Here is a 54266-nt window from a genome sequence, read left to right as displayed (position 1 = left end):
CCGCCCACTGGCGGAGGCGTGCTCCGGGTCCACGATCAAACGGTACAACTTCCCGCCAACTTGGGGCAGTTCCGCGACGGCTGGTTATGAGACGGCTTTCCACGGAGATAAGTAAGGTGAGTTGGCAGCCAACTCGTACGACATGGTCGAGCTTCCCAGTGGTTGGCCGACCGGGCTCCCTTCCGGAGGGGAGCCGGGAGCCCGGACAGGGGACGGTCACCGGAACGCACAGTCACAACTGAACATCCCGCACAGCCACAACCGAACAGCGACATCTGCATACGGACAGCGCACAGCCACAACTGAACAGCTCGCTACGGATGCACAGTCAGCACGTCCTCGGGAGACGGGAGCGACCGCGTGACGTCCGGGCGGCGCGACCACCCGGGCGAACATCAGGGCGTCGGCCTCACGGGGGCGGCGCCCTCTTCGACGCCCGCTCGTACGCCCCCGCCGCTCACGTCAGCAGGTCGTCGACCTGCGCCTCGCCCACCCGGTACCGGCGCGCGATCTCCCCGCTGCAGTCGTCGGCCGTGCGCTGCAGCAGCTGGCGGCGGCGCGAGACCTCCTGCTCGTAGCGGACCAGCCGCCCCATGGCGGCGGTCAGCTCCGGATCGGTGCGCGCCGTCAGATCCGACAGCTCGACCTCCGCGAGCATGTCGGCGGCCAGCTGCCGGTACTCCTCGTTGTGCGGGGTGCCGAGCGTGACGTGCCGGGCCGAGGAGCGCTGCCGGGCCGGGGCGTCCTTGAGGATCTCCGGGAGCCGGTCGACCACGGAGCCGTCCACCGGCGCCGGCACCGACGCCCGGCCCCGCCGGCCCAGCTCCGCCCGCAGGATGTCGATCCGGCCCTGGAGCAGCCGCCGCACATAGCTGAGGTCCGCCTCGTCCCGCTGGGCGTCACGGCGTACGTTGCGCAGCTCGGGCAGGCTCAGCCGGGCCAGTTCGGGCGGCTGGAGGTACCCCCCGCCCGGAGCGCCCGGGCACGGCTCCCCCGGCAGCCCCGGGCCCGCCGGAGCGTCGGCGCGCTGCGCGGGCGGCCGGTGCGTCCCCTGCGCTCCCAGCCGCCCGCTGGTACTCGGTGTGCTCATTGCTGCTGACCGTCCCCTCGACCGGCGTGTGGAAGCATCGTGCCACCCCTGCTGGCCGCTATGTGACCGAGTGCCCCCGAACGGCCCTAGATGGGGGGTAACGGATCCATATTGGGCCCCCTGCGGACGAGCACGGAGCACCGGGCATGATGGTCCGCATGCGTGCGGTGGTGCAGAGGGTGGACGGCGCGAGCGTCGTCGTGGACGGCGAGACGGTCGGCGCGATCGAGGGCGAGGGGCTGTGCGTCCTGGTCGGGGTGACCCACGAGGACACCAAGGAGAAGGCGGCCCAGCTGGCCCGCAAACTGTGGACCCTGCGGATGCTGCACGACGAGAAGTCGTGCAGCGACGTCGGCGCCCCGCTCCTGGTGATCAGCCAGTTCACCCTGTACGGCGACGCCCGCAAGGGCCGCCGCCCGACCTGGAACGCGGCGGCCCCCGGAGACGTGGCCGAACCCCTGGTCGACGAGGTCGTCACGCAGCTGCGCGCCCTGGGCGCGACGGTCGCGACGGGCCGCTTCGGCGCCCGCATGAGGGTGTCACTCACGAACGACGGGCCGTTCACGGTGCTGGTGGAGGTCTGAGGCCTGTCGTTTGGATCAACCCGGCGTCGTGGGGCCTGCTCGGCTCGGCCGAGAAGCGCAGTCCCTTTCAGCCGACCTGACCCAAACGAAAGACCCTGCCCCGGGCCTGGCCTAGGGCTCGATCACGGCCTACGGCTCGACCACGACCTCCTGGGCCGCCGCCGTCCCGCCGGCCAGCAGGCGCGCGTCGACCGGGACGTTCCGCTTCACCAGGGCCAGGGCCACCGGGCCCAGCTCGTGATGGCGTACCGACGTCGTCACGAAACCGATCTTGCGGCCCTCGGGGCCCTCGTCCGCGAGCCGGAGCTCGGTGCCCGGGGCCGGCAGGTGGACCTCGCTGCCGTCCAGGTGCAGGAAGACCAGCCGGCGCGGCGGCTTGCCCAGGTTCTGGACCCGGGCGACCGTCTCCTGGCCGCGGTAGCAGCCCTTCTGGAGGTGGACCGCCGTGCCGATCCAGCCCAGCTCGTGCGGGATGGTGCGGTGGTCGGTCTCGAAGCCGAGGCGGGGGCGGTGGTGCTCGACGCGCAGCGCCTCGTGGGCGAGGAGCCCGACGGCGGGCCCGTGCGCGGCGGCGAACTCCTCCAGCCCGGCACGCGGCAGGAACAGGTCCCGCCCGTACGCCGTCTCGCGTACGACGACCCCGGCCGGCGCCTCGGCGATCGAGCCGGCGGGCAGGTGGACCACGGCGGTGTCACCGGTGCGGTCGGCGACCTCGACCCGGTAGAAGAACTTCATCGACTCCAGGTACGCGATCAGCGCGTCCTGGGTGCCGGGCTCCACGTGGGCCCAGACGGTCGTACCGTCGTCCACCAGGTAGAGCGCGTGCTCGATGTGCCCGTGCGCGGACAGGATCAGGGCCTCGGTGGCCTCGCCCGCGGGCAGTTCGCTGACGTGCTGGGTGAGCAGCAGGTGCAGCCAGCTCAGCCGGTCCTCACCGCTGACGGTGATCACACCGCGGTGCGACAGATCGACGAAACCGGTGCCCTCGGCGAGGGCGCGCTGCTCGCGGAACAGGTCGCCGTAGTGGGCGGCGACGCCTTCGTCCACGCCCTCGGCTGGGACGGCGCCGGGCAGGGACAGCAGGGGGCTCTTCATACGGCAAGCCTACGACGTGGTATTTGAACCCTTCAGGGAACAGTCCGCGCAGCGGCCGAAGATCGCGAAGTGCTTCATGTCGGTGTCGAAGCCGAACTGCTGCCGCAGTTTGGCCGTGAACTCGGACGCCACCGCGACGTCCGCCTCGATCACGCTCTCGCAGTCGCGGCACACCAGGTGCAGATGGTGGTGGCGGTCGGCGAGGTGGTACGTGGGCGCACCGTGGCCGAGGTGGGCGTGGCTGACCAGGCCCAGCTCCTCCAGCAGCTCCAGCGTCCGGTAGACGGTGGAAATGTTGACCCCCGACGCCGTCTTCCTCACTTCGCTGAGGATGTCGTCGGGGGTCGCGTGCTCCAGGGTGTCCACGGCTTCGAGCACGAGTTGCCGCTGCGGCGTCAGCCGGTAGCCGCGCTGCCTGAGGTCGCTCTTCCAGTCGGTGCTCACCACACCGCAAAGTCTAGGACTACTTGAAGAAGGCGATGCCGTCGTCCGGCATGTCGTCCGGGAGGGCCTTGGCCCAGCGCTCGACGTCCTCGGGGGTGACGACCTTCTTCAGCTGGGCCGACATGTAGGGGCGCAGCGGCACCTCGGGGGTCTGCTTCTCGCCCACCCACATGAGGTCGCTCTTCACGTAGCCGTACAGCCGCTTGCCGCCGCTGTAGGGCCGGGAGGCGGGCGTCCGGGCGACGGCGTCCGTCACCAGGTCGATCTGCGGCTTCTTGTCGGCCATCTCGCCGTACCAGATCTCGATGACACCGTCGTCGCGGGTCATCGTGACCTCGACCTTGCGGTCGGCGTCGATCCGCCAGAAGCCCGACTCCGTCTCCAGCGGGCGCACCTTGTTGCCGTCCGCGTCCAGCACCCAGGTGCGGGAGTGGTACTCCAGGAAGTCCCGGCCGTCGTGGGTGAAGCTGACCTCCTGCCCGAAGTTGCACTTCTCCGAGCCGGGGAAGTCGTGCACGCCCGCGCCGGCCCAGTTGCCGAGCAGGAAGGCGAGCGGGACAAGGTCCTTGTGGAGGTCGGACGGGATCTCGATCATGAGCGGCAGCTTTCCTGAAGGGTGGGTCAGCGCTGGCCCTGGTACAGCTTCTTCACGGTCAGACCGGCGAAGGCGAGCACGCCGACGCAGACCAGGACCAGCAGGGTTTCGAAGAAGATCTCCACGGGAGCTCCTTGGGCGGGGGTGGGCGGACGACAGAGCCGGAGCCCAGCTTACGCGGCCGGGGTGACGCGTTCCGTGCGAGGGGCGGCGCCCGCGAAGGCTACGCTGCCCGCATGGCGAAGAAGCTCGTGATCAAGGTGACGGCCGGGGCGGACGCCCCCGAGCGCTGCTCGCAGGCGTTCACGGTGGCGGCGGTGGCCGTGGCCAGCGGGGTCGAGGTCTCGCTGTGGCTGACCGGGGAGTCGTCCTGGTTCGCGCTGCCGGGCCGGGCCGCCGAGTTCGAGCTGCCGCACGCCGCTCCGCTGCCGGACCTGATCGAGTCGGTCCTCGCGGCGGGCCGCATCACGCTGTGCACGCAGTGCGCCGCCCGCCGGGAGATCACCGAGAAGGACGTCATCGAGGGCGTACGGATCGCGGGTGCGCAGGTCTTCGTCCAGGAGTCCCTGGCCGACGACACCCAGGCCCTCGTGTACTGAGCTCGGCCGGCCGGCGGCTGGGGGGGCGGAGCGGGCGCGGTCCGCCCGCCCTCGGCGGGGGCCTACGGCCGCGGGCGCTTCTTGCCGTCCAGCTCGTCCCACCACTCGTCGGACTGCGGGTCGCCGGAGGGGTCGTCCCACCAGCGGTCGTCCGGGCCCCGCCGGTTGGCGATCATCGCGGCGACGGGCGGGATGACCATGGCGACGACGCACATGCCGACGGCCGCCGGCACGGACCACAGGCGCACGACCCCCCAGGCCAGGACGAAGAGACCGATGCAGGTCCCCATCATGGCGAAGTAGACGTGCCGTCGCCGGGCGTACACACGTACAGGGTAGGACCGGCGGGCCCTGTCACAACTGATCCACAATCGCCGACCGGCCGGACCCCAGGGGGTTACCGTGGCGTATGGGGACCCACTCCGCACACCACAGCCGACCCGGGGGAAACACCACATGCGCGCCCTGCGAATACTCCTGATCATCGTCGTGATCCTGGGCGGACTCTTCGTGATCGCGGACCGGGTCGCCGTGCACTTCGCGGAGGGGGAGGCCGCGGACAAGCTGAAGGCGACGGAGAACCTCTCCTCGACCCCGGACGTGGACATCAAGGGCTTCCCGTTCCTCACCCAGGTCGCGGGCGGCTCGCTGGACGACGTCGAGGTCGGCATCGAGGACTACGAGGCGGCCACCGGCAAGCCCGGCCAGACCATCCGGATCGACGACCTGAAGGCCGACATGAAGGGCGTCGAGTTCTCCGGCGACTACAGCTCGGCCACCGCGGCGACCGCGACCGGTACGGCGACGATCTCGTACGCCGAGCTGCTGAAGACCGCCAAGGCCGAGCCCACCGAGGTGGCCCCCGGGGTGACCGCCCGGGTCGTCGGCCTCTCCGACGGCGGGAACGGGAAGATCAAGGTGGCGGTGGAGGGCACCGTGGCGTCCCTCGGGCTCAAGCAGACGGTGTCCGTGCTCTCCACGGTGGCCGTGGAGAACGACAAGGTGCAGGTGCACGCGGACTCCCTGCCCAAGCTGGGCGCCGCCGCGATCGCCGAGGACCGCATCCGCACGATCACCGACTTCCAGCAGGTCATCGACCAGCTGCCCGGGGGCATCAAGCTGGACAAGGTGCAGGCCGCGCCGGACGGCGTGGAGATCAGCGTGAAGGGTTCGGACGTCAGGCTCGCGGGGTAGGCACCGGGACGTCCGCCGTGGACGCGGGGTGTCCGCCTGACGAGACGCCCTCGTCCGCAGCGTAGGTGCACCGGCCCGCCCGAGCGCCCGGAGGCCCCGAGAGGGGCACCCGGGCGCTTTTCTCATCCCAGCATCCGGACGATCGCGTCTCGCGATGTGACACACCGGTGACACGCCCGCCCGGACGTCCCTACGATCGAGCCCATGAAGCGACAGGCGGATCTCACGAAGCGGCGGGCAGTCGACCTGTGCCGCGTCGCCGCCATGCTCTGTCGCCCCTTCTGAGCGGAAAGCCACCGGCTCCCGCGTTCCACCCCGCCCTGCCGTCAGGGCCCCCGTGTGCCGCTCGGGCCTCGAGCGCGCCCCCGTAGCCACTCGCACATCCCGCCGCAACTGCCCCGGAGGAGAAAGAGCATGAGCCGCAGCGACGTCCTGGTCGACGCCGACTGGCTCCAGGAGCACCTGGACGACCCGACCATCGCGATCGTGGAGGTGGACGAGGACACGTCCGCCTACGAGAAGAACCACATCAAGAACGCGATCCGCATCGACTGGACCAAGGACCTCCAGGACCCGGTGCGCCGTGACTTCGTGGACCAGGCCGGCTTCGAGAAGCTCCTGTCGGAGAAGGGCATCGCCAACGACCACACGGTGATCCTGTACGGCGGCAACAACAACTGGTTCGCGTCGTACGCCTACTGGTACTTCAAGCTCTACGGCCACGAGAACGTCAAGCTCCTCGACGGCGGCCGCAAGAAGTGGGAGCTCGACGCCCGCGAGCTGGTCGCCGGCGACGAGGTCCCCGAGCGCGCGAAGACCGAGTACAAGGCCAAGCCGCAGGACACCTCGATCCGCGCCTTCCGCGACGACGTCGTGGCCGCGATCGGCGCGCAGAACCTGGTCGACGTCCGTTCGCCCGACGAGTTCTCCGGCAAGCTGCTCGCCCCGGCGCACCTGCCGCAGGAGCAGTCGCAGCGTCCGGGCCACGTCCCGACCGCGAAGAACATCCCGTGGTCGAAGAACGCCAACGACGACGGCACCTTCAAGTCGGACGAGGACCTGAAGGCCCTCTACGCCGAGGAGAACGTCGACCTCGCCAAGGACACGATCGCCTACTGCCGCATCGGTGAGCGCTCGGCCCTGACCTGGTTCGTGCTGCACGAGCTGCTCGGTGTGGAGAACGTCAAGAACTACGACGGCTCCTGGACCGAGTACGGCTCCCTCGTCGGCGTGCCGATCGAGCTCGGCGCCGGCAAGTAACCCATCCCGACCGACCTTCTGGTCAGACCCCTCTGGAGAGAGACATGTGTGGAGCGAAGGCCGGCGGCCCGGACGCCTCGACGATCAAGCCCGGTGAGACCACGATCCAGGGCCAGGTGACCCGCGACGGCGAGCCGGTGACGGGCTACGTCCGTCTCCTGGACTCGACCGGCGAGTTCACCGCGGAGGTCCCCACCTCCGCGACCGGCCAGTTCCGCTTCTACGCGGCCGAGGGCACCTGGACCGTCCGTGCCCTGGTGCCGGGCGGCACGGCCGACCGTACGGTGGTCGCCCAGAAGGGCGGGCTCGCCGAGGTCGCCATCGCGGTCTGAGCCGACCGCAGGTCCGTACGGGCTCAGTGACGAGCCGGAGGGCCGCACCCCTGGGTTGGACGCCAGTGGGGGTGCGGCCCTCAGGCTGTGTACGGGGCCTGATCAGCATCGCGTCCGTACGGCCGCCAGCCCGACCGCCGCGAGCAGCGCGGCGACGCAAAGGGCGACGAGCAGCCCGCTGACGGCCGCACCGTCGGGCATCCGGCGCCTGCGGCGGGGGCGGGGCCGAGGAGCAGGGACGACGGGGGCAGGTGCGGGGTCGGCGGCGGGCGCGTACGCGGGATGGAACGGCGGAACCGCGTAGCCCAGCCACAAGGCCCCCTCCTCCCGGGGCCTCGCGTTCTCCGCGGCCGTCATGCGCGGTGCTCCGTCCGCTGGTGCTGACGCAGCAGGACCTTCACGTCGCTCTCCGCGCTGCGGTCGTACGCCACCCGCGCCGCCTCCCACCGCTCCGCCAGCTCCAGGCAGGCGGCACAGCCGGGCACGGGACGCGGCGGCCGGCTCGCCTCGTCCAGCGGCGGCGGCAGCGACGGCAGGGCCCTGGTGCGGTGGTTGGCGGCCCGCACGCCCGCCCCGAGCCGCTCCCGGTCCGTGGCCGGACGCACCGCCGCCGGATCGGCCTGCCACTCCATGCCACCGCCGACGGGCCGCAGCATCACGTAGGGACCGGCTCTGTCCCGGTACTCGCCGACCTTGTCGGTGGCGGGGTCGTAGAGCAGGTGTCCCGGCTCGTGGCTCATGCGGCCAGCTCCTTTCAGAGAACGCCTGTGCGCACCGCAAACACAGGATTACGCTGCGTGTTCGCGGTGCTTATGAGCATGGCGCACGGAAAGGGCGTTTTTGCTGTTGAGAGGCCCAACTTCAACGGTGGGCCGCCAAGTTCAACAAATTCAACAGGAGCGGGATGCCACAGCGACTGACGATCACGGAGCGCAGCCCCGAGCCCAGGAAGCGGTACGCGGAGGAGTTACGGCGGCTGAGGACGGAGCGGGGCCTGAGCCTGAGGGCGCTCGCGAAGGCAGCGGGCTGGGACCCATCCCTGTTCAGCAAGATGGAGAACGGCCAGACGCTGGGCGGGCCAGAGGTCGTCCAGGCACTGGACCAGTACTACGGGACACCGGGGCTGCTGGTGACCCTGTGGGAGCTGGCCGTCGCGGACCCGAAGCAGTTCAAGGAGCAGTATCGCGGCTATATGGAGCTGGAGGCGGAGGCCATCAGTCTGTGGCACTACGGAGGCGGCACGCTTCACGGCTTGCTGCAAACGCCGGAGTACGCGCGCGAGCTGCTTGCAGCAGGTGGCATCAAGGGTGACGAGCTGGAGCGGCAGGTGGAGGCGCGCATCGGCCGTCGCCAGGTGCTGGAAGGGGATGACGCGTCACCGTTCCGCGCCCTCCTTTCCGAGGGCGTGCTCCGGGCCTCACTGCGCTGCCCCGGCGAGTGGCGGGATCAGTTGGCGCATCTGGCCGAGGCCTCGGAGCGCCCGAACATCACCCTCTACGTACTGCCGTTCGGCACTGGTCTACACGGACTGATGGACACCGCCGTGACCTTCTTGCGGCTGGCGGACGGTCGTACCGTTGCCTACGTCGAGAGCGACGTGGGCGGGGAACTGATCAGCGAGACAAGCAAGGTTGAGGGCTTGCAGCGCAGATATGATGCGATTCGCGATTTGGTTCTGAACCCGGCCGAGTCGCAAAAATTCATCTTGCGAATGCTGGAGGAAGTGCCATGCGAGCCATCGACCTGAGCCACGCAACATGGCGCAAGAGCAGCTACAGCAACTCGGACGGCGGCGCCTGCGTCGAAGTCGCCGACGACATCCCCGCCGTCGTCCCCGTCCGTGACAGCAAGGCCCCCTCCCGCGGCGCCCTCGTCTTCGGAGCGGGCGCCTGGGCGGCCTTCGTGGACGGGATCAAGTCAAAGTAGCCTCAAACGCCAAACCGCCGGCGGCATGGCACTCTTGACGCCGTTCGTGCTCATGGCGAGGCTCGTGCGCATCTGCGGAACCGACTCCGTGAGGAGCGTGCGATGGCGTTGAGGTTCCTCGGGATCTGGCCGAACACCCCGGACGACGGGTCACCCACGATCTGGCTGGAGGACACCACGGGCGATCTGATCATTCAGTCCTGGAAAGCTGATGAAGCGACCATCCGTGAGGCGCAGCAAGTCGGATCGGTGCCCGGCCACTCGACGGAGATTCCGACGCCCGAAACCGTGATTCGCTTGTCCGCCAACATGCTCCAATTCGTCCGCGGTCGGAAGGCACGGGCGATGACGGTGGCCACAGCGGTACGTGAAGCCCTCGCCAAGGCGCAGCGCTCAGCGATGCGCCTTGAGATGCGGGACAGCTGCTTGCACGACGCCCCCGAGCCATCCGTTGGCAGCAAAGGCACCGGTACGATCTCGCCGATCGGGATTCGTGGTGGCGACCGTGGGTGGGCCTGGTGGCCGAGGTAACGGGCCAGGGTGTGGTCACGCGCCGTCTGCGCGTGCTCTCCGAGCCGCTGAGCGACTACGTCCGGGAGTACGACGGCACGCTCACGAACGTCGAAGCCGGTGAAGACATGCGTTGGCTGCCGCGTTCCCGGGCACCCGATCTCCTCTGGCCCGCGTCGGACGGGTGGGTCCTGGACGAAGAGACAGTCATTCTTCATCACTTCAGCGGCGAGGGTCAGTGGACCAGACCACGCATGGAGGTTTGCCACGACCCGGCACTGGTCGCACAGTACGTAAAGGCCTGTGAAGCAGCGTGGGAACGCGATTCCCCCACGCGGAGTACCAACCCGCCTGAGGTCACGCACCATGGCCGTTTCTCCGTCATCCCATGCCCAACAAGCCCGGCAGGCTCTCGCATCCCGCCTCACTGATCTCTGCCGGGATGCCGGTCTGACCGGGGCCGAACTGGCCGAGCGTTGCGGGTGGAGCCGGTCCAAGTCCTCGCGGATCATGAACGCCCGTACTCCACCCTCCGCCGACGACATCCGGGCGTGGTGCCAGGCGTGTGGAGCCGAGGAGCAGACAGCGGACCTGATCGCTTCGCTGCAGACGGCCGAGGGCATGTGGGTGACCTGGCGGCGCATGGAGCGGGCCGGGCTGAAAAGGGCACAGGAAGCCCGCATGCCCCTCTACCGGCGGACCCACCGTTTCCGGTCGTACTCCTCATGGCTCGTCCCCGGGATGATCCAGACACAGCCTTACACGACGGCAGCGCTGCAAGCCATCCAGCGACGGCGAGGTCTCGTGGACGACGTGGCCGACGCGGTGGCTGCCCGCATGGAGCGTCAGCGCGTACTCTCCGAACGTGACCGGCAGTTCGCCTTCCTCGTCGAGGAATCGGTGATCCGTTCCGGAATCGGCGGCCCTGAGGTGATGCTCGGGCAGCTTGAGCACCTCATCGCAGTAGCCTCACGCCCCAATGTCAGCTTGGGGGTCGTGCCCATGCGACCGGACAGGGAACGCTGGCCGGTCGAAGGGTTCTGGATCTACGACGCCGCACAGGTCAATGTGGAGTTGGTCTCCGGCTATCTCACGATCACGCAGCCCAGCGAAGTGGCCATGTACGCCGATACATTCGCGGAGCTGTCACAGCTTGCCGTCTACGGCGCCAAGGCTCGCACTCTGATCAAGGACGCCAAGGAGCGGCTCAGGTGATTGCCGTGCAACCTCGTGCAATCCGCTGGGAGTTCGGCACCTGCCGTCCCTAACGTAACCGGTCGAGGCAACTACCGAGAGCCACTCATCCGGCACCGACCGGAGTGAAGGAGAGAACGCCATGAAGGTGAGCATCCACCTGTGTGCCGCCCCTGGGGACGGAGACGACGACGTGCCCGGTCAGCCCTGGACGCCGCCGCAGGAGCCGCCGAGTCCGGACGGGTCCAGCCCTGAGGGGGACGGGAAGCACCGCAAGTGATCTCTGACGTCCTGCGTACGGACCGCCCCGGCCGCGAAGCGCTGGGGCGGGTCCTTCTGAAATCCGGTGTGCTGTCCTCGGACTGGGCGCCGACGTTCGCGGCCGTCGACCGGGCCGCCTTCCTGCCGGAGCTGATGTGGCCGTACGACATGGAGCGTCGTGCCGCTGTCGCCGTCGACCGGCGGGAGGATCCGGAGGGCTGGTACGCCGCCGTCGACAGCGACGTTCCGATCGTCACCCAGTGGGACGACGGTGCGCATCGGGGGCCGGGGCCGGGGCGGCTGTCCACCAGTTCCTCGTCCATGCCGTCCGTGGTCTACGCCCTGCTCCGCGACCTGGACGTGGCGGAGGGTATGCGCGTGCTGGACGTGGGGACGGGCACCGGGGAGACGGCCGGCGTGCTGGCGCACCGGCTGGGGTCCGGGAATGTGACGACCGTCGAGGTGGACGGGACGGTTTCCGCGGCGGCGCGTGAGCGGCTGTGCGGGCTGGGTCTGTATCCGGAGGTGGTCGTCGGCGACGGGTTCGAGGGGCACGCCGACTCGGCTCCGTACGACCGGGTCCTGGCGACCGTCGGGATCCGCCGGGTGCCGCCGGCGTGGATCAGGCAGCTGCGGCCCGGGGGTGTGATCCTCGCGCCCTGGGGGACCGCCTACGGGAACGGGGACGCCATGGTCCGTCTGGAGGTGGAGGGGGAAGCGGCCGTGGGGTCCTTCACCCGGTGCGTGGAGTTCATGAAGCTCCGCGCGCAACGGGGTCCCGCCGTCGACCACGCCGGCTATCTGCGGGCGGGCCCCCTGGAGGACGCCGAGCGGAGCACCACACCGCTCACCGAGGAGGAGTTCGTGACAGGGCCGTTCACGGACCTGCCGTTCGTCCTCGGCCTCCGGGTGCCCCATTGCCGCCAGGCCGTCGCGGACAAGCGCGCCGGCGCCCGGCCGGTGTGGTTTTACGGCCTGACGGACACGTCCTGGGCATGCGTGATGTTCCGGGACGGGGAGCGGCACGCCTCCGTCTGGCAGTCCGGGCCCCGGCGGCTCTGGGACGAGGTGGCCGGCGCTTACCGGTGGTGGAAGGAGCGGGGGTCGCCGGACGTGACCCGGTTCGGGCTGGCGGTCGACCCGGACGGACAGCAGCACGCCTGGCTGGACGACCCGGCGAACGAGCGCTGGCCCGTCCAGCACTCCGCATAGACGGGCCGTGTCTCGACGGCGACGTCCTGCGGCGCTTACCCCAGCGCCCGTCCCACCACCCACACCACGGGCGCCGCCGCGGACAGCGGGAGTGCCACGCCCGCGGTGAAGTGGACGAAGCGGGACGGGTAGTCGTAGCTCGCCACCCGGTGGCCGATCAGCGCGCAGACGCCCGCCGCCGCCCCCAGGGCGGAGCCCTTGGCGCCGAAGTCCGTCATGCCGCCCACGGCGATGCCCGCGCCCGCCGCGGCCAGCAGGGAGACCACGACCGACGCCGGGGTCGGCAGGGGCAGGGCGCGGGCCAGGACGGCCACCGCCACGGCCGCCGCGCCCACCGACACCGCGTGCGGGTCGGCGGCCAGGAAGCCCGTGGCCAGCACCGCGAGCGCCGCCGAGGCGACCGTCGCCATCAGGCCGTACATCCGCTCGTCCGGCGAGGCGTGGGAACGCAGCTGGAGGACGAGGGACAGCAGGACCCAGAGGCCGAGGGAGCCGAGGATGGCGATCAGGGAGTGGTCACGGCCGGCCGCGAGGACGGCGACATCGGCCGTCAGCGCCCCGGCGAAGGCCAGCGCGATGCCCTGCCGGGCCGGCCACATGCCGTTCAGCCGGAACCAGCCCGCGGCCGTGACCGCCTGGAGCAGCACCAGCGGCACGACCAGGGCGTACGAGGCGACGGGCGCCGCCGCGGCGAGCAGCAGGCCCAGCACCGCGGTGAGCGCCGCGGGCTGCATGCCGGGCTCGATGATCGGGGACCGCCCCTCCAGGCGGGCCCGCTGGGCGTCCGTGATCCGCGCGTTGCCGCCGAGGGTGGCGGGGCCGTAGTCCGGGTCGGCTCCGGGAGCCGTGGCGGAAGCGGATTCGGGAGCCGTACCGGGAGCGGACGCGGCTGCCGCCGGTGCGGGGCCGGGCCGGGGGGCGGGTGCGGAGTCGGGCGCGTACGCCTCGGGGGCCGGCGCGTAGGCGCCGGGCGCGGGTGCGTACGGGTCCGCGAACTGCTGGGGTCGCTGGTACTGCCCGTGCTGCTCGGGGTGCCCCTGCTGCTCGTACTGCTGGTACTGCGCCTGCTGCCCCTGCTGCCCCTGCTGGTACTGCTGCCCCTGCTGGTACTGCGCCTGCTGGTACTGCCCCTGCTGCCGGTACCCGGGCTGCTGCTGGTACCCCTGCTGCCTATGGTCCGGCTGCTGTTCCTGCCGGGGCAGGTACGCCGTCTCCGCCGCCTGTACCGGCGCGTGCGTCTGCGTCTCCCAGGTGTGGCCCTGCCACTGCTGGGTGAGGTGCGGGTCCTGCGCGGGCTGCTGGGCGTACTCCTCGTGCCCAGGCCATCCGTGCTGCTGGTGGGGGTCGTAGCCCTCGTACGGGCCGCCCTGGTACGGCTGGTCGGACATCGCTCACCCTCCTGCGAACGGCGGGAGCACCTCGACCGTGCCGCCCTCGGCCAGCCGTACCGTCTCATGCGCGCGGGTCCCGACGGGGTCGCCGTCGACGAGGAAGGAGCATCGCTGGAGCACGCGCGTGAGTTCGCCGGGGTGGCGCGCGCGCACGGCGGCCAGCGCGCCGGCCAGCGTGTCCGCCTCGTACGGCTCCTCGGCGACCTGGGCCGCGGCCTTCGCGGCGGCCCAGTAGCGCACCGTGACCTTGGGCATCTGGTTCCTCAATCGACGGCAGGGACTAAAGACTGTGTGGTGTCAGGCTAGCCCGCCGCCGACACCGCCCAGTCCCCGATCCGGGCCACCAGGGCGTCGTCCGCCGCGTGCTCCGCGTGGCCCATGCCCGCCTCGACCCAGAGTTCGGCGTGGTCGCCGGCGGCCGCGGCGAGCATCCGGGGGTGGTCGAGCGGGAAGTAGCCGTCGCGGTCGCCGTGGACGATGAGGAGGGGGGTCGGGGCCACCCGGGACACGGCCTCCACCGGCGACAGCGGCACCGGGTCCCAGTCGCGGTGGTGGATGCGGGTACGCAGGCCGTAGCGGCTCACCAGCCGGCCCTCGGGACGGGTGACGAGCCAGTGCAGGCGGCGCATGGGGGCCGTGCCCCGGTAGTACCAGCGGGCCGGCGCGCTCACCGAGACCACCGCGTCGACCGAGCCGGGGTGCAGGGCCGCGTGCCGCAGGACGACCGAGCCGCCCATGGAGAAGCCGACGGTCGCCACGCGCGCGTGCCCGAAGCCGCGGGCCCACTCGACGGCGGCGGCGAGGTCCAGCACCTCCTTGTCGCCGACGGTGGAGCGGCCGCCCGAGCGTCCGTGGCCGCGGAAGGAGAAGGTGACGACCGCGCCGTAAGCGCGCAGGACGCCGGCCACCCTTCGTACGTGCGGCCGGTCCACGTCCCCGGTGAAGCCGTGCGCGATCACGAACACCAGGTCACGTGCGGACGAAGAAGAGGCGTCCGGCGACCGCGGAAATGCTTTGTATACGACGGCGCCCGGATCGTATACGGAATCGACCGGAATTCCGTCGGCCGTGTACAGAAACGTCCGGATAGGCCCCCGCTTGCCTGTCTCGGAATTCGGACGAACGGTGGAACGTGCCACATGACCTGCCGGACGGTTGCTCATGTGGGCTATTCTGCTGGGCAGAGGACTCGGGCAGCGTAGCCCCCGGGTCCTTTTGTGCTTTCGGAAGCGTTGTATACGAAGCGGGAAACCCCAGGTGACCGCCGGTGTACGGGGCCTTCGGGATCGCAGGGCAGTGCCGCCGCCACACGTCCTCGCAGGGACCGAGGAGGAACCAGACGTATGAGTTCTCTGCTGCTCCTGACCAACGCCCTCCAGCCGTCGACGGAGGTGCTCCCGGCCCTCGGCCTGCTCCTGCACAACGTGCGGGTGGCCCCGGCGGAGGGGCCCGCCCTCGTCGACACCCCGGGCGCCGACGTCATCCTCGTCGACGGCCGGCGCGACCTGCCCCAGGTGCGCAGCCTGTGCCAGCTGCTCCGCTCCACCGGCCCCGGCTGTCCGCTGATCCTCGTGGTCACCGAGGGCGGCCTCGCCGCCGTCACCGCGGACTGGGGCATCGACGACGTGCTGCTCGACACCGCCGGGCCCGCGGAGGTGGAGGCGCGGCTGCGGCTCGCCATGGGCCGGCAGCAGATCGTCAACGACGACTCGCCGATGGAGATCCGCAACGGCGATCTCTCCGTGGACGAGGCGACCTACAGCGCGAAGCTCAAGGGGCGGGTGCTTGACCTGACCTTCAAGGAGTTCGAGCTGCTCAAATACCTCGCGCAGCACCCGGGCCGGGTCTTCACCCGCGCCCAGCTGCTCCAGGAGGTGTGGGGCTACGACTACTTCGGCGGCACCCGGACGGTCGACGTGCACGTACGGCGGCTGCGCGCCAAGCTCGGCCCCGAGCACGAGTCGCTGATCGGAACCGTCCGGAACGTCGGTTATCGATTCGTTACGCCCGAGAAGGCCGACCGGTCCGCCGAGGACACCAAGGCCAAGGGCGGCCGGGCAAAGCCGGAAGATGCGGACGCTTCCGGGGTGCTGGGCGGTGCCGAGGTCCACGCCGAGGCGTAGCCGGCGCGGCGGCGGCACCCGGGCCGGGCGGAGCGGTCGCCCGGCCGCCATGTGATACGCCCTGCCCAGAGTGGGTCCATCCGCGTAGACTCCGCGCGTGGCCAAGGTGACTCGGGATGACGTGGCACGGCTGGCTGGTACCTCCACCGCCGTCGTCAGTTATGTCATCAACAACGGACCCCGGCCGGTCGCCCCGGCCACGCGCGAGCGTGTACTCGCCGCGATCAAGGAACTGGGGTACCGGCCGGACCGGGTCGCCCAGGCGATGGCCTCCCGGCGCACCGACCTGATAGGCCTGATCATCCCGGACGCCCGCCAGCCGTTCTTCGGCGAGATGGCGCACGCGGTCGAACAGGCCGCCTCCGAGCGCGGGAAGATGGTCCTGGTCGGCAACACCGACTACATCGGCGAGCGCGAGGTCCACTATCTGCGCGCGTTCCTCGGCATGCGCGTTTCGGGCCTGATCCTGGTGTCCCACGCGCTGAACGACCTCGCGGCGGCCGAGATCGACGCCTGGGACGCCCGGGTGGTGCTGCTGCACGAGCGCCCCGAGGCCATCGACGACGTGGCCGTGGTGACGGACGACCTGGGCGGCGCCCAGCTCGCCGTGCGCCACCTGCTGGAGCACGGCTACGAGTACGTCGCCTGCATGGGCGGCACGGCCCAGACGCCGGCCGTCGGCGACCCGGTCTCGGACCACGTCGAGGGCTGGAAGCGGGCCATGTCCGAGGCGGGCCTGTCCACCGAGGGCCGGCTGTTCGAGGCGCCGTACAACCGCTACGACGCCTACCGCGTGGCCCTGCAGGTGCTGTCCGGGCCCGACCGGCCCCCGGCGATCTTCTGCTCCACCGACGACCAGGCGATCGGCCTGCTGCGGGCCGCGCGCGAGCTGCGCATCGACGTGCCCGGGCAGCTGGCGGTGGCCGGTTTCGACGACATCAAGGAGGCCGCGCTCGCCGACCCGCCGCTGACCACGGTCGCCTCCGACCGCTCGGCGATGGCCCGGGCGGCGGTCGATCTGGTGCTGGACGACGGCCTGCGGATCGCCGGCTCCCGGCGCGAGCGGCTGAAGACGTTCCCGTCCCGGCTGGTGGTGCGCACGAGCTGCGGCTGCGTGTAGCCCCGCCGGGCCGGCCGTCCGGTTCGGCCGCCGCGCCGTCCCGCGCCCGGTGGGTGACTGGTCGCCCGGTTCCCCGCGCCCCCTGCGGGCGCTTCCGTGCGCGTCTTTATATCGGGCAAACGAGGTTCTGCCGGGCTTCTCAGCGCACACTCAGGAAGCTCTCATGGTCGCGGGGGACTCTTCTGTCATGACCGAGAGCCAGGGCACCTACGAGCAGCCGCACCCCTACTCAGCCCCCGTGAGCCCCGAGTGGCCGCCCCCGCCGGCGTACCGGCCGGCCGCTCCGCAGGCCGTGGAACCCGCTCCGGAACCCGCTCCGCACAAGAAGCAGCGGACCCGGGGTCCGGTGGCCCTGCTCGCGGCGGTCGCGATCGTCGCGGCCGCGGTCGGCGGCGGCACCGCCTACGCCTTCCAGGAGCTGACCGGCAAGGCCACGGTCGCCACCGCCGGCAGCAGCACCACCGTGGTGCCCTCCGGCAAGAAGGGCGACGTCGCCGCGATCGCCGCCGCGGTCGCCCCGAGCGTGGTCGAGATCAGCGCGACGCTCCCGGGCGGGTCCTCCACCGGCTCCGGCGTGATCATCACCTCCGACGGCGAGATCGTCACCAACAACCACGTCGTCTCCGGCGCCACCTCGATCAAGGTGCGCACCAGCGACGGCGGCACCCACACCGCCCGGCTGGTCGGCACCGACAGCTCCAAGGACCTCGCGCTGATCAAGCTGGAGGGCGCCTCCGGGCTGAAGGCGGCGGAGCTCGGTGACTCCAGCGGCGTCCAGGTCGGCGACACGGTCGTCGCGATCGGCTCCCCGGAGGGCCTGACCGGCACGGTCACCAGCGGCATCGTCTCCGCCCTGAACCGGGACGTCACCGTCTCCACCGACGAGAACCAGGGCCAGGGCCAGGGCGGCGACGGACAGTGGCCGTTCCAGTTCGGCGGCCGCGAGTTCAACGGCGACACCGGTTCCTCCACGACCACGTACAAGGCCATCCAGACCGACGCGTCCCTGAACCCGGGCAACTCCGGCGGCGCGCTGATCGACGCGAACGGCCGGATCATCGGCATCAACTCCGCGATGTACTCGTCGGCCGCGCAATCCTCCTCGTCCTCCGACGCGGGCAGCATCGGCCTCGGCTTCGCCATCCCCGTCGACACCGTCAAGTCCGACCTGGCCACACTCCGGGCGGGCTCCGACAGCTAGCGACACCCAGCGCGCGCGTCCCCGCGCGACACACAGCAAGGAGCAGGTCATGATCAAGCACGTCCCCCACCACATGGCCGAGCGCGGCCCGGCCGGCATCACCCTGGCCCTGTCCATCGCCGCCCAGCTGCACGTGCCGATCCCGGCGCCCCGCGCCCCGGAGGTGGCGGCCGTGACGCCGGCCGTGACGCCGGTGCCCCAGCTGATGGGCCTGCGCACCTCCGCCGCCCGCCCGCACCGCCGCAAGGTGCCGCTGCACCGCCTGACCGCGGTCCGGGCCTGACCGGCCCCGACCGGTCCGGGTGTCCCCCGCCGGCCCTGCCCGCCCGTCGTCCCGCGGTCCGTCACCGGCCCGCGGGACGGCGCGTCGCCCTCGGCCCGCGAGACGGCGCGTCGTTCGCCGGCCCGCGGGACGTGGCACGCTGAGAGGCACCCCCAGCATCCGACCCACCGCACCCCGAGGAACCGCGAGCCATGAGCCCCGCCGAAGGCGACCGTGACCCCCAGCGCATCCTGATCGTCGACGACGAGCCGGCCGTACGCGAGGCGCTCCAGCGCAGCCTCGTCTTCGAGGGGTACGACACCGAGGTCGCCGTCGACGGCGCGGACGCCCTGGAGAAGGCGGCGGCCTACCGGCCCGACCTGGTCGTGCTCGACATCCAGATGCCGCGCATGGACGGCCTGACGGCGGCCCGCCGGATCCGGGGCGCGGGCGACACCACCCCGATCCTGATGCTCACCGCCCGCGACACGGTCGGCGACCGGGTCACCGGCCTGGACGCGGGAGCCGACGACTACCTCGTCAAGCCCTTCGAACTGGACGAGCTCTTCGCCCGCATCCGCGCCCTGCTGCGCCGCAGCTCGTATGCGGCGGCGGTGTCCGCCGAGGCCCAGCAGGACGAGGCGCTCACCTTCGGCGACCTGCGGATGGACCTCGCGACCCGGGAGGTCACCCGCGGCGGCCGGCAGGTCGGGCTGACCCGCACGGAGTTCACCCTGCTGGAGATGTTCATGGCGCACCCGCGCCAGGTGCTCACCCGTGAGCAGATCCTCAAGGCGGTGTGGGGCTTCGACTTCGAGCCGTCCTCGAACTCCCTCGACGTGTACGTGATGTACCTGCGCCGCAAGACCGAGGCCGGCGGCGAGCCGCGCCTGGTGCACACCGTGCGCGGTGTGGGGTACGTCCTGCGGCAGGGCGGCGCCGAGTGAGGCGGCTGGGGCGCCGGTACCGGGCGCTGCCGATCCGGGCCCGCCTCGCCGTGCTGGTGGCGGCCGCGGTGGCGTTCGCGGTGGCGGCGGTCTCGGTGACGAGCTGGTTCATCGTGGAACGGAAGCTGTACGCCCTGGTCGACAAGGACCTGCAGAACTCGTCGCCGCGCGCGGTGCCGTCCGGGGCGGTGTTCGACCTGCTGACCACCTGCCCGCGCAAGCCGGCGGACTCCACCTACAACAGCCTGCGCGCCCATGACACCGCCTACTCGCAGCTGATCAAGCCGGACGGCACGGCGTGCGTGTCGGCGGGTTCCGCGGGCGTGCTGCGGACCACGTCGGCGGATGTGGCGGTGGTGGGCCGGGACAGCAGCGAGGGCGGCATCCTGCGCAACGGCACGGACACCGAGGGCAATGCCGTCCGGGTGCTCACCATGCCGCTCGTGGTCATCACCAACGACGGGCCGCACGTGTACGCCGGTGCCGCCTGGATGACCGCCGTTCCGCTGGAGAACACGGACAAGACCCTGAAGGACCTGGCGCTGATCCTGCTCCTGGTCTCCGGTGTGGGAGTCCTCGGCGCGGGCGCGGCGGGGCTCGCCGTCGCCCGTGCGGGCTTGCGTCCCGTGGACAAGCTCACCGAGGCCGTGGAGCACGTGGCCCGCACCGAGGACCTGGCCGTCCGGATCCCGGTGGAGGACGACAGCGAGGACGAGATCGCCCGGCTCTCGCGGTCGTTCAATTCGATGACCGCCTCCCTGGCCAGCTCCCGCGACCTCCAGCAGCAGCTGATCGCGGACGCCGGCCACGAGCTGCGTACGCCCCTGACGTCACTGCGCACCAACATCGAGCTGCTGACCCGCAGCGAGGAGACGGGCCGGCCGATCCCGCCGGAGGACCGCAAGGCGCTGCTCGGCTCGGTGAAGGCGCAGATGACCGAACTGGCGTCGCTGATCGGCGACTTGCAGGAGCTGTCCCGTTCCGAGGGGCAGCGCGGGGAGCGTGTCCAGGTGGTGTCCTTCCAGGACACCGTGGAGGCGGCCCTGCGCCGGGCGCGGCTGCGTGGTCCGGAGCTGTCGCTCACCGCGGACCTGGAGCCGTGGTTCGTCCGCGCGGAGCCCTCGGCGCTGGAGCGGGCGGTCGTCAACGTCCTGGACAACGCGGTGAAGTTCAGCCCCGAGGGCGGCACGATCGAGGTGCGGCTGAGCGGTGGGGTCCTGACGGTCCGCGACCACGGTCCCGGCATCCCGGAGGACGAACTCCCGCACGTCTTCGACCGTTTCTGGCGCTCCCCCAGCGCCCGCGCCCTGCCCGGCTCCGGCCTCGGCCTGTCCATCGTCGCCCGTACGGTGCAGCAGGCGGGCGGCGAGGTCGCGCTGGCCCGCGCGGAGGGCGGCGGCACGGTGGCGACGGTCCGGCTGCCGGGGGCGGCGACACCGCCGCCGGAGACAACGGAGACAACCGGCACGGAGGGGACAACGGGCACGGAGGGGACAGCGGGGACAGCGGCGACCGCGGGGACGGCGGGAACAGTGGGGACGGCGGGGACGGCGGGGACGGCGGGCACGACGCCCGAGACGCCGGCCGGCTGAAGCCGCGGGCTCAGTCCGGCTTCGGCATCGCGCGTACGCGCTGGATCTGGGTGTGGCTGAAGTCGCTCGCGCGGCGCATGTGCCGGGTGATCGTCCTCAGCTCGTCCTCGGTGTGGTCCTCGAAGACGGTCCCCCAGGTCTCCCCCAGCTCCTCCCACAGCGCGGTGACGCGGGCGACGCGCTCGGCAACCGGGGTGACCAGCACCCGGCGGCGGTCCTGCGGGTCGGGGGTGCGGGTGACGTAGCCGCCGCGTTCCAGGCGGTCGACGAGGCGGGTGGCCGAGCCGGTGGTGAGGCCGGTCAGCCCGGCGACCTGCTTGACGGTGACGGGTTCCGGCTCGGCCGTCAGCAGGCTGAGGCACTGCACGTCGGTGGGGTGCATGCCGAGGTGATCGGCGACGGCCTGGTTGAACAGCACGTAGGCGGCCAGGTAGCGGCGGGACTCCACGGCGAGTTCCTCGTACAGCCGGGCACGGCTCGGGTCTGCCACGGGACACCCTTCCCTCGATAATCGCTGCGCGACGCAGCGAACTTCCCGTATTCTGCTGCGCGACGCAGCTAATACGTCACACAGCAATGCTATTCCACCGGGGGACACCCATGCTCACCATTGCCGTCACCGGCGCCACCGGCACCCAGGGCGGGGCCACCGCCCGCGCCCTGCTGGCCGCCGGCCACCGCGTCCGCGCCCTGACCCGCCGACCGGACGCGCCCGCCGCCGCGGCCCTGCGCGCCCTGGGCGCCGAGGTCCGGCACGCCGACTTCGACGACCGCCCTTCCCTCGACGCCGCGCTGGCCGGCGCCGACGCGCTGTTCGCGGTCACCACCCCGTTCGGCACCGACACCGACACCGAGGTCCGGCAGGGCGCGGCCCTCGTGGACGCCGCCGCCGGAGCCCGGCTCGGCCATGTCGTCCTCACCTCCGCCGCCCACGCCGACCGCGGCACCGGCATCCCGCACTACGAGAGCAAGTGGGTGGTGGAACGGCACCTGCGCGCCTCCGGCCTGCCCTGGACGGTGATCGCGCCGGCGGCGTTCATGGAGAACTACACCGGCGGCTGGACCCGGGAAGGGCTGGACGGCGGGGTCTTCGCCTGGCCCATGCCGGCCGACCGGCCGCTCACGCTCATCCCGGCCGCCGACATCGGCGCGTTCGCGGCGCTGGTCCTGGGGCGCCGGGACGACTTCGCGGGCCACCGCGTCGACATCGCCTCCGACGCGTGCACGCCCGCGCAGATCGCGGCGGCCCTCACCCACGCGCTGGGCCGCCCGGTCGTCCACGAGCAGCTGCCCCTGGACCGGGTCCGCGCCCACTCCGCCGACCTGGCCGCGATGTTCGCCTACTTCTCCCACACCGGTCTCGACGTCGACGTGCCCGGTCTGCGCCGCGCCTACCCCGAGGTCGGCTGGCAGACGTTCGCGCAGTGGGCGGGCGGCCGGGAGTGGGAGGCGCCGCGGGCGCGGTGAGGGCCGGGCGGGGCGGCAACCTTCCCGCGCCCCGCGGCGACTTGAGCGCAGCACCCCACCCGCACCGTCGACTGGAGTCGCCCATGAGCCGCCCCACCCCCCGCCACCGCAGGAGCCGTACCGCGCTCGCGTTCGGGCTGCCGCTCGCGCTCGCCGCCGGCGGCACCCTCGGCTACGGCCTCCTCGCCCCCGGCGCCCAGCCGCGGGCCTCCGCCGCCACCGCCGTACCGGCCTGGGCCACCGCCACCGCCGACGGCTTCGCCTCGGTGAATGCCCTCGGGCAGAACGGCACCTACGGCGGGCGCGGCGGCGAGATCGTCACCGTGAAGACGCTCGCCGACCTGGAGAAGTACGCCACCGCCGAGAAGCCGTACATCATCGTGGTGGCCGCCGCGATCACGATGGCCCCGGTCGGCAAGGAGATCGAGGTCCGGTCGGACAAGACCATCATCGGCTCCGGCACCTCAGGCCAGATCGTCGGCGGCGGCTTCTTCCTCGGCCCCGGCGTCCACAACGTGATCATCCGGAACCTCACCATCCGGGACGCGTACCAGGGCGTGTGGAACGACAAGGAGCACGACTACGACGGCATCCAGATGGACGGCGCCCACCACGTCTGGATCGACCACAACGACATCCGGCACATGGCCGACGGCCTCATCGACAGCCGCAAGGACACCACCTACCTGACCGTCTCCTGGAACCGGCTCGGCCAGGAGAACAAGGCGTTCGGCATCGGCTGGACGGAGAACACCACCGCCGACATCACCGTCCACCACAACTGGATCCGCGAGACCGAGCAGCGCAACCCGTCCACGGACAACGTCGCCCACGCGCACCTGTACAACAACTACCTCCAGGACGAGCCGGGCACGACGATCACGTCCTCGTACGGCAACTACGCCCGCGGCAACACCAGCATGCTGCTGGAGAACTCCTACTTCCAGGGCCTGGCCAACCCGGTGATCAAGGACGGCACCGCCACCCTGGTCCAGCGCGGCAACGTCTTCTCCGGCACCAGCGGCCGCAACGAGAGCGGGGGCTCCGGGCCCGCCTGGGACCCCAGAAGCTTCTACGGCTACACCCTCGACAAGGCCGCCGACGTGCCGTCACTCGTCAAGTCCGGGGCCGGTCCGCGCGGTTCCCTCGGTACGACGGCCGCCACCACGGCCCAGGCCGCCGCCACCACCCTCACCGTCGCCAAGGACGGCTCGGGGCAGTACACGACCGTGCAGGCCGCCGTGAACGCCGTGCCCGCGGACAACCCCTCCCGGGTCGTCATCGCCGTGCGGCCCGGCACCTACCGGGAGACCGTGAAGGTCCCGGCGAACAAGCCGCACGTCACCATCCAGGGCACCGGCTCCAGCCGCAAGGACACCCTCATCGTCTTCGGCAACGCGGCGGGCACGCAGAAGCCCGACGGGTCGGGTACGTACGGCACCGGCGGCAGCGCGACCGTCGCGGTGGAGGCCGACGACTTCCAGGCCCGCAACCTCAGCATCTCCAACGATTTCGACGAGGGCGCCCACCAGGACATCGCCCAGCAGGCGGTCGCCCTGCGCACGGCCGCCGACAAGGTGTTCCTGGACGGGGTCATCGTCAGCGGCGACCAGGACACGCTGCTCCTCGACACCGCCGCCAAGGACCGGCTCGGCCGGGTCTACATGACCAACTCCTACGTCACCGGCAACGTCGACTTCGTCTTCGGCCGGGCCACCGCCGTGCTCGACAAGACGGTCATCACCCTGAAGAAGCGGTGGAACGGCAGCTCCGCCGGCTATGTCACCGCCCCCAGCACCGCGGCCGGCCGCAAGGGCATCCTGATCGCCAACTCGACGGTCACCGGCGACGTCTCCGACCGCACCTTCTACCTGGGCCGGCCCTGGCACGCGGGCGGTGACGCCACCCTCGACCCGCAGACCACCGTCCGCAACACCGCCCTCAGCGCGGCGATCAGGACCGCTCCCTGGACCGACATGAGCGGCTTCTCCTGGAAGGACGACCGCTTCGCCGAGTACAGGAACACCGGCGCGGGCTCGGGCACGGCCGGTGCCGACCGGCCCCAGCTGACCGACGCCCAGGCCGCGGACCAGGAGATCGCGGACTGGCTGGCGGGCTGGACGCCCTCGGCCTCCTGAGCCGCACCGGACGCCGAAGGCGGCGGACCCGGCGCTCGTCGCCGACGTCCGCCGCCTCCTGCCGGCCGCGACGCGGGGTACGCCGAGCGGACCCCGCAGCGGTGCTCAGCCCACGACGGTGATGCGGTCGGCCTTCGGCGGGACGATCGGGTCCGTGGCCGACGAGTTCGCCGTCAGGTACTTCTCCAGGGCGCTGAGGTCGTCCGAACCGACCAGGTCACCCGTGCCCTGGCCCAGCGTCGGGAAGCCGTCGCCGCCGCCCGCGAGGAAGCTGTTGGTGGCCACGCGGTAGGTGGCCGCCGGGTCGATCGGGGCGCCGTTCAGCCGGATGGAGTCGGTGACCACGCGGTCCGCTCCCGACTTGGTGAGGTCCAGCGTGTAGGTGAGCCCGGCGGACGGCTGGAGGATCTTCGGGGCCGCCGCGTTCGCGCCGCTCACCTGCTCCTTGAGCACCTGGATCAGCTGGGTGCCGGTGAAGTCCTGGAGGTTCACCGTGTTGGCGAACGGCTGGACCGTGAAGCCCTCGGCGTAGGTGACCACGCCGTCGCCCTCGGCGCCCTTGGCCGCGTAGGTCAGGCCGGCCCGCACCCCGCCCGGGTTCATCAGGGCCAGGCTGGTCCTCGGGTCCAGCTCACGGCCGTGGGCGAGCTGGGCGTCGGCGATCAGGTCGCCCATCGGGGACTCGGTGCCGGTGTTGCCGATGTCGGCGGAGATGTAGCCGATGGCGCGGTTGCCGATCGGGGCGGCCAGGGTGTTCCACCGGGCGATCAGGTCCGTCATGTCCGGCGCCTTCTGGACGTCCCGGGTGACGACGTGGTTCGCGGACTTCACCGCCGTACGCACGATGTCGCCGGTGTACCGGTCGTACGTCAGCGTGGTGTCGGTGTACAGCCGGCCGAAGGAGGCCGCCGAGGTGACCATGCGGGGCCGGCCGGACGGGTCCGGGACGGTGCACACGTACGCGGCGTGGGTGTGGCCGGTGACCAGGGCGTCCACGGCGGGCGTGACGTTCTTGGCGATGTCCACGATCGGGCCGGAGATGCCGCTGCCGGCGCCCGGGGAGTCGCAGTCGTAGTTGTAGGAGCCGGAGGCCGGGAAGCCGCCCTCGTGGACCAGGGCCACGATCGACTGCACGCCCTGGCGCTGGAGCACCTTGGCGTACCTGTTGATCGTCTCGGCCTCGTCCTTGAAGGAGAGGCCCTTGACGCCGTCGGCGGAGACGATGCCCGGGGTGCCCTCCAGCGTGACGCCGATGAAGCCGATCCTGACGCCGTTCTTCTTCCAGACCCAGTACGGGTCGAGGATCGGCTCGTCCGTCTTCTCGTCACGGACGTTCGCGGCCAGGTAGGGGAAGTCCGCCCCCGCGAATCCGTCGTCCGTGTAGCAGCCGTCCGTCGGGTGGCAGCCGCCGTTCTGGAGGCGGGCCAGTTCCCGCACGCCCTCGTCGAACTCGTGGTTGCCGACCGAGGTGACGTCCAGGTCCAGGCCGTTGAGCGCCTCGATGGTGGGCTCGTCGTGGAACAGGCCCGACAGCAGCGGGGAGGCGCCGACCATGTCGCCGCCGGCCGCGGTGATCGAGTACGGGTGGCCCGTGCGGGCCTGGCGCAGGTGGGTGGCGAGGTACTCGACGCCGCCCGCGTCGATCGTCTTCGTCGTACCGTCCGGCTGGAGTTCGCCGACCCGGCCGGAAGAGCCCGACGGGGGCTCCAGGTTGCCGTGCAGGTCGTTGAAGGACAGCAGCTGGACGTCCTGGTAGCGGCCCGCGTCGTAGTGGCTCTCCCGGGCGTCCGCCGGGAGGGCGGCGGTCAGCGCCGCCGCCGCGGCGAGACCGGCGGCGCTCGCGAGAAGTGCCTGGGTACGACGTCTGGTGCGCCGGGGCGCGGCTGGCATGGGACTCCCCTGTGGGTCGGCTGTGGTGGCTCGGCGCAGCCTAAGGTCAACGCGCGTAGCGCGGCAGGGGGTTCCGGGTCACATCCTGGTTTCCCTTTGCCGGTGCCTTCCGGCCGGTGTACCGGCGTTTCGCCCCGGCCGCCCCGTACCCTCGTACGCATGAGCAGCGACGACACCGTACGGGGCTTCCCCGCCCGCTCCATCGAGACCACTTCCGCGCTCACCCCGGACCGGGCCGAGGCCGTACTGGGCCTGCTCGGCGAGGCCGCCGCGGTCGACGGCCAGCAGCCGGTGTCCGAGCAGGGCCGGCTCCAGCTGCGCGGGGGCACCCGCGAGGGGGTCTCGCATCTGCTGCTGACCGTCGACGGCGAACTCGTGGGCTACGCCCAGCTGGAGGACACCGACCCGGTGGAGGCACCGGCCGCCGAACTGGTCGTGCATCCCGCGCACCGCGGGCACGGACACGGCCGGGCGCTCGGCTCGGCCCTGCTCGCCGCCTCCGGCAAGCGGCTGCGGGTGTGGGCGCACGGCGGGCACCCCGCCGCCCGCCACCTGGCGCAGGTGCTCGGCCTGACCCTGTTCCGCGAACTGCGCCAGATGCGGCGCCCGTTGACCGGTCTGGAGCTGCCCGAGCCGGTGCTGCCGGAGGGCGTGAGCGTGCGCGCCTTCGTGCCCGGCAAGGACGACGCGGCCTGGCTCGCGGTGAACGCGGCGGCCTTCGCCCACCACCCGGAACAGGGCTCGCTGACCCAGCGGGACCTGGACGACCGCAAGGACCAGCCGTGGTTCGACCCGGCCGGGTTCTTCCTCGCCGAGCGGCGCGGGGAGCTGATCGGCTTCCACTGGACCAAGGTGCACGCCGAGGAGGGGCTCGGCGAGGTGTACGTCCTCGGGGTGCGGCCCGGCGAGCAGGGCGGCGGGCTCGGCAAGGCGCTGACCACGATCGGGCTGCGCCATCTCGCCGCCCAGCAGCTGCCGACCGCGATGCTCTACGTCGACGCCGACAACAAGGCGGCGGTGTCGGTGTACGAGCGGCTGGGCTTCACGGTCCACGAGACGGACCTGATGTACCGCGCCGAAACCTGATATTCCACCGCACCGGGGGCGGTCGCCTTGACGACCGCCCCTCTTCAACACCACCCTTTCACTACTCAATGAGTGAAAGGGTGTTTGTACCGATGGTCGAGTACCGCATCGACCGGCGCAGCGGCGTGGCCACCTACGTGCAGATCGTCCAGCAGACCAAGCAGGCCCTCCGGCTGGGCCTGCTGGAGCCGGGGGACCGGCTGCCCACGGCACGCGAGGTCGTGGCGGCCACCGCCGTCAACCCCAACACCGTCCTGAAGGCGTACCGCGAGCTGGAGCGCGAGGGGCTGGTGGAGGCGCGGCGCGGGCTCGGCACCTTCGTCCGGCGGTCCCTGGGATCCGCCCCCGCCCACTCCCCGCTGCGCGCGGAGCTGGAGGCGTGGGCGGACCGCGCCCGCGCCGCCGGCCTGGAGCGGGACGACGTGGCCGCGCTCTTCACCGCCGTACTCGACCAGCACTTCCAGAGGGATCCGACCTGAGCGGCGACACGGCGCCGGAGCCGCCACGTGACCCCGGCGGCCACCGCGTGACCGCCGGGGCACACCGGTCCGGTGCGTCCCCCACGGGGGGGAGAGACGCACCGGACCGGTGTTTTCCGCGCCCGCGAGCCCCTTCGGGCCGCTCCGCGCTATCCCACACGTCATGTCGCCGTAACCATTGATTCAGCCTGGCTTGCGACGCTCGGCCAATGAAGCCCGCCGTGCCAGAGCCTTCGCCGCCCCCCGAGGGGCAAGCGGGGAACGGGGCCGTGACGCTCCCGCCCGCACGTTCCGACGCGCTTGTGTCACCCGTTGCGCGGAAGAATGGGTTCATGAGTCAGCAAGACACCCAGGCAGAGGTACAGCACCCGCAGCCCTCCGTGGGCTCCATCGCCGCGCACCGGCAGCGTGCCGTGGCCGCCGCGGTCTCCGGTCTGGCACCCGACATCGACGCGGACCTCGACGCGTACGAGGAGTCCCCGGCCGAGGGCACCCCCCTGCCCCAGGGCCGCTTCCTCGACCGTGAGCGCAGCTGGCTCGCCTTCAACGAGCGTGTCCTGGAACTGGCCGAGGACCCGAACACGCCCCTGCTCGAACGCGCGAACTTCCTGGCGATCTTCGCCAGCAACCTGGACGAGTTCTTCATGGTCCGGGTCGCCGGCCTCAAGCGCCGCATCGCCACCGGCGTCGCCACCCGCTCCGCCTCCGGCCTCCAGCCGCGCGAGGTGCTGGAGATGATCTGGGCCCGCTCCCGCGAGCTGATGGCCAGGCACGCCGCCTGCTACCACGAGGACGTCGCCCCCGCGCTCGCCGAGGAGGGCATCCACCTGGTCCGCTGGACGGAGCTGACCGACAAGGAGCAGGCCCGCCTCTTCACGCTCTTCCGGCACCAGATCTTCCCGGTCCTCACCCCGCTGGCCGTCGACCCCGCGCACCCCTTCCCGTACATCTCCGGCCTCTCCCTGAACCTGGCCGTCGTCGTGCGCAACCCGGTCAGCGGCCACAAGCACTTCGCGCGCGTGAAGGTGCCGCCGCTGCTGTCCCGCTTCCTGGAGGCGTCACCGGGCCGCTACGTCCCCATCGAGGACGTCATCGCCGCCCCCAACCACCTGGAAGAGCTCTTCCCCGGCATGGAGATCCTGGAGCACCACGCCTTCCGGATCACCCGCAACGAGGACCTGGAGGTCGAGGAGGACGACGCCGAGAACCTCCTCAAGGCCCTGGAGAAAGAGCTGATGCGGCGCCGCTTCGGCCCGCCGGTGCGCCTGGAGGTCGAGGAGTCCATCGACCGCGAGGTGCTGGACCTGCTGGTCCGCGAGCTGAAGATCTCCGAGGCCGAGGTCTACCCGCTGCCCGGGCCGCTCGACCTCACCGGTCTGTTCCGCATCCACGGCCTCGACCGGCCGGAGCTGAAGTACCCCAAGTTCATCGCCGGCACCCACCGCGACCTCGCCGAGGTCGAGTCCGCGTCCGCGCCCGACATCTTCGCGGCCCTGCGCGCCCGGGACGTGCTCCTGCACCACCCCTACGACAGCTTCTCCACCTCCGTGCAGGCGTTCCTGGAGCAGGCGGCGGCCGACCCGGACGTCCTCGCCATCAAGCAGACGCTGTACCGCACCTCCGGCGACTCGCCCATCGTCGACGCGCTCATCGACGCCGCCGAGTCCGGCAAGCAGGTCCTCGTCCTGGTCGAGATCAAGGCCCGCTTCGACGAGCACGCCAACATCAAGTGGGCGCGCAAGCTGGAGGAGGCCGGCTGCCACGTCGTCTACGGCCTGGTCGGTCTGAAGACGCACTGCAAGCTGTCCCTGGTGGTCCGCCAGGAGGGCGAGACCCTGCGCCGCTACAGCCACGTCGGCACCGGCAACTACCACCCGAAGACGGCCCGGCTGTACGAGGACCTCGGCCTGCTCACCGCCGACCCGCAGGTAGGCGCGGACCTCTCCGACCTCTTCAACCGGCTGTCCGGCTACTCGCGCCGCGAGACCTACCGCCGGCTCCTTGTCGCCCCCAAGTCGCTGCGGGACGGTCTGGTCGCGCGGGTGGACAAGGAGATCCAGCACCACCGCGCGGGCCGCCCGGCCTTCGTCCGCATCAAGGTCAACTCGATGGTCGACGAGGCGGTCATCGACGCGCTCTACCGGGCGTCCCAGGCGGGCGTGCCGGTCGACATCTGGGTGCGGGGCATCTGCGCCGTCCGCCCGGGCGTCACCGGCCTCTCGGAGAACATACGGGTCCGCTCGATACTCGGCCGCTTCCTGGAACACTCCCGGGTGTTCGCCTTCGGCAACGGCGGCGAGCCCGAGGTGTGGATCGGCAGCGCCGACATGATGCACCGCAACCTCGACCGCCGGATAGAGGCCCTGGTCCGGGTCGTCGACCCCGGCCACCGCGCAGCCCTCAACCGGCTGCTGGACACCGGCATGTCCGACGGCACCGCCTCCTGGCACCTCGGCCCGGACGGCGAGTGGACCCGGCACGCGACCGACACGGACGGCCAACCACTGCGCAACGTCCAGGAGATGCTCATAGACGCCCGGAGGCGCCGGCGTGGCACAGCAACACCTTGACCCGACGAACCCCGCGGCCGGGGCGACGACCGGGGACGCCCTCGCGGGCTACCTGCGCGCCCAGGCCACGGAGTTCCTCCGCGCGCTGCGCCTGCACCGGGAGACCGGCGGCAACGGCGCGGGTGCCGCCGCGCGCGGCCACGCGAGCGCGCGCAACGGCGGCACGCAGGAGTCCGTCGACGCGGCCCGCGCGCTGCGCCGCGCGGCCCGCCGCATCAGCGGCAGCCTGCACACCTTCCGCTCCCTCCTGGACCCCGACTGGTCCGAGGAGATGCGCCCCGAACTCGCCTGGCTGTCGGGCACGCTGGGCCTGGAGCACGCGTACGAGGCCCGGCTGGAACGGCTGCTGCTGGCCCTGCACAGGCTGTCGGGGGCGGCGGTGTTCCCGGCCCAGGCCGTGGCCGCCGCGGCCGTCGGGGTCTCCGACCCGGTCGCGGGCGGCCGTGCCACCGTCCCCGTGAAAGCGGTCCTCGACCACGCCGGCGGCCCCGCCGCCGGGGACCGCGGCAACCTGACCGTGGGCGCGGCGAAAGCGGGCGCCCTGCTCGAACGCCAGCTGACCCTGGCCCGGACACGGGCCCACTCCACCGCGCTCCAGGCCCTCGGCTCCTCCCGCTTCCACGCCGTCGCCGACAAGGTCGCCGTCCTGGCCAGCGAGGTCCCGCTCGTCGCCGCCGGCGCCTCCTGCGACCTGCGCCCCCTCGCCGCCGCGGCGGAGGAACGCCTCACGGACGCGGTCGCCGCGCTCCCCCTGGTCACCGCCGGCCACCCCTACAACGCGGAGGCCCTGGTCCACGGTCTGTCCCCGGATCCGTCCCCGCACCCGCAGGACGGCCCCTGGCACCAGGTCCGCCTGCTGCTGCGCCTGTACCGGTACGCCCGCGAGGTGCTGCACGGCGACGGACAGCCGGACGTACGGCTGCTGGGCGCGGGCCAGGCGCTGAACCGGCACCGGGACGCCTCGGAGGCGGCAGCGGCGGCGGCGCAGGCGGCCCGTACCCCCCGGATCACCCCGGCGACCGCGTACGCGCTCGGCGTGCTCCACGCCGACCAGCGGCACGAGGTGGAGGCGGCCCGGTTCGCGTTCCAGCAGGCGTGGCAGAAGCAGACCGTCAGCGCGCCCTGAGCCCGGTGAGGAGGCGGTGTGAGCGAGCCCGTGGTCCAGGCGGCCGGCTGCGTGCTGTGGCGCCGCTCACCGGCCTCCGGAGGCCTGGAGATCTGCCTGGTGCACCGGCCGAAGTACGACGACTGGTCGCATCCCAAGGGCAAGCTCAAGCGGGGTGAGGACCCGCTCGCCGGCGCGCTGCGCGAGGTCGCCGAGGAGACCGGGTACACGGCCGAACCGGGCGGCGAGCTGCCGACGGTGGACTACGCGGTGGCGGGCCGCCCCAAGCGGGTGCGGTACTGGGCGGCACAGGCGGTTTCCGGTCACTTCACGCCGAACGCCGAGGTGGACCGCGTGCTGTGGCTGCCCCCGGCCGCGGCCCGGTCCCGCCTCACCCAGCCCCGCGACCGCGACCTGGTCGACGCGCTGCGCCTCCCCTCCGGCCACCCGGAAGGACACGGACCCGGCTGAACCGACCGGCCGCCGGCACACGAGGGCACGGCGGCCGAGCGGGCCGCCCCCCGTCCGCGGGCCCGGGATGATCGGGGAGACCCCCCCGACGCCCTCACACGCCCGCCGCGTGCCCCTCGGCGTCCGTGCGGGCCTGGCTGCGGGCCCGGCGGGCGGGGCCGCGCCAGCCGCAGCTGCACCGGGCCACACAGAAGCGGCCCTGCTCCGTCGTCGTCGTGAGGTGTTCCTGCCCGGACCGGGCGGGCTCCGGTCCGTCCTGCGGTGCCGCGGTGACTGCCACGCCGACAACGTTACCCAGCCCTCGGCGAACGGATCCCCACGGCTCCCGCCGCTTCCCGCGGCGCGTGACGGCACCCCTTACCCGTCGTTATCCGATCGACGAGGGGCCCGTGACGGACACTCCGGCTGGGGGTAGGCAGGCGATGGATCGGCGGCAGCACAGGCGCGCGGGCACAACGGCCGCCGCGGTGGGCATCGTCCTCGGCCTCGGCACGGGTGCCACGGGCTGTTCCGGCAGCGGGGCCGCCGCCGAGGACGTCAAGGGCCCGGCCGACCCCGTCACCGCCCTGCACCGGGCCGCCGACGCGCTGCGCGACGCGGGCACCTCCAAGGCGCGCACCTCCATGGAGATGGCCACGGGCGGCACCCGCGTCACCATCCGCGGCCGGGGCGTCTACGACTACCGGCGCCGCCTCGGCCGGCTCACCGTGATGCTGCCCGAGGATCCCACGGGCGCCCCCGGACACCGGCCCATCACCGAACTGCTCGCCCCGGGCGCCCTGTACATGAAGAACCGGGGCGCGGGCGTGCCCGCCGACAAGTGGGTGCGGGTGGAGACGGCGTCCCTGTCCGACGGCAACCTGGTCACCGGCGGCGCGACCGACCCGTACGCGGCCGCCGAGGTGCTGCGCGGGACGCGGGAGGCCGCCTTGGTGGGCCGGACGGAGGTCGCCGGGACGCCGGTGCGGCACTACCGGGGCACCGCCGACCTGCGCCGTGCGGCACGGTACGCCGCCGCCGGCGACCGGGCGTCCCTGGCGGCGGCGGCGAGGGGGTTCGCCGCGGCCGAGGTGCCGTTCGACGCCTATCTGGACGACCAGGGGCGCATCCGCAAGCTCCGGCAGCGCTTCAGCTTCGTCAACGGCCGTGAGAAGGCGGGTGTGGCGGTCGCCTCGACGCTCCTGCTGTTCGACTTCGGGGTGCCCGCCGACGTACGGCTGCCGGACCCGGCGGACATCTTCGCGGGCCGGATCGCCGAGGACTCGGGCGCGCCCGGCGCCTGAATCCGGCCAGGCACTAGTCCGGGACGCCCTCCCGTAAGTAGCCCGTCCGTGCCATGCGCGCCACGTGGCCCCCTGCCTACCCTAGGAAGTCGGTGACGACGGGGAAGAGGTGAGGCGGGTGGCTCCGGTCGGCGGTACGGCGGTTCAGGACCATGTGGCCCTCGCCGAGATCGAATTGTGCGGGGAGCTGATCATCGCGGCTTCGGCCGCCGAGGACCGGCTCAGCCTGGAGAGCATCGACGAGGTGCTGCGGGTGGCGGAGGAGCGGGATCCGGCCAGCGGCCGCGGCTGAGCGGGCGGGACGGCTCAGCTGCGCAGCAGCCGCCCGATCGCCTTCGTCGCCTCGTCCACCTTCGCGTCGATCTCCTCGCCGCCCTTGAGGGCCGCGTCCGCCACGCAGTGCCGCAGGTGCTCCTCGAGCAGCTGGAGCGCGAAGGACTGCAGGGCCTTGGTGGAGGCGGAGACCTGCGTGAGTATGTCGATGCAGTAGGTGTCCTCGTCCACCATGCGCTGGAGGCCGCGGATCTGCCCCTCGATGCGGCGCAGTCGCTTGAGGTGCTCGTCCTTCTGCTTGTGGTAGCCGTGCGTGGCGCCGGCCTCGGTCGTCGTCATCGCGGGCCTCCGTATCGGGACGGGCTGTGGACACGAAAAGGGATCGATACCCGGAAATATACCCCGGGAGGGTATATGGTAGCGAACTTCGCTGGGTATGCGGCCCTTGGTACGCCCCCGTGCGGATCACTCTGCCCGATGGGCGACACTGGGATGCGGCCCGATAGCCGTGGCCGGATGATGCGCCTAGCATCAGCCTGACCGAAACCGAAGCACCCCGAGGACCCCACGTGCGCTTTCGTCTGACCCCCAGGGAGACGAGCTTCTACGACATGTTCGCCGCGTCCGCGGACAACATCGTCACCGGCTCGAAGCTCCTGATGGAACTGCTCGGGGCGGACTCCTCCGCCCGGGCCGAGATCGCAGAGCGTATGCGGGCAGCCGAACACGCAGGTGACGACGCCACGCACGCGATCTTCCACCAGCTGAACTCCTCGTTCATCACGCCGTTCGACCGGGAGGACATCTACTCCCTCGCCGGCTCCCTGGACGACATCATGGACTTCATGGAGGAGGCCGTCGACCTGGTCGTCCTCTACAACGTCGAGGAACTGCCCAAGGGCGTCGAGCAGCAGATCGAGGTGCTGGCGCGGGCGGCCGAACTGACCGCCGAGGCGATGCCCCACCTGCGCACGATGGAGAACCTGACCGAGTACTGGATCGAGGTCAACCGCCTCGAGAACCAGGCCGACCAGATCCACCGCAAGCTGCTCGCCCACCTCTTCAACGGCAAGTACGACGCGATCGAGGTACTCAAGCTCAAGCAGATCGTGGACGTCCTGGAAGAGGCGGCGGACGCGTTCGAGCACGTGGCGAACACGGTGGAGACCATCGCCGTCAAGGAGTCCTGAGGCGTCGATGGACACCTTCGCCCTGGTCGTGACCATCGCGGTCGCGCTTTTCTTCACGTACACGAACGGTTTCCACGACTCGGCGAACGCGATCGCGACGTCGGTGTCGACGCGGGCGCTGACCCCGCGGGCGGCCCTCGCCATGGCCGCCGTGATGAACCTCGCCGGTGCCTTCCTGGGGTCCGGGGTCGCCAAGACGGTCAGCGAGGGGCTGATCGAGACGCCCGAGGGCTCCACCGGGATGGGCATCCTCTTCTCGGCGCTGGTCGGCGCGATCGTCTGGAACCTGGTCACCTGGTACTTCGGCCTGCCCTCCTCCTCCTCGCACGCCCTGTTCGGCGGCATGGTGGGCGCGGCGCTCGCCGGCGGCACGGACGTCCTCTGGGGCGGGGTCCTTCAGAAGATCATCATTCCGATGTTCCTGTCCCCGCTGGTCGGTCTGCTCGTCGGCTACCTGGTCATGACGGCGATCATGTGGCTGTTCCGCCGGTCCAACCCGCACAAGGCCAAGCGGGGCTTCCGCATCGCCCAGACCGTCTCGGCGGCCGGCATGGCCCTCGGCCACGGTCTCCAGGACGCCCAGAAGACGATGGGCATCGTCGTCCTGGCACTGGTCATTTCCGGCCACGAGACCTTCGGCGACCCGATCCCGGTCTGGGTCAAGATCGTCTGCGCGGTGATGCTGTCGCTCGGCACGTACGCCGGTGGCTGGCGGATCATGCGGACGCTCGGCCGCAAGATCATCGAGCTGGACCCGCCGCAGGGCTTCGCGGCGGAGGCGACGGGCGCGTCGATCATGTTCACGACCGCGTTCATCTTCAAGGCGCCGATCTCCACGACCCATGTCATCACCTCGGCGATCATGGGTGTCGGCGCGACCAAGCGCCTCAACGCCGTCCGCTGGGGCGTGGCCAAGAACATCGTGCTGGGCTGGTTCATCACCATGCCGGCGGCCGCGCTGGTCGCCGCCCTGGCCTTCGGCCTGGTGAAGCTGGTCGCCCTCTAGATCCCTCCTGCCGGAACCGCCCGTGTGCGGGCGGGACCGGGGAGGGCCGGGCGGCGCCATGACGCACAGAGGCCCGCCCCCGGATACCGGGGGCGGGCCCTTCTGCGTCCTCACGGTGGCACCGCCATGCAGCACCGCGAGGGGTCTGTACCGGCCTGCTCAGCCGAAGCGGCCGGAGATGTAGTCCTCCGTGGCCTGCACCGAGGGGTTGGAGAAGATCCGCTCGGTGTCGTCGATCTCGATCAGCCGTCCCGGCTGGCCGACGGCCGCCAGGTTGAAGAAGGCCGTACGGTCGGAGACGCGCGCCGCCTGCTGCATGTTGTGCGTCACGATGACGATCGTGAACCGCTCCTTCAGCTCACCGATCAGGTCCTCGATGGCGAGCGTGGAGATCGGGTCCAGGGCCGAGCACGGCTCGTCCATGAGCAGCACCTTCGGCTCCACCGCGATGGCACGGGCGATGCACAGACGCTGCTGCTGGCCGCCGGAGAGCCCGGAGCCCGGCTTGTTCAGGCGGTCCTTCACCTCGTTCCAGAGGTTCGCGCCCTTCAGCGACCTCTCGACGATGTCGTTCAGTTCCGCCTTCTTGTAGTTGCCGTTCAGGCGCAGGCCCGCCGCCACGTTCTCGAAGATCGACATCGTGGGGAACGGGTTCGGGCGCTGGAAGACCATGCCCACCTCGCGGCGGACGGAGACCGGGTCGACCCCGGCGCCGTACAGGTCCTCGTCGTCCAGGAGCACCTTGCCCTCGACGCGGCCACCGGGCGTGACCTCGTGCATGCGGTTCAGCGTGCGCAGGAACGTCGACTTGCCGCAGCCGGAGGGGCCGATGAACGCCGTCACCGAACGCGGCTCGACGGTCATCGAGATGTCTTCGATCGCCTTGTGGGAGCCGTAGTAGGCGGTCAGTCCGCTTACGTCGATTCGCTTGGCCATGTCTACTTCACTTCCAGGGAATTCAAGCTCGGTCGCTGTGGGGCTCCGCCCGGCGGAGCCGGAGATAGTCGCCTCAGCGACCGGACTTCGGGGCCTTCCAGCGGGCGATGCCGCGGGCCCCGAGGTTGAGGATCATCACGAAGGCGATCAGCGTGAGGGACGCCGCCCAGGCCCGGTCGTACGCCGCACCGGAACCCGCGCTGTTGGCGAACTGCTGGTAGATGTACAGCGGCAGCGAGGCCTGCGCGCCCTCGAACGGGTTGTTGTTGATGAACGGGTTTCCGAACACCAGCAGCAGCACCGGCGCGGTCTCACCGGCGATACGGGCCACCGCCAGCATCACACCGGTGGTGATACCCCCGATGGAGGTCGGCAGGACCACCTTCAGGATGGTGCGCCACTTCGGCACCCCGAGCGCCAGGGACGCCTCACGCAGTTCGTTCGGGACGAGCTTGAGCATCTCCTCGGTGGAGCGGACGACCACGGGCATCATCAGGATGGCCAGGGCCAGCGAACCGGCGAAGCCGAACGGCTGCATCTCGAAGATGAGCATCAGGCTGAGGATGAACAGACCCGCGACGATCGACGGGATGCCCGTCATGACGTCGACGAAGAAGGTGACCGCCTTGGCGAGCCGGCCGCGGCCGTACTCGACCAGGTAGATCGCGGTGAGCACGCCGATCGGGGCGCCGATGAGCGTGGCCAGACCGACCTGCTCCAGGCTGCCGATGATGGCGTGGTAGATGCCGCCGCCGGGCTCGGTGTCGGCGACGACACCCATGGAGTGCGTCAGGAAGTAGACGTCGAGGACCTTCACACCGCGGGCGACGGTCACCCAGATCAGGGAGACCAGCGGGACCACGGCGAGCACGAAGGCGACCCAGACCAGGCTGGTGGCGACACGGTCCTTGGCCTGCCGGCGGCCCTCCACGCGGGCCGCGACGGCGTAGGTGCCGACGACGAACAGGACCGCGGCGATCAGGGCCCACTGGATCTCGCTGCCCAGGCCGGCGGCGGCGCTGATGCCGAGGCCGGCGGCGACGGAGCCCGCGGCGATCGCCCAGGGCGTCCACTTGGGCAGACTGGCGGCGCGCAGGGTGCTGGGGCGCTTGTCGGTGAGGCTTGCGGTGCTCATGCGTTGGCCCCCGAGTACTCCGCGCGGCGGGCGATGATCAGCCGGGCCGCGCCGTTGACCACCAGGGTGATGACGAACAGGACCAGACCGGAGGCGATGAGCGCGTCCCGGCCGAACTCGTTGGCCTCGCTGAACTTGCTGGCGATGTTCTGGGCGAAGGTGCCGCCACCCGGGTTGAGCAGGCTGGCCTGGATGTCGAAGGACGGGGAGAGGACGGTGGCGACGGCCATCGTCTCGCCGAGCGCACGGCCGAGGCCGAGCATGGAAGCGGAGATCACGCCGGAGCGGCCGAAGGGCAGCACGGACATGCGGACGACCTCCCAGCGCGTGGCGCCGAGGGCCAGGGCCGCCTCCTCGTGCGTCTGCGGGACCTGGCGGAAGACCTCGCGGCTCACGTTGGTGATGATCGGCAGGATCATCACGGCGAGCAGCACGCCGACGGTGAGCATCGAGCGCGGCGCGCCCTCTTCCCAGGAGAAGACGCCGGTCCAGCCGAAGAAGTCGTTGAGCCAGCCGAACAGGCCGTTCATGTGCGGGACGAGCACGAGGGCGCCCCACAGGCCGTAGACGATGGACGGCACGGCGGCGAGCAGGTCGATCACGTACGCGACCGGGCCCGACATGCGGCGCGGGGCGTAGTGCGTGATGAACAGCGCGATCGCGACCGCGACCGGGACCGCGATGAGCATGGCGATGATCGAGGAGACGATCGTGCCGAACGCCAGCACCGCGATGCCGAACTTCGGCTCGAGGACGTTGGTGTTCCACTCGAAGGTGGTCAGGAAGTTGCCGTGGTCCTTGCTGATGGCGAGGGCGGCACGGTAGGTGAGGAAGGCCGCGATGGCGGCCATGATCACCAGCAGCAGGATGCCCGAGCCGCGGGAGAGACCGAGGAAGATCCGGTCGCCGGGCCGGGTGGCGCCACGGGCCGCGCGCTTGCGCTCGGCCGGCCTGGGCTGCTGCGTGGGAGGAGGTGCGTCGGTTGTCGTCGATATGTCCATCGGGTTCTCCGGTCTGCAAAGCCGTGCCCCTGTCGGGGGCCGCGGCTCATGGCGGCGGTGCACCGGACGGTGCGGCCCGGCCCTGTCGGGAACCGGGCCGCACTCACGGGTCAGGTCAGCTCAGGCCCTCGACGGTCGTGCGGACCTTGGCGATGATCTCGTCGGGCACGGGCGCGTAGCCGATGCCCGGGAGGATCTTCTGGCCGTCCTCGCTCGCGATGTAGCGCAGGAAGGCCTTGGTGGCGGGCAGGGTGTCCGCCTTGTTGCCCTTGTCGCAGACGATCTCGTAGGTGACGAGGGTGATCGGGTAGGCGCCCTCGGCCTTGGTCTTGTAGTCCAGCTTCAGCGCGAGGTCCTTGCCGGTGCCGACGACCTGGGCGGCGGCGATGTCGGCGGTGGCGCTCTCGGAGCTGGGCGCGACCGGCTTGCTGGCGCCGGTGTCGATGGAGACGGACTTGATGCCGTCCTTGACGTAGGAGAGCTCGAAGTAGCCGATGGCGCCGGAGGTCTGCTTCACCTGCTGGGCCACGCCCGCGGACTGCGGAGCGGACTGGCCGCCCTTGGCCTGCCAGGCCTTGCCGCCGGAGTACTTCCAGTTGTCCGGGGTGGTGGCGATCAGGTACTTGGTGAAGTTGTCCGTGGTGCCGGACTCGTCCGAACGGTGGAACGCCTGGATCTTCAGGTCGGGGAGCTTCGCGCCCTTGTTCAGCGCGGCGATCGCCGGGTCGTTCCACTTGGTGATCTTGCTGTCGAAGATCTTGGCGATCGTCGGGGCGTCCAGGACCAGGTTGTCGACACCCGGGACGTTGTAGCCGAGGGCGATCGGGCCGCCGACCATCGGCAGGTCGATGCCCTGGCCGCCGGAGCAGACCTTCTTGGAGGCGGTGACCTCTTCGGGCTTCAGCGCGGAGTCGGAACCGGCGAAGGCGACCTGGCCCTGCGTGAACGCGGTGACACCGGCGCCGGAGCCGCCGCCCTTGTAGTTGATCTGCACGCCGCAGGCCTGCGAGAACGCCTTGACCCAGGCGTCGATCGCGTTCTTCTGCGCGGAGGAGCCGTCTGCGAGGAGCTGACCCTTGGCGTCGTCGCACTTGATCGAGGCGGCACCGGCGGACGTCGAGGGGTTCCCCGACGCGTCGCCGCCGCCGTTGTCGTCGGAGCCGCACGCCGTCAGGGCCAGGGCGCCGGAGACGGCGACAGCACCGAGGGAGAGGGCGCGCAGCCGGTTCTTGCGCTGAAGCTTCACTTTCGGGAGTTCCTTCCAGGAGCCGCCGCTGTCGGCGGCGCGCGAAGTCGTAGAGGTGCGTGAGCGTCCGGCCGTATGCATGGCCGCACTCGGCACCCGGTACGGCCGAAATTAGGCAGAACAGGTGAAGCCGCCGATGGCCGGAAGTGAACGGGGGGTGAACCCCTGCCGTCAGCCCGGTGAGGTCACGGAATGCTTACGGGGAGAGCACACGGAGGTTCCGACGGACGGGTTGTCCGGACACGTGTCCGATGTTCATCACCCGTCCGGGGGAACCCCGGGGTGCGGCGCGCCGTCTCGTTCCACGAGAGCCGACGAAAGGCGACGGACATGGAACGGCGTACGTTCATCTCGGGTGGCGCGGCCGCCCTGGCGACGACCGCGCTGACCGCGTGCGGTGCGGGCGGAGGCTCGTCCGCCCCGGCGGCACACACCGGTACGCCGCCGCGGTCATCGTCCCTCACCGCCCTGCGGACCACCAGCGCGGGCGCCGCAGCGAACTGGGCGGCCCTCGCCCGTGACCTGGACGGCACCCTCCTGCGGCCCGGCGACGCCTCCTGGAAGACCGCCCACCAGCTGTACAACACCCGCTTCGACGGCCTGAAACCGGCCGCGGTCGCCTACGTCGCGCACGCCGCCGACATCCGGACGACGCTGGCCTACGCCCGCGCGCACCGCGTCAAGGTCTCCATACGCAACGGCGGCCACTCCTACGCCGGCTACTCCTCCGGCGACGACCGCCTGATCCTCGACGTCTCCAAGCTGAACCGGGTCCGGGCGAGCGGCGGCCAGGCGGTGGTGGGCGCCGGCGCCAAGCTGATCGACGTCTACCGCGCGCTGGCCGCGAAGGGCGTGACCGTACCGGCCGGCTCCTGCCCCACCGTGGGCGTCTCCGGCCTGGTGCTCGGCGGCGGCCACGGGGTCGCCTCCCGCGCCTACGGGCTGACCTGCGACAGCCTCACCCGGGCCACCCTGATCACGGCGGACGGCACCCAGGTGACCGCCGACGCCGGCCACCACGCCGATCTCTTCTGGGCCCTGCGCGGCGCCGGCAACGGCAACTTCGGCGTCGTCACCGAGCTGCAGTTCAAGACGCACGCCGCGCCGCAGGCCGTCACCGCCTACCTGACCTGGCCGTGGTCCAAGGCCGCCAAGGTGCTGGCGGCCTGGCAGCAGTGGGGCCCGGGCCAGCCCGACGAGATCTGGTCCTCCCTGCACCTGTCCTGCTCCCCGGGCCGCACCCCGGCCGTCTCCGTCGCCTGCTTCTCCCTCGGCACCTACGGCGAGCTCCAGAACGCCGTGGACCGCCTGGCCCACCTGGCCGGCGCGAACGCCTCTTCCGTCACCCTGCGCCGCCGGGGCTACGAGGAGGCGATGGAGATCTACGCCGGCTGCTCCTCCTTCGCCACCGACGCCCAGTGCCACCTGCCCGGGTCCACCCCGGGGCGCTCCCCGCAGGGCAAGCTGGGCCGCGAGACGTACGCGGCCCGCTCCGACTTCTTCGACCGCTCGCTGTCCGCGGCCGGCATCCGGACCGTGCTGCAGCAGATCGCCGCGGTGCGGGGCGGCGGGGGCAGCATCGCGTTCACGGCCCTCGGCGGCGCGGTCAACCGGGTCTCGCCCACCGCGACCGCGTTCGTCCACCGCCGGTCCCGGATGCTGGCCCAGTACATCGCCTCCTGGGGCGCGGGCGCCTCCGGGACCACGGCGCAGTCGTGGCTGGCGTCGGCGCACGGCGCGATGAGGCCGTACGCGTCCGGCGCGGCGTACCAGAACTACACCGACCCGACGCTGAAGGACTGGAAGAAGGCGTACTACGGGGACGCGGTGTCCCGGCTGGCCAAGGTGAAGAAGCAGTACGACCCGGAGAGGTTCTTCTCGTACCGGCAGGGGCTGTAGTCGCAGGGGGCCGGGGGAGTCGCAGGGGGGCCGGGGGCGGTCCCGGATCCTCCGGCTGCTCCGGCTGCCCGGCGGCGGGGCGCGGTTCCGCGGGGCCCCGGGAGACCCCCTACGCGGCCAGGTCCCGTTCCTCGGACGCCACGGAGGTGCGCGTGCCGGGCAGCACCGCGTCCGTCCGCTCCCCGGCCGGCGGCCGGCGCCGTACGAGCCGGCCGGCCCGCCGCGACCGCTCCACGGCCCGCATCAGCGGCGTCAGCAGCGCCGTGGCCGCCGGCGACAGCAGCAGGACGACCGCCGTACCGAGGGCGAAGCCGCCGACGACGTCCGTCGGGTAGTGCACGCCCATGTAGACCCGGCAGAAGCCCTCCAGCAGGGCGAGCCCGATGCCCGCGAGGCCGAAGCGGCGGTTGGCGACGAAGAGCCCCACACCGAGCGCCATGGTGATCGTCGCGTGGTCGCTGACGAACGAGAAGTCGGTCTTGCCGCTGACGAGGACGTCGAGGCCCTCGTGGTCGACGAAGGGGCGGGGACGCCGCACGAAACCGCGTATCGGCACGTTCACCAGCACCGCGAGGCCGGCCGCGAGCGGTGCCCAGACCAGCGCGGCCACCGAGGGGGCCGCGTCCTCGCCGCCCCGGCGCCGCACCGACCACCAGCACCACAGGATCAGCAGCACCATGGCGATCAGCAGGCCGTACTCGCCGACGAACTCCATGACCCGGTCGAACCAGCCGGGGGCGTCCTTGGCCAGGCCGTTGATGTCGTAGAGCAGGTCGACGTCGGGGTTCGCTCCGGATTCGGCGAGTCGTGCCATGGTGCTGCGGCCCCTTCGTCGTCTTCCCGGACGCACCTCGTGTGCGCCGCTCCTGCCCCCCGTGGTGTGTAGATCCGCTTCCGCTGCACTGCCGCACTGACGTCCGCTCGGCTACGTCAACAGGAACGCACAGCCACCATCAATACGTTCCACTCTCCACTGAATGATCACGCAGACGTTATCGAAGAGAGACTCGTCGCCGCAGCTCAGGGGGTGGAATCACGGTCCGCTCACACGGTCGTGGGGAGCGCTTTTGCGCCATCTTCGGTGACCCGGGTCGCGCCGAAGTAGTCGGGGGTGTCGATCGGGTCGAAGCGGATCACGGCACCGGTGCGCGGGGCGTCGATCATGTACCCGCCGCCGACGTAGATGCCGACGTGCCGGATGGCCCGGGAGTCGGTGTGGTCGTCGGAGAAGAAGACCAGGTCGCCGGGGAGCAGCTGGTCCCGGGAGGGGTGCGGTCCGGCGTTGTACTGGTCGTTGGCCACCCGGGGCAGGGTGATGCCGACCTTCTCGTACGCGGCCTTGGTCAGGCCCGAGCAGTCGAAGCGCCCGCCCTGGTCGGCAGTGCCGTTGCCGCCCCACAGGTAGGGCGTGCCGAGCCGGCTCTGCGCGAAGGCGATGGCGCCGGCGGCCTGCCGGGTGGGGTCGATCCGGGTGACGGGCGCGGCGAAGCTCTTCTCCAGACTGCGGATCCGCTGGACGTAGTTCTGCGTCTCGCTGATGGCGGGCACGCCGCCCGCCCGGATGACGCGGTAGGCGCCCGCGTTGTAGGCCGCGAGCATGTTGTCGGCGGTGTCGCCGGGCACGTCCTTGACGTACTTGGCGAGTTCGCAGTCGTAGGAGGCGGCCGACGGGATCGCGTCGTCCGGGTCCCAGATGTCGCGCTTGCCGTCGCCGTTGCCGTCGATGCCGTGGGTCGCCCAGGTGCTGGGGATGAACTGGGCGATGCCGCGGGCGTCGGCCGGGCTGACGACCGTCGGGTTCCAGCCGCTCTCCTGGTAGAGCTGGGCGGCCAGCAGTGCCGGGCTGAGCGCCGGGCACAGGTTGCCCCACTTCTGCACCAGCTCCTTGTAGGCGGCCGGGACGGCGCCCTTGGCGAGCCCCCGGCTGCCCGACGTCACCCCGTTGACCAGGTTTCCGGCCACGATGTACACGCCGACGACGAGCAGCATGACGAAGCCCGTGCCGAGCGCGACGGCCGCCCCACCGAACACCCATACCTTCCGCACGCTCCAACTTTCCCCCATGCGGGCGCTTTTCGAAGCCATTTGCGCGCGAAGTGGCGTCATTTCACAGGAGCCGGGGCCGGAGTGACGCCCGCTCAGCCCGCCCGTGGTGTACTCGGCCCGCCCGGAACCCGGTCGCCACCGCCCTAGGGGGCGCGGCCGTTCCCGTCACTCCACCGTCATCGCACCGTCGCCGTCAGCGGCCACTGCACGCCCGTCAGTTCCTCCGACAGCGTCCACAGCCGCCGGGCCGCCACCGGGTCGCTCGCGGCCGCGCTGCGGCCGACCAGGGTCGGCGCACCGCGCATCTCCGCCGGGCCGTCGGGGCCGACGTAGGCCGCGCCGGGCAGGTCCTGGGTCGCCGCGTACAGCGTCGGCAGTGCGCCGGCCTTGTCGTCCTGGGCCAGGAACCTGTTGCCGGCCTGCATGAACAGGCGGGCGATCGGATGGGCGGCGTGGCTCTGGAGGTTGGTCGCGGCCCAGCCGGGGTGCGCCGCCAGGGCGCGCACGGCGGACCCGGCCTCGGCGAGGCGCCGCTGGAGCTCCAGGGTGAACAGGAGGTTGGCGAGCTTGGACTGGGCGTAGGCACGGGTCGGACCGTAGGCGCCGCGCAGGTTCACGTTCTCGAAGTGGATCCTCTTGCCGCCGACGCGGTGGGCGCCCGAGGAGACGGTCACCACGCGGTCCGTCACCTGCGGCAGCAGCAGGTTGGTCAGCGCGAAGTGCCCGAGGTGGTTGGTCCCGAACTGCATCTCGAAGCCCTGCCGGGTGCGCTGCTCCGGCAGCATCATCACGCCCGCGTTGTTGATCAGCAGGTCCAGCGGGCGGTCCCAGGCCGCGGCGAACTCGCGCACGGAGTCCAGGTCCGCCAGGTCCAGCCGGCGCACCTCGGTGCTGCCCGCGACCCGCGCCGCCGCGGCGCCGCCCCGCGCGAGGTCCCGTACGGCGAACACCACGTGCGCCCCGGCCCGGGCCAGCGCCTCGGCGGTGGCGAGGCCGATGCCGCTGTTGGCACCGGTGACGACGGCCGTACGGCCGGCCAGGTCGGGGAGGTGGGTCGCGTTCCACTTGCGCGGGGTGCGCGCTTCGGTCGTATCAGCCATGCCTCCAAAGTAGGCACCGACAACAATGCTGTCAACGACAACAATGGTGGCGCCGCCAACAAAGCTGGCAACGACAACATCGCGTTACGATGGTGCGCATGTCCACGACCCGCCCCTACCACCACGGAGACCTGCGCGCCGCCCTGCTGAGGAACGCCGAGCGCACCCTGCGTGAGAAGGGGGTCGGCGCGCTCTCCCTGCGCGAACTGGCCCGCGAGACCGGCGTCAGCCACGCCGCCCCCGGCCGGCACTTCAAGGACAAGCAGGCCCTGCTCGACGCCCTGGCGCTGGACGGGTACGAGCGGATGCACCAGGCCCTGGCCGCAGCCGACCACGCCGGCCTCGGCTTCCAGCAGCGGATGACCGCACTCGCCCGCGCCTACCTCGGCTTCGCCGTCGAGCACCCGCAACTGCTGGAGCTGATGTTCGCGCGCAAGCACGACCCCGACGGCTCCGCGCAGCTCGCGGCGGCCGTCGACCAGACCCTCGGCACCTTCACCAGGCTGATCGCGGACGGCCAGGAGCGCGGCGAGATCGTCGAGGGCGACCCCGAACGCATCACGCTCGCCGCCGCCGCGAGCCTGCACGGCCTCGCCGCCCTTATCGCCGGCTGCGCCCTGGAGGCGGAGGAAGCACTGGCCGGCCTGGACGAACACGTCCACCTGCTCCTGCACGGCCTGCGCCCGCGCTGACCCACCCGCACGACCGGGCACGTCTCGGACCCCGCCCGTGAGAACATCGACGCGACGCCTCACCCGACCGGCCGTCAGAACCCTTTCGCGGCCGTAATGAAGGTCAACGACCGAACCACACGACAGGTTCCGCTCCGACCTCGTTGCCCGGGGTGACCTGCCGTGATACACAGAGTGACCGGGCGGGCCGTATGTACGAAACCCGCCAGTCAATGACGTCAAGTCGACATACGTTGGCGCCGTTGTCGGCGACAATGAGTCCCGACCTCTGCACACCGCAGGGGCGCTCGCGGAACTACCCACCAGGGGCGGTGACTTACATGCTCTTTGCGGCCGACAAGGGAGACATCAACACCATCATCGGCGGGATCGCTCCGGACTGGGGCCCCTTCGGCAGCCTGGGCAACGAGGCCAAGGTGATGATCGAGGTGGTCATGGCCGTGGCCATCCTCCTCTGCCTCGGCATCGCGGTATGGGGCGCGGCCAAGCAGCGCATCGGCGCCACGGCCCTCCGGGACACCTTCAGCGCGGAACAGGGCAAGGGCCTGATCATCGCCGGCCTCACCGGAGTCTTCATCATCGGCTCCCTCGGCACCCTGTTCACCATCGTGTACGGCATGGCGGTGTAGCCCCGGGCCTCCCGGGCACACCCGGCTGCGGCTGTCCCCTCCACCCCACCCACCCGTCGTGCCCACCGGCTGAGGTTGCGTTTCCCTGATGTCGAGTCACCACACCGCGCCCGCGCGGGAACCAGCACGGCTACCGTCGTATGTCTACGAGGGTGAGGGAGCGCACACGGCATGAGTCCCGGAGACGAACAGGGCTACACCGACTACCCCGAGACGGGCCGCACCCGAACCCGCCTCCCGGAAACCGACCCCTACGGCGGCGCCCCCCGCCGCCCCCACCGCTCCTCCTCCAGAAGCCTGGTCACGGTGGTCGGCGTAGCAGTCCTCCTCATCGCCGCAATCGCTTTCGCGAACCGGGGGGGTGAGGAGGGGGGCGACGACACCGCCAAGGGCTCCAACCCCCGCACCTCCCCCACAGCCCCCTCAGGCACCCACCCCGTACAAACCAAAACCAACAACATCCCCTCGGGCTACGCCCACACGGAGCAGGGCGCACAGAGCGCTGCGGCGAACTTTGCGGTGGCGTTGGGGTCGGCGGACATGTTCAACACCGCGCGGCGGCACGACATCATCACGACGGTGTACGCACCGGATGTCGCCGCGTCGAAGCAGTCGGCGCTGGACAATGCCTATTCCAATGAGAAGTTCCTTTCCAATATCGGACTGACGAAGAACGGCATCCCTCCGCAGGGCCAGACATTCGTCTCGCGTGTCATCCCCGTAGGCACCAAGGTCATCTCGATGGATACGGGCTCCGCCACGGTAGAAGTCTGGTACACCTCGCTCTTCGGCCTCTCCGGCGATTCCTCGACCAACCCGGTGACCGAGAGCTGGTTCACCACGACGTACGAAATGACGTGGGTCAACGACGACTGGAAGATCACCGACTTCCAGCAGAAGGACGGACCCGTCCCGGTGGGCCGCGATCAGAAGGCATCCACCTCTGACGACATGACGAAGGCCGTTGAGGAGTACGGAGGGTTCACGTATGCGCGCTAACCACCGCGTCCTCAGGATCGCGACTGTCGTCGGCACCGTTCAGGCAGCCATGGTGCTCCTGGCCACACGCGCCTTCGCCGACCCTTCCCCGTCCCCTACATACAGCAGTGACGCCTGTGAGCTCATCCGAGGCCCTGCCAAGCAGTATTGCGACGCGAACGACAGCGGCTCGGACGGCTCCCCCGGTCTCAACGGCGGCACCCCCCTCACCGACACCCTCGACCCCCTCGCCTCCCTGGCCAAGGGGTGTGCCGATGCTGCCTCGTGGACCATCGGGAAGCTGAGTGACGCCGTGAAGGAGACCGCCACCGTCGACTTCACCAATCAGGCGTTTCTGAAGCAGTACGCCATCGTCTTCGCCGCCTCCACCGTGCTGACCGTCCTGCTGTGGCTCCTCGCCGTGGCCAAGCGCGCGGTGCGCGGCGTGCCGCTGACCACCGCCATCTCCGAAGCCGTCGGCTTCCTCTGGCTCACCGTGCTGGCCTCCGCCTTCACCCCGCTGATCCTGTACACCGTCGTCTCGGCGACGGACGGCGTCACGGACGTCCTCGCGAAGGCCACCGGCGACCAGGCCGACACCTTCTTCGGCACCTTCTCCGGCGCCCTGAAGAAGGGCAACGACATCGGCGGCGGCCCCATCATGCTGATCGTCGTGTCCCTGGTCAGCATCCTCGCCGCCGGCATCCTCTGGCTGGAGCTGGTCATCCGCGCCGCCCTGCTCTACGTCGGCGCCCTCCTCGGCACCGTCGTCTACGCCGGCCTGGTCGACAAGAACCTCTGGGGCCACGTACGACGCTGGGCCGGCATCATGATCGCCGTCATCCTCGTGAAGCCCGTCATCGTCATCGTGCTCGGCCTGGCCGGAGCGCTGTCCGGCGGCGACGGCCCCGACGCCTTCTCCGCCGTCGTCTCCGGCCTCGCCATCATCCTGCTCGCCATCTTCGCCAGCGCGATGATCTACCGCTTCGTCCCCGGCTTCGGCGACGAGATCGCCGGCTCCCGCAGCAACCGCATCATGCAGGGCGCCGAGAGCAAGGCCGCCGCCGTCATCAGCTCCCCCGCCAGCCTCGTCGCCCAGGGCATCAAGACCCACAGCACCCGCGCCGACAGCAACGGATCCCAAGGCGGCTCCAGCACCCCGCGGCCGGCCAACCCCGCCTCCGGCGGCGTCGCCGCCCACAGCAGCCGCACCCCCACCGGGAGCAGCGGCGGAGCCGTCCCCTCCGCCACGCCCGCGCCCCGCGCGCCCAGCCCGGTCAACACCCCGCACGCCAGCAACACCCGCAACAACCGCACGGGAGGTGAAGGGCGTTGACGACCGAGTCCCACCTGTCCCATACGGTCACGCCCCGCCGTACGTATCTCATCGGCCGCGCCCGGCCGAACGCGATCATCGGCCGGAACCGCGAGACCGGCGAGATCGCCCTGATCATCGCCGGCGCGTTCCTCGGCATGATGTGCGGCCTCCTCGTCCCGGTCCTGTCCCTGCGGATCGTGCTGCTGATGGGCTTCCCGCTGCTCGCGCTCGCCGCCGTCTACGTGCCGTACAAGCGCCGCACCTTCTACAAGTGGTTCGAGATCAACCGCTCGTACAAGCGGACCCTCAAGGGCGGGGCCGTCTACCGGTCCGGCGCCATGGAGGCCGGCACCCGGCTCGACGGCCGGGAGATCGAGATCGGACCCCCGCCCGGCATCGGCCGCATCAGCTGGCTCGCCGCGCCCTTCGGACCCGACGAGATCGCCGTACTGCTGCACGCCGACCGCAGGACGGTCACGGCCGCCATCGAGATCGAGGGCCCCGGCGTCGGCCTGCGCGACTCCGAGGACCAGGAGGCCCTGGTCGACCGCTTCGGCACGCTGCTCAAGCACGTCGCCAACGGCGACGGGTTCGTCACGCGGATCCAGATGCTCGCCCGCACCCTGCCCGCGGACCCGGACGCGCACGCCAAGGACGTCGCCGTGCGCGGCGACGAGCGCTCCCCGCAGTGGCTGCAGCGCTCCTACGACCAGCTGCAGTCCATGGTCTCCACCAGCAGCGAGCAGCACCGCGCCTACCTCGTCGCCTGCATGCACTACACCCGCGAACTGGCCGCCGAGGCACACGCCATGGCCCGTGCCGTCCGCGCCCACGGCGGCAAGGTCGACCGGGACGCCGGACTCGCGGTCGTCATGGCCCGCGAGCTCACCGACATCTGCTCGCGGCTCCAGGAGGCCGACATCCGCGTCCGGCAGCCGCTCGGCCAAGGCCGGCTCGCGTCCCTCGTCCACTCCATGTACGACCCGGACCACCCCATCGACCACATCCAGGCGATGACCAAGCGCAACGCCTGGCCGGCCGAGCTGGACGCCATGGAGCCCACCTACCTCCAGGCCAAGACCCGCGAGTCCAGCACCCGCGCCCCCTGGTGCCATGCCACGGCGTGGGTGAAGGAATGGCCCATGACCCCGGTCGGCGTGAACTTCCTCGCCCCGCTCCTCGTCCACACCCCGGACGTCATCCGGACGGTCGCCGTCACGATGGACCTCGAACCCACCGAGGTGGCCATCGAACGCATGCTGACCGAGAAGACCAACGACGAGGCCGAGGCGTCCCGCGCCGCCAAGATGAACCGGACCGTCGACCCCCGGGACATCGCCGCGCACAACCGCCTCGACCAGCGTGGCGAGGACCTCGCCAGCGGCGCCGCCGGCGTCAACCTCGTCGGCTACATCACCGTCTCCGCCCGCTCCCCGGAAGCACTCGCCCGCGACAAGCGCACGATAAGGGCCTCCGCCGGCAAGTCGTACCTCAAGCTGGAGTGGTGCGACCGAGAGCACCACCGCGCCTTCGTGAACACACTTCCGTTCGCCACCGGCATCCGAAGGTAGGGGCTGATTCGCCGATGCGGGATCCGCTGTCCGTCCTCACCGAGGCCTTCACCTCCTTCCTCTTCGGGAAGGTGGAGACGACCCGCCTGCCGGTGCGCACCTCCACGGGCCAGGCCCAGGCCGTCTACCTGCCCACCGCCGCACCCGGCCTCGGCGACTCCGGCGTCATCATCGGCCGCGAGGTCTACTCCGGGAAGGGCTACATCTACGACCCGTTCCAGCTGTACGGCCAGCAGCTGCCGGCCCCGCACTGGCTGGTCCTCGGCGAGTCCGGCAACGGCAAGTCGGCGCTGGAGAAGACGTACGTCCTGCGCCAGCTCCGGTTCAGGGACCGCCAGGTCGTCGTCCTGGACGCGCAGGGCGAGGACGGCGTGGGCGAGTGGAACCTCATCGCGCAGGAGCTGGGGATAACTCCCATCCGGCTCGACCCCATGGCCGCACTCGACCACGGGATCCGGCTCAACCCCCTGGACCCGTCGATCACCACGACCGGGCAGCTCGCCCTGCTCCGGACGATCATCGAGGTGGCGATGGGCCACGGCCTGGACGAACGGTCCGGCTTCGCCCTGAAGGTCGCCCACTCGTTCGTCAACGAGACGATCGTCGACCGCCAGCCGGTCCTCTCCGACATCGTGGAGCAGCTACGGCACCCCGAGCCGGAGTCGGCGGAGGCGATGAACGTCGCCATAGACGACGTACGGGCCTGGGGCCTGGACGTCGCCCTGGTCCTCGACCGGCTGGTCGACGGTGACCTGCGCGGCATGTTCGACGGGCCGACGACGGTCGGCATCGACCTCGACGCGCCCCTGATCGTCTTCGACCTCTCCCACATCGACCGCAACTCCATCGCCATGCCGATCCTCATGGCGATCGTCGGCGTCTGGCTGGAGCACACCTGGATCCGCCCCGACCGGAAGAAGCGCATCTTCCTCGTCGAGGAGGCCTGGCACATCATCAACAGCCCCTTCGTGGCCCAGCTGTTCCAGCGGCTGCTGAAGTTCGGGCGCCGGCTCGGCCTGTCCTTCGTGGCGGTCGTCCACCACCTGTCCGACGTGGTCGACGGGGCCGCGGCGAAGGAGGCGGCGGCCATCCTGAAGATGGCGTCCACGCGGACGATCTACGCCCAGAAGGCCGACGAGGCACGGGCCACCGGCCGGGTGCTGGGCCTGCCCCGGTGGGCGGTCGAGATCATTCCGACGCTCACCCCCGGCATCGCCGTCTGGGACGTCAACGGCAACGTCCAGGTGGTCAAACACCTGGTCACGGAGACGGAACGGCCCCTGGTCTTCACCGACCGCGCGATGACCGAGTCCTCCAGCGACCTCACGGCCGACGACGCCCTGCGCGCGGCCGAACTCGAGGCCGAGCAGCGGGCCGCGGCCTTCGTGGAGCAGCACCTGGGCGACTCCGAGTCCACGGTGGCGTAGGGGGAGTGCAAGGTGAGACCGGACGACCGCCGTGACAGCCGCCGGGACGGCCAGGGCGGCATCCCCGACGGCCTGCTGATCGGCATACTCGGGTTCCTCCTCGGCATGACGGTGCTGGTGTGGACGGCCACGGGCCTGGCCGGCCTGTTCGCCCAGGGGGCCTGGCCCGACGACGTCACGTTCACCCGCACCCCCCTGGCCATGCGCCACCTCATCGGCCGGCCGCACGACGTCACCGGCGCCTGGCCGGACACCCCGCCGGCCCAGCTGTCCGGCTGGGGCCTGTTCTGGGGCCTGTTCCTCGGCCAGCTGATGATCCTGCTCGTGCTCACCGTGTTCCTGCTGGGCGTGGTGGCACGGTGGCGGGCGGGGAGGGCCCGGCAGCGGGCCGCCCTTCTGGCGGTGCCCGCCTCCGGCCCGCAGGCGGCGCCCGCCGAACCGGTCCACGAGGTGCCCGCGCAGCGGGCGGCACCGCAAGCCCCGGCACCGGCGCACCCGCAGCAGCCGCCTCAGCCGCCTCAGCCGCAGGCACACGCCCAGACGCGCACACCGGCATACGATCAGTCACAGGCTCCCGCCCAGGCACAAGCACAGGTGTACGTACCCGCGGCGGAGCCTTTCCCGGAGTCGGCACGGCCGGGGCCGGTGGGCTCCCTGCCGGGCCACGGCGAGCCGGCCGGCGGATCGGAGCGACTGCTCATCGGCCCCAGGGAGAGCCGCCAGGCGGCCGCGGGCCGGGCCGTACGGGACGCGGAGGGCCCGGTCCTCGTCGTCACCTCGAATCCGGCTCTGTGGGCGGAGACGAAGGACACCCGGGCCAAACTCGGCCCCACCCTGCTCTACGACCCGACGCACCGGTGCGACACCCCGGCCCGCCTGCACTGGTCCCCCACCGCGGGCTGCGAGGACAAGCAGACGGCCGTGCGCAGGGCCACCGCGCTCCTCGCCCCGGTACGCCCCACCGCCAGGATCGACCAGGCGCTGGCGGACACGGCGACCACGCTCCTGCGCAGCTACCTGCACGCCGCCGCCCTGGAGAACCGCACCATCCGGCACGTCCACCGCTGGTCGCAGGGGAACCAGGTGCAGGACGCCGTCCGCACCCTCCGTACGCATCCGAAAGCCGCCGCCGGTGCCGCGGGCGAGCTGGAGGCGGCGCTCACCGCGCACCCGGAACGCCGGGACATGGCGCAGGAACTGACCAGCCGGGCCCTGTCGGCCCTCTTCACCGTCAACGTCCGCGAGGCATGCACACCAAACCGAAATGATGCCCTCGCCTTGGATTCCTTTGTCCACGAAGCGGGCACACTTTATGTGGTCGGTGAATCCATCGAGGACCCCAGGAGCAACCCGGGCGCGATGCCGCTTCTGACGGCCCTCGTCTCCAGCGTGGTCGAGCGCGGCCGGCGCATGGCCGAACGGTCATCCTCCGGTCGGCTCGACCCACCACTCACCCTGGTCCTGGACGACATCGCGGCCGTGGCGCCCTTCCCCGAGCTGCCCGACCTGCTCGCGTCCGGAACCGCTCAGGGCCTGCCGGCGCTCGCCCTGATCCGCTCCCGCGAGCAGGCCCGCTCCCGCTGGCCGCAGCAGGAACTCCCGGCCTGAGCCCCGGCCCGGCCCTCCGACCGGGGCCGGCCGGTGCTCACCGCTCCAGCACGAACTCCAGTTCCTGCTCGGCCTCGTTCTTCACGAACGACACCTCCACACCGCTCGGCCGGAAGCCGATCCTGCGGTACGCCGCCTGCGCCCGCGCGTTACGAGCGTGGACGTACAGCCGTACCCGCTCCGCGCCGCGCTCCCACGCCCAGGCGACACCGGCCTCGAACAACGCCTCGACCAGGCCGTTCCCCCGGTGCTCGGGCCGGACGAAGACCCCGACGACGTGTCCTTGCCGCCGCTCGACCGGAAAGCCTGCCCAGTCCTTGGTCCCGGCCTCTTCGATGAGTACGGCCAGGGAGCCGGCCCAGCTCCCGTCGGGCGCCTCGGCGACGAACTGGAGCGCCGAGGTGGATCCTTCGCCGGATCCGATGGCCCGGTCCTGCCAGAAGGAGTCCGGCCGGGCTGCGGCTTCCTCGTAGGTCTCGAGGAAGGCGAGGTGCGCCACGGGGTCCCGCAGCGCGTCCAGCCGCAGCTGTTTCACGCGCTGCCAGTCGTCGGGGCGTATGGCGCGGATGACGTAATCGTTCCTGGTCAGGCGGGTCATACGGCCACCGTAGACCACGGGTGATCACCACGGGCGGACATACGAAAAAGCCCCAACTCTCGGGATATCCCGGAGTTGGGGCTTTTTCTCAAAAGGAGTTCGGCGGCGTCCTACTCTCCCACAGGGTCCCCCCTGCAGTACCATCGGCGCTGTGAGGCTTAGCTTCCGGGTTCGGTATGTAACCGGGCGTTT

General features: G+C 71.3%; 59 protein-coding genes, 1 rRNA gene and 1 pseudogene (1 of these 61 running past the window's edge). 37 read left to right on the top strand and 24 right to left on the bottom strand.

Going from position 1 to position 54266, the window contains the following annotated elements; all coding sequences use genetic code 11:
- Both ABZ576_RS04355 and ABZ576_RS04350 read right to left on the bottom strand, forming a co-directional pair.
- Window positions 1-39: the 5' end (the start) of a winged helix-turn-helix domain-containing protein gene (locus ABZ576_RS04355; protein ID WP_360735647.1), read on the bottom strand. It extends 876 nt beyond the left edge of the window; 39 of the gene's 915 nt are visible here — the first part of the coding sequence; the start codon lies at window positions 37-39; its stop codon lies beyond the left edge, outside the window.
- Between the two features lie 418 nt (window positions 40-457).
- A complete protein-coding gene (locus ABZ576_RS04350; protein ID WP_360735645.1) occupies window positions 458-1090 on the bottom strand; it encodes an aerial mycelium formation protein in 633 nt (210 codons plus the stop codon).
- 158 nt (window positions 1091-1248) lie between these two features.
- On the opposite strand from ABZ576_RS04350, the gene dtd reads away from it, so the two are divergent.
- Entirely contained in the window at window positions 1249-1674 is a 426-nt protein-coding gene (gene dtd / locus ABZ576_RS04345; protein WP_360735643.1) for a D-aminoacyl-tRNA deacylase, read from the top strand.
- Between the two features lie 129 nt (window positions 1675-1803).
- Here the strand turns inward: dtd and ABZ576_RS04340 are convergent, their stop codons facing one another.
- The 3 genes from ABZ576_RS04340 to ABZ576_RS04330 are packed head-to-tail and all read right to left on the bottom strand — an operon-like array spanning window position 1804 to window position 3808.
- The gene (locus ABZ576_RS04340; RefSeq protein WP_360735641.1) at window positions 1804-2769 is read right to left on the bottom strand and encodes a folate-binding protein; all 966 of its coding nucleotides are present in this window, start codon (window positions 2767-2769) and stop codon (window positions 1804-1806) included.
- Between the two features lie 9 nt (window positions 2770-2778).
- Window positions 2779-3216, bottom strand: a complete 438-nt coding sequence (locus ABZ576_RS04335) for a Fur family transcriptional regulator (protein ID WP_360735639.1) — start codon at window positions 3214-3216, stop codon at window positions 2779-2781.
- A gap of 16 nt (window positions 3217-3232) precedes the next feature.
- Window positions 3233-3808, bottom strand: coding sequence for an FABP family protein (locus ABZ576_RS04330; protein ID WP_360735637.1), 576 nt, complete (start codon window positions 3806-3808; stop codon window positions 3233-3235).
- A 236-nt stretch (window positions 3809-4044) separates the two neighbouring features.
- On the opposite strand from ABZ576_RS04330, the gene ABZ576_RS04325 reads away from it, so the two are divergent.
- Window positions 4045-4407: a DsrE family protein gene (locus tag ABZ576_RS04325; RefSeq protein WP_360735635.1), complete on the top strand. Its 363-nt coding sequence runs from the start codon at window positions 4045-4047 to the stop codon at window positions 4405-4407.
- A 62-nt stretch (window positions 4408-4469) separates the two neighbouring features.
- Here ABZ576_RS04325 and ABZ576_RS04320 read toward each other — a convergent pair whose 3' ends face one another.
- Window positions 4470-4772 (bottom strand): DUF3099 domain-containing protein, encoded by a 303-nt coding sequence (locus ABZ576_RS04320; protein ID WP_360736624.1) that lies wholly within the window; start codon window positions 4770-4772, stop codon window positions 4470-4472.
- Window positions 4773-4863: 91 nt separating this feature from the next.
- On the opposite strand from ABZ576_RS04320, the gene ABZ576_RS04315 reads away from it, so the two are divergent.
- The 4 genes from ABZ576_RS04315 (at window position 4864) to ABZ576_RS04300 (ending at window position 7193) form a co-directional block, all read left to right on the top strand.
- Window positions 4864-5601 (top strand): DUF2993 domain-containing protein, encoded by a 738-nt coding sequence (locus ABZ576_RS04315; protein WP_360735633.1) that lies wholly within the window; start codon window positions 4864-4866, stop codon window positions 5599-5601.
- Between the two features lie 204 nt (window positions 5602-5805).
- The gene (locus ABZ576_RS04310) at window positions 5806-5886 is read left to right on the top strand and encodes an Ms5788A family Cys-rich leader peptide (protein ID WP_350751515.1); all 81 of its coding nucleotides are present in this window, start codon (window positions 5806-5808) and stop codon (window positions 5884-5886) included.
- 129 nt (window positions 5887-6015) lie between these two features.
- On the top strand, window positions 6016-6861 hold the full coding sequence (locus tag ABZ576_RS04305; protein WP_360735631.1) for a sulfurtransferase: 846 nt from the start codon (window positions 6016-6018) through the stop codon (window positions 6859-6861).
- A 44-nt stretch (window positions 6862-6905) separates the two neighbouring features.
- On the top strand, window positions 6906-7193 hold the full coding sequence (locus ABZ576_RS04300; RefSeq protein ID WP_009189358.1) for a DUF1416 domain-containing protein: 288 nt from the start codon (window positions 6906-6908) through the stop codon (window positions 7191-7193).
- 102 nt (window positions 7194-7295) lie between these two features.
- On the opposite strand, the gene ABZ576_RS04295 is transcribed toward ABZ576_RS04300, so the two are convergent.
- A complete protein-coding gene (locus ABZ576_RS04295; protein ID WP_360735629.1) occupies window positions 7296-7550 on the bottom strand; it encodes a hypothetical protein in 255 nt (84 codons plus the stop codon).
- Window positions 7547-7933 (bottom strand): hypothetical protein, encoded by a 387-nt coding sequence (locus ABZ576_RS04290; RefSeq protein WP_360735627.1) that lies wholly within the window; start codon window positions 7931-7933, stop codon window positions 7547-7549. Before ABZ576_RS04290 ends, ABZ576_RS04295 begins: the two co-directional genes overlap by 4 nt.
- Window positions 7934-8097: 164 nt before the next feature.
- On the opposite strand from ABZ576_RS04290, the gene ABZ576_RS04285 reads away from it, so the two are divergent.
- The 6 genes and pseudogenes from ABZ576_RS04285 to ABZ576_RS04260 all read left to right on the top strand — a co-directional run bounded on the left by ABZ576_RS04285 (window position 8098) and on the right by ABZ576_RS04260 (window position 12296).
- Window positions 8098-8940 (top strand): helix-turn-helix transcriptional regulator, encoded by an 843-nt coding sequence (locus ABZ576_RS04285; RefSeq protein ID WP_360735625.1) that lies wholly within the window; start codon window positions 8098-8100, stop codon window positions 8938-8940.
- On the top strand, window positions 8922-9119 hold the full coding sequence (locus ABZ576_RS04280; RefSeq protein ID WP_360735623.1) for a DUF397 domain-containing protein: 198 nt from the start codon (window positions 8922-8924) through the stop codon (window positions 9117-9119). Before ABZ576_RS04285 ends, ABZ576_RS04280 begins: the two co-directional genes overlap by 19 nt.
- 102 nt (window positions 9120-9221) lie before the next feature.
- A pseudogene (locus tag ABZ576_RS04275) lies at window positions 9222-9443 on the top strand (hypothetical protein); the annotation flags it as partial.
- A gap of 98 nt (window positions 9444-9541) precedes the next feature.
- Window positions 9542-10060 carry a DUF6879 family protein gene (locus ABZ576_RS04270; RefSeq protein ID WP_360736621.1) on the top strand — a complete coding sequence of 173 codons (519 nt, stop codon included), beginning with the start codon at window positions 9542-9544 and terminating at the stop codon, window positions 10058-10060.
- On the top strand, window positions 9996-10844 hold the full coding sequence (locus tag ABZ576_RS04265; RefSeq protein ID WP_360735621.1) for a helix-turn-helix transcriptional regulator: 849 nt from the start codon (window positions 9996-9998) through the stop codon (window positions 10842-10844). Before ABZ576_RS04270 ends, ABZ576_RS04265 begins: the two co-directional genes overlap by 65 nt.
- Before the next feature lie 255 nt (window positions 10845-11099).
- Window positions 11100-12296, top strand: a complete 1197-nt coding sequence (locus ABZ576_RS04260; RefSeq protein ID WP_360735619.1) for a methyltransferase domain-containing protein — start codon at window positions 11100-11102, stop codon at window positions 12294-12296.
- A gap of 35 nt (window positions 12297-12331) precedes the next feature.
- Here ABZ576_RS04260 and ABZ576_RS04255 read toward each other — a convergent pair whose 3' ends face one another.
- Genes ABZ576_RS04255 through ABZ576_RS04245 form a run of 3 tightly spaced genes read right to left on the bottom strand, consistent with a single transcriptional unit; the run spans window position 12332 to window position 14850 of the window.
- On the bottom strand, window positions 12332-13684 hold the full coding sequence (locus ABZ576_RS04255; RefSeq protein WP_360735617.1) for a hypothetical protein: 1353 nt from the start codon (window positions 13682-13684) through the stop codon (window positions 12332-12334).
- Between the two features lie 3 nt (window positions 13685-13687).
- Entirely contained in the window at window positions 13688-13942 is a 255-nt protein-coding gene (locus ABZ576_RS04250; RefSeq protein WP_360735615.1) for a MoaD/ThiS family protein, read from the bottom strand.
- A 47-nt stretch (window positions 13943-13989) separates the two neighbouring features.
- Entirely contained in the window at window positions 13990-14850 is an 861-nt protein-coding gene (locus ABZ576_RS04245; protein WP_360735613.1) for an alpha/beta fold hydrolase, read from the bottom strand.
- Window positions 14851-15030: 180 nt separating this feature from the next.
- Between ABZ576_RS04245 and ABZ576_RS04240 the strand changes: the two genes are divergently transcribed.
- The 6 genes from ABZ576_RS04240 to ABZ576_RS04215 all read left to right on the top strand — a co-directional run bounded on the left by ABZ576_RS04240 (window position 15031) and on the right by ABZ576_RS04215 (window position 20932).
- Window positions 15031-15810: a response regulator transcription factor gene (locus ABZ576_RS04240; RefSeq protein ID WP_360735611.1), complete on the top strand. Its 780-nt coding sequence runs from the start codon at window positions 15031-15033 to the stop codon at window positions 15808-15810.
- A gap of 97 nt (window positions 15811-15907) precedes the next feature.
- Complete coding sequence (locus ABZ576_RS04235; protein ID WP_360735609.1) at window positions 15908-16930, top strand: LacI family DNA-binding transcriptional regulator; 1023 nt, start codon at window positions 15908-15910, stop codon at window positions 16928-16930.
- A 187-nt stretch (window positions 16931-17117) separates the two neighbouring features.
- Window positions 17118-18131, top strand: a complete 1014-nt coding sequence (locus ABZ576_RS04230; protein WP_360735607.1) for a trypsin-like peptidase domain-containing protein — start codon at window positions 17118-17120, stop codon at window positions 18129-18131.
- A gap of 49 nt (window positions 18132-18180) precedes the next feature.
- Window positions 18181-18414: a hypothetical protein gene (locus tag ABZ576_RS04225; protein ID WP_360735605.1), complete on the top strand. Its 234-nt coding sequence runs from the start codon at window positions 18181-18183 to the stop codon at window positions 18412-18414.
- A 191-nt stretch (window positions 18415-18605) separates the two neighbouring features.
- Window positions 18606-19340, top strand: coding sequence for a response regulator transcription factor (locus tag ABZ576_RS04220; RefSeq protein ID WP_360735603.1), 735 nt, complete (start codon window positions 18606-18608; stop codon window positions 19338-19340).
- The gene (locus tag ABZ576_RS04215) at window positions 19337-20932 is read left to right on the top strand and encodes a HAMP domain-containing sensor histidine kinase (protein WP_360735601.1); all 1596 of its coding nucleotides are present in this window, start codon (window positions 19337-19339) and stop codon (window positions 20930-20932) included. Before ABZ576_RS04220 ends, ABZ576_RS04215 begins: the two co-directional genes overlap by 4 nt.
- A 10-nt stretch (window positions 20933-20942) precedes the next feature.
- On the opposite strand, the gene ABZ576_RS04210 is transcribed toward ABZ576_RS04215, so the two are convergent.
- Window positions 20943-21422, bottom strand: coding sequence for a MarR family transcriptional regulator (locus ABZ576_RS04210; protein ID WP_360735599.1), 480 nt, complete (start codon window positions 21420-21422; stop codon window positions 20943-20945).
- A 110-nt stretch (window positions 21423-21532) separates the two neighbouring features.
- Between ABZ576_RS04210 and ABZ576_RS04205 the strand changes: the two genes are divergently transcribed.
- Window positions 21533-22399 carry an NmrA family NAD(P)-binding protein gene (locus ABZ576_RS04205; RefSeq protein WP_360735597.1) on the top strand — a complete coding sequence of 289 codons (867 nt, stop codon included), beginning with the start codon at window positions 21533-21535 and terminating at the stop codon, window positions 22397-22399.
- An 83-nt stretch (window positions 22400-22482) separates the two neighbouring features.
- Window positions 22483-24537 (top strand): pectinesterase family protein, encoded by a 2055-nt coding sequence (locus tag ABZ576_RS04200; protein ID WP_360735595.1) that lies wholly within the window; start codon window positions 22483-22485, stop codon window positions 24535-24537.
- 105 nt (window positions 24538-24642) lie between these two features.
- Here the strand turns inward: ABZ576_RS04200 and ABZ576_RS04195 are convergent, their stop codons facing one another.
- Window positions 24643-26427 carry a bifunctional metallophosphatase/5'-nucleotidase gene (locus ABZ576_RS04195; protein ID WP_360735594.1) on the bottom strand — a complete coding sequence of 595 codons (1785 nt, stop codon included), beginning with the start codon at window positions 26425-26427 and terminating at the stop codon, window positions 24643-24645.
- Between the two features lie 159 nt (window positions 26428-26586).
- Here ABZ576_RS04195 and mshD point away from each other — a divergent pair, with 159 nt between their 5' ends.
- From mshD to ABZ576_RS04170, 5 genes are all read left to right on the top strand, one after another.
- Window positions 26587-27513, top strand: a complete 927-nt coding sequence (mshD, locus tag ABZ576_RS04190; protein ID WP_360735592.1) for a mycothiol synthase — start codon at window positions 26587-26589, stop codon at window positions 27511-27513.
- Window positions 27514-27605: 92 nt separating this feature from the next.
- Complete coding sequence (locus ABZ576_RS04185; RefSeq protein WP_360735590.1) at window positions 27606-27992, top strand: GntR family transcriptional regulator; 387 nt, start codon at window positions 27606-27608, stop codon at window positions 27990-27992.
- A gap of 209 nt (window positions 27993-28201) precedes the next feature.
- On the top strand, window positions 28202-30562 hold the full coding sequence (locus tag ABZ576_RS04180; protein WP_360735588.1) for an RNA degradosome polyphosphate kinase: 2361 nt from the start codon (window positions 28202-28204) through the stop codon (window positions 30560-30562).
- The gene (locus ABZ576_RS04175) at window positions 30543-31688 is read left to right on the top strand and encodes a CHAD domain-containing protein (RefSeq protein WP_360735586.1); all 1146 of its coding nucleotides are present in this window, start codon (window positions 30543-30545) and stop codon (window positions 31686-31688) included. The genes ABZ576_RS04180 and ABZ576_RS04175 overlap by 20 nt, the downstream gene beginning before the upstream one ends.
- An 18-nt stretch (window positions 31689-31706) precedes the next feature.
- Complete coding sequence (locus tag ABZ576_RS04170; protein ID WP_360735584.1) at window positions 31707-32138, top strand: NUDIX hydrolase; 432 nt, start codon at window positions 31707-31709, stop codon at window positions 32136-32138.
- Between the two features lie 94 nt (window positions 32139-32232).
- Here the strand turns inward: ABZ576_RS04170 and ABZ576_RS04165 are convergent, their stop codons facing one another.
- Window positions 32233-32418 carry a hypothetical protein gene (locus ABZ576_RS04165; protein ID WP_360735582.1) on the bottom strand — a complete coding sequence of 62 codons (186 nt, stop codon included), beginning with the start codon at window positions 32416-32418 and terminating at the stop codon, window positions 32233-32235.
- A 142-nt stretch (window positions 32419-32560) separates the two neighbouring features.
- On the opposite strand from ABZ576_RS04165, the gene ABZ576_RS04160 reads away from it, so the two are divergent.
- Both ABZ576_RS04160 and ABZ576_RS04155 read left to right on the top strand, forming a co-directional pair.
- On the top strand, window positions 32561-33421 hold the full coding sequence (locus ABZ576_RS04160; RefSeq protein ID WP_360735580.1) for a hypothetical protein: 861 nt from the start codon (window positions 32561-32563) through the stop codon (window positions 33419-33421).
- 109 nt (window positions 33422-33530) lie between these two features.
- Window positions 33531-33713 carry a hypothetical protein gene (locus ABZ576_RS04155; RefSeq protein ID WP_360735578.1) on the top strand — a complete coding sequence of 61 codons (183 nt, stop codon included), beginning with the start codon at window positions 33531-33533 and terminating at the stop codon, window positions 33711-33713.
- Window positions 33714-33727: 14 nt separating this feature from the next.
- Here ABZ576_RS04155 and ABZ576_RS04150 read toward each other — a convergent pair whose 3' ends face one another.
- Window positions 33728-34033: a metal-sensitive transcriptional regulator gene (locus tag ABZ576_RS04150; RefSeq protein WP_360735576.1), complete on the bottom strand. Its 306-nt coding sequence runs from the start codon at window positions 34031-34033 to the stop codon at window positions 33728-33730.
- Window positions 34034-34263: 230 nt separating this feature from the next.
- On the opposite strand from ABZ576_RS04150, the gene ABZ576_RS04145 reads away from it, so the two are divergent.
- Window positions 34264-34884 (top strand): DUF47 family protein, encoded by a 621-nt coding sequence (locus ABZ576_RS04145; RefSeq protein ID WP_360735574.1) that lies wholly within the window; start codon window positions 34264-34266, stop codon window positions 34882-34884.
- A 7-nt stretch (window positions 34885-34891) separates the two neighbouring features.
- Window positions 34892-35890 (top strand): inorganic phosphate transporter, encoded by a 999-nt coding sequence (locus ABZ576_RS04140; protein WP_360735572.1) that lies wholly within the window; start codon window positions 34892-34894, stop codon window positions 35888-35890.
- A gap of 159 nt (window positions 35891-36049) precedes the next feature.
- Here ABZ576_RS04140 and pstB read toward each other — a convergent pair whose 3' ends face one another.
- The 4 genes from pstB to pstS form a co-directional block, all read right to left on the bottom strand.
- Complete coding sequence (pstB, locus tag ABZ576_RS04135) at window positions 36050-36826, bottom strand: phosphate ABC transporter ATP-binding protein PstB (RefSeq protein WP_360735571.1); 777 nt, start codon at window positions 36824-36826, stop codon at window positions 36050-36052.
- A 73-nt stretch (window positions 36827-36899) separates the two neighbouring features.
- The gene (gene pstA / locus ABZ576_RS04130) at window positions 36900-37961 is read right to left on the bottom strand and encodes a phosphate ABC transporter permease PstA (protein ID WP_360735569.1); all 1062 of its coding nucleotides are present in this window, start codon (window positions 37959-37961) and stop codon (window positions 36900-36902) included.
- Entirely contained in the window at window positions 37958-38962 is a 1005-nt protein-coding gene (pstC, locus tag ABZ576_RS04125; RefSeq protein ID WP_360735567.1) for a phosphate ABC transporter permease subunit PstC, read from the bottom strand. Before pstC ends, pstA begins: the two co-directional genes overlap by 4 nt.
- Window positions 38963-39077: 115 nt before the next feature.
- Window positions 39078-40208: a phosphate ABC transporter substrate-binding protein PstS gene (gene pstS / locus ABZ576_RS04120; protein WP_360735565.1), complete on the bottom strand. Its 1131-nt coding sequence runs from the start codon at window positions 40206-40208 to the stop codon at window positions 39078-39080.
- A gap of 330 nt (window positions 40209-40538) precedes the next feature.
- On the opposite strand from pstS, the gene ABZ576_RS04115 reads away from it, so the two are divergent.
- On the top strand, window positions 40539-42107 hold the full coding sequence (locus ABZ576_RS04115; RefSeq protein ID WP_360735563.1) for an FAD-binding oxidoreductase: 1569 nt from the start codon (window positions 40539-40541) through the stop codon (window positions 42105-42107).
- 109 nt (window positions 42108-42216) lie between these two features.
- On the opposite strand, the gene ABZ576_RS04110 is transcribed toward ABZ576_RS04115, so the two are convergent.
- From ABZ576_RS04110 to ABZ576_RS04100, 3 genes are all read right to left on the bottom strand, one after another.
- A complete protein-coding gene (locus ABZ576_RS04110) occupies window positions 42217-42921 on the bottom strand; it encodes a phosphatase PAP2 family protein (protein WP_360735561.1) in 705 nt (234 codons plus the stop codon).
- A gap of 230 nt (window positions 42922-43151) precedes the next feature.
- On the bottom strand, window positions 43152-44153 hold the full coding sequence (locus tag ABZ576_RS04105) for a bifunctional lytic transglycosylase/C40 family peptidase (protein WP_360735559.1): 1002 nt from the start codon (window positions 44151-44153) through the stop codon (window positions 43152-43154).
- 176 nt (window positions 44154-44329) lie between these two features.
- Window positions 44330-45253 (bottom strand): oxidoreductase, encoded by a 924-nt coding sequence (locus ABZ576_RS04100; RefSeq protein WP_360735557.1) that lies wholly within the window; start codon window positions 45251-45253, stop codon window positions 44330-44332.
- Window positions 45254-45342: 89 nt separating this feature from the next.
- Between ABZ576_RS04100 and ABZ576_RS04095 the strand changes: the two genes are divergently transcribed.
- The 7 genes from ABZ576_RS04095 (at window position 45343) to ABZ576_RS04065 (ending at window position 53476) form a co-directional block, all read left to right on the top strand.
- Entirely contained in the window at window positions 45343-45945 is a 603-nt protein-coding gene (locus ABZ576_RS04095) for a TetR/AcrR family transcriptional regulator (protein ID WP_360735555.1), read from the top strand.
- 320 nt (window positions 45946-46265) lie between these two features.
- Window positions 46266-46574 carry a hypothetical protein gene (locus tag ABZ576_RS04090; protein ID WP_014673544.1) on the top strand — a complete coding sequence of 103 codons (309 nt, stop codon included), beginning with the start codon at window positions 46266-46268 and terminating at the stop codon, window positions 46572-46574.
- Between the two features lie 171 nt (window positions 46575-46745).
- Window positions 46746-47573 (top strand): hypothetical protein, encoded by an 828-nt coding sequence (locus ABZ576_RS04085; RefSeq protein ID WP_360735553.1) that lies wholly within the window; start codon window positions 46746-46748, stop codon window positions 47571-47573.
- Entirely contained in the window at window positions 47563-48888 is a 1326-nt protein-coding gene (locus ABZ576_RS04080) for a hypothetical protein (protein WP_360735551.1), read from the top strand. The genes ABZ576_RS04085 and ABZ576_RS04080 overlap by 11 nt, the downstream gene beginning before the upstream one ends.
- A complete protein-coding gene (locus tag ABZ576_RS04075; RefSeq protein WP_360735549.1) occupies window positions 48885-50441 on the top strand; it encodes an SCO6880 family protein in 1557 nt (518 codons plus the stop codon). Before ABZ576_RS04080 ends, ABZ576_RS04075 begins: the two co-directional genes overlap by 4 nt.
- A 14-nt stretch (window positions 50442-50455) precedes the next feature.
- Window positions 50456-51868 (top strand): ATP-binding protein, encoded by a 1413-nt coding sequence (locus tag ABZ576_RS04070; protein ID WP_360735547.1) that lies wholly within the window; start codon window positions 50456-50458, stop codon window positions 51866-51868.
- Between the two features lie 12 nt (window positions 51869-51880).
- Window positions 51881-53476, top strand: coding sequence for a type VI secretion protein (locus ABZ576_RS04065; RefSeq protein WP_360735545.1), 1596 nt, complete (start codon window positions 51881-51883; stop codon window positions 53474-53476).
- Window positions 53477-53513: 37 nt separating this feature from the next.
- Here ABZ576_RS04065 and ABZ576_RS04060 read toward each other — a convergent pair whose 3' ends face one another.
- Window positions 53514-54074: a GNAT family N-acetyltransferase gene (locus ABZ576_RS04060; RefSeq protein WP_360735543.1), complete on the bottom strand. Its 561-nt coding sequence runs from the start codon at window positions 54072-54074 to the stop codon at window positions 53514-53516.
- Between the two features lie 97 nt (window positions 54075-54171).
- Window positions 54172-54266 (bottom strand): 5S ribosomal RNA (gene rrf / locus ABZ576_RS04055); the annotation flags it as partial.

The organism is Streptomyces sp. NPDC013455 (genome assembly GCF_040632975.1).
Classification (GTDB): domain Bacteria; phylum Actinomycetota; class Actinomycetes; order Streptomycetales; family Streptomycetaceae; genus Streptomyces.
The sequence above is the reverse complement of the archived record's forward strand: the minus strand, read 5'-3'. Positions and strand labels throughout refer to the sequence as shown.

What these genes read in the sequence shown, in the direction of transcription:
- ABZ576_RS04265 (WP_360735621.1), top strand. Translation starts at nt 9,996, where the DNA reads ATGGCCGTTTCTCCGTCATCCCATGCCCAACAAGCCCGGCAGGCTCTC.
- ABZ576_RS04140 (WP_360735572.1), top strand. Translation starts at nt 34,892, where the DNA reads ATGGACACCTTCGCCCTGGTCGTGACCATCGCGGTCGCGCTTTTCTTC.
- ABZ576_RS04225 (WP_360735605.1), top strand. Translation starts at nt 18,181, where the DNA reads ATGATCAAGCACGTCCCCCACCACATGGCCGAGCGCGGCCCGGCCGGC.
- ABZ576_RS04110 (WP_360735561.1), bottom strand. Translation starts at nt 42,921, where the DNA reads ATGGCACGACTCGCCGAATCCGGAGCGAACCCCGACGTCGACCTGCTC.
- ABZ576_RS04340 (WP_360735641.1), bottom strand. Translation starts at nt 2,769, where the DNA reads ATGAAGAGCCCCCTGCTGTCCCTGCCCGGCGCCGTCCCAGCCGAGGGC.
- ABZ576_RS04205 (WP_360735597.1), top strand. Translation starts at nt 21,533, where the DNA reads ATGCTCACCATTGCCGTCACCGGCGCCACCGGCACCCAGGGCGGGGCC.
- ABZ576_RS04280 (WP_360735623.1), top strand. Translation starts at nt 8,922, where the DNA reads ATGCGAGCCATCGACCTGAGCCACGCAACATGGCGCAAGAGCAGCTAC.
- ABZ576_RS04245 (WP_360735613.1), bottom strand. Translation starts at nt 14,850, where the DNA reads ATGAGCAACCGTCCGGCAGGTCATGTGGCACGTTCCACCGTTCGTCCG.
- ABZ576_RS04150 (WP_360735576.1), bottom strand. Translation starts at nt 34,033, where the DNA reads ATGACGACGACCGAGGCCGGCGCCACGCACGGCTACCACAAGCAGAAG.
- pstB (WP_360735571.1), bottom strand. Translation starts at nt 36,826, where the DNA reads ATGGCCAAGCGAATCGACGTAAGCGGACTGACCGCCTACTACGGCTCC.
- ABZ576_RS04115 (WP_360735563.1), top strand. Translation starts at nt 40,539, where the DNA reads ATGGAACGGCGTACGTTCATCTCGGGTGGCGCGGCCGCCCTGGCGACG.
- ABZ576_RS04290 (WP_360735627.1), bottom strand. Translation starts at nt 7,933, where the DNA reads ATGAGCCACGAGCCGGGACACCTGCTCTACGACCCCGCCACCGACAAG.
- mshD (WP_360735592.1), top strand. Translation starts at nt 26,587, where the DNA reads ATGAGCAGCGACGACACCGTACGGGGCTTCCCCGCCCGCTCCATCGAG.
- ABZ576_RS04330 (WP_360735637.1), bottom strand. Translation starts at nt 3,808, where the DNA reads ATGATCGAGATCCCGTCCGACCTCCACAAGGACCTTGTCCCGCTCGCC.
- ABZ576_RS04080 (WP_360735551.1), top strand. Translation starts at nt 47,563, where the DNA reads ATGCGCGCTAACCACCGCGTCCTCAGGATCGCGACTGTCGTCGGCACC.
- ABZ576_RS04200 (WP_360735595.1), top strand. Translation starts at nt 22,483, where the DNA reads ATGAGCCGCCCCACCCCCCGCCACCGCAGGAGCCGTACCGCGCTCGCG.
- ABZ576_RS04285 (WP_360735625.1), top strand. Translation starts at nt 8,098, where the DNA reads ATGCCACAGCGACTGACGATCACGGAGCGCAGCCCCGAGCCCAGGAAG.
- ABZ576_RS04085 (WP_360735553.1), top strand. Translation starts at nt 46,746, where the DNA reads ATGAGTCCCGGAGACGAACAGGGCTACACCGACTACCCCGAGACGGGC.
- ABZ576_RS04095 (WP_360735555.1), top strand. Translation starts at nt 45,343, where the DNA reads ATGGTGCGCATGTCCACGACCCGCCCCTACCACCACGGAGACCTGCGC.
- ABZ576_RS04185 (WP_360735590.1), top strand. Translation starts at nt 27,606, where the DNA reads ATGGTCGAGTACCGCATCGACCGGCGCAGCGGCGTGGCCACCTACGTG.
- ABZ576_RS04100 (WP_360735557.1), bottom strand. Translation starts at nt 45,253, where the DNA reads ATGGCTGATACGACCGAAGCGCGCACCCCGCGCAAGTGGAACGCGACC.
- ABZ576_RS04305 (WP_360735631.1), top strand. Translation starts at nt 6,016, where the DNA reads ATGAGCCGCAGCGACGTCCTGGTCGACGCCGACTGGCTCCAGGAGCAC.
- ABZ576_RS04325 (WP_360735635.1), top strand. Translation starts at nt 4,045, where the DNA reads ATGGCGAAGAAGCTCGTGATCAAGGTGACGGCCGGGGCGGACGCCCCC.
- pstA (WP_360735569.1), bottom strand. Translation starts at nt 37,961, where the DNA reads ATGAGCACCGCAAGCCTCACCGACAAGCGCCCCAGCACCCTGCGCGCC.
- ABZ576_RS04315 (WP_360735633.1), top strand. Translation starts at nt 4,864, where the DNA reads ATGCGCGCCCTGCGAATACTCCTGATCATCGTCGTGATCCTGGGCGGA.
- ABZ576_RS04180 (WP_360735588.1), top strand. Translation starts at nt 28,202, where the DNA reads ATGAAGCCCGCCGTGCCAGAGCCTTCGCCGCCCCCCGAGGGGCAAGCG.
- ABZ576_RS04220 (WP_360735603.1), top strand. Translation starts at nt 18,606, where the DNA reads ATGAGCCCCGCCGAAGGCGACCGTGACCCCCAGCGCATCCTGATCGTC.
- ABZ576_RS04070 (WP_360735547.1), top strand. Translation starts at nt 50,456, where the DNA reads ATGCGGGATCCGCTGTCCGTCCTCACCGAGGCCTTCACCTCCTTCCTC.
- ABZ576_RS04195 (WP_360735594.1), bottom strand. Translation starts at nt 26,427, where the DNA reads ATGCCAGCCGCGCCCCGGCGCACCAGACGTCGTACCCAGGCACTTCTC.
- ABZ576_RS04090 (WP_014673544.1), top strand. Translation starts at nt 46,266, where the DNA reads ATGCTCTTTGCGGCCGACAAGGGAGACATCAACACCATCATCGGCGGG.
- ABZ576_RS04240 (WP_360735611.1), top strand. Translation starts at nt 15,031, where the DNA reads ATGAGTTCTCTGCTGCTCCTGACCAACGCCCTCCAGCCGTCGACGGAG.
- ABZ576_RS04310 (WP_350751515.1), top strand. Translation starts at nt 5,806, where the DNA reads ATGAAGCGACAGGCGGATCTCACGAAGCGGCGGGCAGTCGACCTGTGC.
- ABZ576_RS04255 (WP_360735617.1), bottom strand. Translation starts at nt 13,684, where the DNA reads ATGTCCGACCAGCCGTACCAGGGCGGCCCGTACGAGGGCTACGACCCC.
- dtd (WP_360735643.1), top strand. Translation starts at nt 1,249, where the DNA reads ATGCGTGCGGTGGTGCAGAGGGTGGACGGCGCGAGCGTCGTCGTGGAC.
- ABZ576_RS04295 (WP_360735629.1), bottom strand. Translation starts at nt 7,550, where the DNA reads ATGACGGCCGCGGAGAACGCGAGGCCCCGGGAGGAGGGGGCCTTGTGG.
- ABZ576_RS04250 (WP_360735615.1), bottom strand. Translation starts at nt 13,942, where the DNA reads ATGCCCAAGGTCACGGTGCGCTACTGGGCCGCCGCGAAGGCCGCGGCC.
- ABZ576_RS04160 (WP_360735580.1), top strand. Translation starts at nt 32,561, where the DNA reads ATGGATCGGCGGCAGCACAGGCGCGCGGGCACAACGGCCGCCGCGGTG.
- pstC (WP_360735567.1), bottom strand. Translation starts at nt 38,962, where the DNA reads ATGGACATATCGACGACAACCGACGCACCTCCTCCCACGCAGCAGCCC.
- ABZ576_RS04300 (WP_009189358.1), top strand. Translation starts at nt 6,906, where the DNA reads ATGTGTGGAGCGAAGGCCGGCGGCCCGGACGCCTCGACGATCAAGCCC.
- ABZ576_RS04060 (WP_360735543.1), bottom strand. Translation starts at nt 54,074, where the DNA reads ATGACCCGCCTGACCAGGAACGATTACGTCATCCGCGCCATACGCCCC.
- ABZ576_RS04230 (WP_360735607.1), top strand. Translation starts at nt 17,118, where the DNA reads ATGACCGAGAGCCAGGGCACCTACGAGCAGCCGCACCCCTACTCAGCC.
- ABZ576_RS04350 (WP_360735645.1), bottom strand. Translation starts at nt 1,090, where the DNA reads ATGAGCACACCGAGTACCAGCGGGCGGCTGGGAGCGCAGGGGACGCAC.